The organism is Amycolatopsis sp. MtRt-6, from assembly GCF_017308975.1.
Taxonomy (GTDB): domain Bacteria; phylum Actinomycetota; class Actinomycetes; order Mycobacteriales; family Pseudonocardiaceae; genus Amycolatopsis.
Map to the genome: position 1 here is coordinate 108,722 of NZ_JADWPD010000010.1, position 56,130 is coordinate 164,851.

Below are 56,130 nucleotides of genomic sequence, written 5' to 3' on the forward strand. Positions count from 1 at the left end.
CACCACTGGAAGGAGCTGCTGCGTGAGGCCAAGGTGGGGGAGCGGCGGCTTCACGACGCCCGACACACCGCCGCGACGGTTCTCCTGCTGCTGGAGGTCCCCGAGCGGACCGTGATGTCCATCATGGGGTGGTCCAGCACGGCCATGGCCGCGAGGTACCAGCACGTGACCGACCGCATCCGCCGGGGCGTGGCTGGACGAGTTGACGGGCTGCTCTGGGCACCGCCGGAAGACGCGGCGAAGGGCGACGACGAGGCCCTGGAGGTGGCCTGACCAGGGGCGAATGAGACTAGAACTGAGACTAAGACGGAAAACGCCGGGTGTCCCGAAGCGGGGCACCCGGCGTTTTGCCTGGTTACTGCGGCGGAGGATACAGGATTCGAACCTGCGAGGGCGTGAACCCAACACGCTTTCCAAGCGTGCGCCTTAGGCCGCTCGGCCAATCCTCCGCAGGAGACGATACCGGATGGTCTCCCGCGCCCGTGCAGGTGGGTCAGGCCGTGACGTCGGCGACCACGCACGTGATGTTGTCCGGGCCGCCGGCTTCGTTGGCCAGGCGGATCAGCTCCGGGATCACCTCGGCCGGCTCCGCGCCGGCGTCCAGGACGTCGCGCAGTGTCGCTTCGGAGACCGGGCCGCTCAAGCCGTCCGAACAGAGCAGGTAGCGGTCGCCGGGCTTGGCCTTGAACGTCCAGATGTCCGGGTCGCCGGAGCCTGCCGTCTGCAGTGCCTTCATCAGCAGTGATCGGCGGGGGTGGGAGTCGGCGTCCTCCGCGGCGACGCGGCCGTCCTCGACCAGTGCCTGCACGAGGGTGTGGTCGCGGGTCAGCCGGCGCAGGCCGCCGTCGCGCAGGAGGTAGCCGCGGGAGTCGCCGATGTGGGCCGCCGCGAACTCGACGCCGTCGAAGAGCAGGGCCGTCAGCGTGGTGCCCATGCCTTCGGTCGTCGGTTCCTGTGAAGCCACTTCGTGCAGCCGCGCGTCGATCGACTTGACCACGCCGGCCAGGGTGGCCGCCAGGTCCACGTTCGTCAGGTCGAGCCGGCGCAGGTCGACCTCGAGCTCGCGCAGCACGTCGACGGCCGTCGCGCTGGCGACTTCGCCGTGCGGCTGGCCGCCGATGCCGTCGGCGACGGCGAGCAGCCGGGAACTCGCGTAGACCGCGTCCTCGTTGACCCGGCGACGCTTGCCGACGTCCGACCCCGCGGCGTACCGCAGGACGTACCGATCGTGTGTCATGCCTCCCATGAAAGCATTGGTTGACTGAGTTCACAAGCGTCTCGGCTGAATGGAGCATCCTCCGATAGAGTCCTCGCCATGGACGACGACGCCACGGTCAGCGCGGCCGACATCGCGCGGCTCGCCGGGGTCGGCCGGGCCGCGGTCAGCAACTGGCGCCGCCGCTACCCGGACTTCCCGCAGCCGGTCGGCGGCACGGCGTCGAGCCCGTTGTTCGGTCTCTCCGCCGTCGCCGGCTGGTTCCGCGCGCGCGGCAAGAAGTTCGAGCTGAGCGCCGGCGAACGCGCGTGGCAGCGCCTGCGCGCCCTCGGTGACGACCTCGACCTCGCCGAGCGCGTCAGCCGCGCGGGCGTCTTCTTCGCTTTCCAGGCGGGGATCTTCGACACCTTCGACAGCAAGCTCGACGACCCGGAGCTGCTCACCCTGCTCAGCGAGATGACGCACCAGAGCGGGCCGGTCGAGGCGTTCGAACTGTTGTGCCGCAGGTACTTCGAGGCCCATTCCCGGCGGCTGTCGGCGACGCCGGAGCCGGTCGCCGAGCTGATGGCCCGGCTTGCCGGCCCGGTCTCGACGATCCTCGACCCCGCGTGCGGCTTCGGCGCCCTTGCGCTGGTGAGCGGCGCCAAAACCGTGCTGGGCCAGGACAGCGACCCGATGACGGCGTCGATCGCGGCCCTGCGGCTGCGGCTGCGCGGCATCGAGGCGGAGGTCTACGCGGTCGACGCGCTGCGCGAAGACGCCTTCGCCGGCCGGACCGCCGAAGCGGTGTTGTGCGACCCGCCGTTCAACGAACGGGCCTGGGGGCACGACGAACTGGTCGGTGACGAACGCTGGGAGTACGGCCTGCCCCCGCGCGGCGAGCCCGAGCTCGCCTGGGTGCAGCACTGCCTCGCGCACGTCGAACCCGGTGGCACGGTGGTGATCCTGATGCCGGGCGCGGCGGCCGGCCGCCGCAGCGGCAAGCGCATCCGGGGCAACCTGCTGCGCGCGGGGGCGGTCCGCGCGGTCGTCACGCTGGCGCCGGCGGGCCCCGACCTCTGGCTGCTGCGGCGGCCGGCTCCCGGTGAGCGCGCGCCGTCCACCGTGCTGCTCGGCGAAGCGGGCGAAGACTTGTCCACAGTGGACGAAATGTGGCGGAAGTTCCGCGCCTGTCCGGAAACCGGCGTCCGGATCATCGACCTGCTCGACGACGACGTCGACCTCACGCCGGCCCGCCGCCGTGCCAGGGACGAGGATCCCGGGCAGGCCTTCGAAGCCGTGCGGGCGCGGTTCGCCGGACTCGCGCCCCGGCTGCCGCCGCTCGACGCGGCGGACGGCGAACCGGCGTTCACGACGATCGGCGAGCTGGTCAAGGCCGGCGTGGTCGAGGTCAGGCACATGGCGCGCACGGACGCCGAACCCCCGGTGGCGCGGCGAGGTGACGTCGTCGCGTCGGTGACCGGGATCGCGTACGTCCACAGTGGACCGCCGGAGCCGGTGGGGGCCGGTCTCACCGTTTACCGCCTCGACGCCGAGCGGCTGGACGCGGACTTCCTGGCCGGCTGCCTGCGCGCGGCCGATCTGCCCGCCGCGTCGGCGTCCACCCGGATCGACGGCAGGCGCGTGCGGATCCCGCGGGTGCCGATCGGCGTCCAGCGCGAGTACGGCCGGGTGTTCCGGAACCTCGCCGAGTTCGACGCCGCGCTGCGCGAGGCGGCCGAAACGGGCCGTGAGCTGGTCCGGCTAGGCTTCGCAGGACTTGTCGAAGGACGGCTCAGGCCGGGCCGATAGGGAAACGGATGCTGATCGCCGACCGCTACGAGCTCGACGAGCTGCCGCTCGGCCGCGGCGGGATGGGTGCGGTGCACGGCGGGTACGACCGCAGGCTCGGCCGTCGCGTGGCGATCAAGCTGCTCAGGCTGCCGGGCCGCGACGAAGAGCTCGAAGCCCGCTTCGCCCGCGAAGCCCGCATCCTGGCGACGCTCGACCACCCCGGCGTCCCGACGCTGTACGACTACGGCACCCACGACGACCGGTTGTTCCAGGTCATGCAGTTCGTCGACGGCGTGACGGTGGCCGACCTGCTCGCCGAGCACGGGCCGCTGCCGGTGCCGTGGGCCGCGGCGATCGCGGCGCAGACGTGCGCGGTGCTGACCGCCGCCCACGCGCTCGCGGTCTGCCACCGCGACCTCAAGCCGTCCAACCTGATGCTCGGGCCCGACGGCGGGGTGAAGGTGATGGACTTCGGCCTGGCCGTGCTCCGCGAAGCCGACGCGGCGCAGTTCACGCGGGCCGGGCAGCTGCTGGGCACGCCGTCGTACATGGCGCCCGAGCAGATCCAGCGGGGTGGCGCCGAGCCGCGCAGCGATCTCTACGCGCTGGGCTGCGTGCTGCACGAGATGCTCACCGGGCGGCGGCTCTTCGACGGGCCGACCGCGTACGCGGTGTTCGAACGGCAGGTCAAGGAGCTGCCGCCGCCGGTGCCGGGTGTCCCGAAGCCGCTGAACGCCCTGCTCGCCGAGGTACTGGCCAAGGACCCGGAAGCCCGGCCGGCCGGCGCCGCCGCACTGTACGAGCGGCTCGGCGCGTTCGTCGGCGGGCTGCCGCCGCTGCCGGGGTTCCTGGTCCCGCCGTCGGTGCCCAGCCCGGGGCGGATGTACGCGCGGATGCTGGGCCGCGTCACCGGCTGAGCGCCGGCCGCCGGTCGGCGAGCGGCAGGCCGCGGCGCTGGATGCGCCGGTAGGTCGTCGCGTTCTGCACGGCGATGCTCACCCCGAGGGTGAGTGCGATCGACGCCGAGGTCAGCGGGCCCGCGGCCCCGATCGCCGCCGCCGGCGCGGCCACCCCGATCCGCACCGCCACGGTCAGCAGCCACAGCCCGATCGTGACCGCCGAGCCCCGCTGGAACGTCGTGCCGTCGCGCTCGGTGAGGGTGGTCGTGGCGCTGCGCAGCACGCCGAGCCCGGCGAGCACCAGCAGGTCGGCGGCGAGCAGGCCCAGTTCGGCCGCGGACGCGCCGGGGAGCGCTTTCAGCGTCAGGTACCCGCCCACCGCGGTGAGCAGCAGCGGCATCGCGACCAGCGTCCTGCGGTCGAGCAGCGTGCCGCGGACCTGCTGGTAGACGAGCTTGTACAGGACGAGGGCGGCGATGGCCGCATAAAGCAGGACGCTGGTCATCCGGGCTCCCTGTGTCGAAGGTCGCCTCCAGCGTCGGCGAACGGCGGCGCGGATTCGTCGGCCCGCGGACCGGTTCCGGGTGGAAACCGGTCTCCACCCCGGGGTTGAGCGCAGCTGCCCAAATCGTGACCTTCCCCGGCGAACCTCGACCGGGTGACCACCGTCTTTACCCGTGTCCAAACGCGATGATCGAGACAGCTGGGGGTACCGGATCGTGAAGAGGCTTCTGGCGGGAGCGGCCGCGCTGGCCACCGCGTTCGTGCTGACCGCCTGCTCCGGTGGCGGTGCGGCCCCCGGCTCGACCGCGGGTGGCGGGGCCGTCGCCGCGGCGGGCACCGGCGGCGGGACGCCGACGACCGCGAGCACCACCCCGGCAGCGACGAGCCCCACGCCGACGCCCACCCCCGAGTCCACGAAGCCGGCGCCGGCCAGCACCTCGGCCAAGCCGAAGCCCAAGCCGACCCCGAAGCCGGCACCGAAGCCCACGGCGGACGTTCCGTGCGCCGCGGCGGCCGCGGCCCCCGGCACCGCCGCCTGCGTCGACATCTCCGCGCACAAGGCGTGGCTGCTGCAGGGCGGCAAGGTCATCTACGGGCCGGTGCCGATGCTGCCGGGCCGCAAGGGCTACGAGACCCCGACCGGCAAGTTCCGCGTCCTGTCGAAGGAAAAGATGCACCTGTCGAAGCAGTTCGACAACGCGGAGATGCCGAACTCGGTCTTCTTCTACCCGGGCGACGCCTTCCACACGGGCAGCCTCTCGGTGTACTCGCACGGCTGCATCCACCTCTCGCCGAGCGCGTCCCTGAAGTTCTTCAACACCCTGCGCATCGGCGACGTCGTGCAGGTTGTTCCGTAAACCGTCATGGTCCGTCACCCGGCGTAGGTCACATTCGGGTGAAGTAATCCGGACTGGTGCAACTGGTCCCCCTTCTCCGGCGATAACAGATCGCCGAGAAGGGGGACACACACATGGTCGTGCGGAAATTCGGGTTGCTGCTGGTCGCGGCCTTGATCGGGGCATTGCTGCCCTTCGTGTCCCCGGGAGTCGCGGCGGCGGCGACGCTGCCACCCGGGTTCGTGCTCCGGGACACCGACTCGGGTCTCGGGCAGTACCAGTTCACGGACTTCGGGTACCTGCCGGACAACTCCGTCCTGGTCACCGGCAAGGACGGCCGCGTCCGCTGGCTGCCGGTCACCGGGGCCGGCCGGACGATCGCGACGCTGCCGGTCCGCACGAACCAGGACCTCGGCCTCGTCGGCCTGGCCGTGGCGCCGGACTACGCGACGTCGCGCGGCATCTACCTCACCCGGTCGATCAACACCGCCGGCGGCTTCGTCATGCGGCTGTCGCGGTTCACCGTGACCGTGGACGCGGCGGGCGCGCCGGCCGGCCTGACCGGGGAGCAGCCGCTGTTCGAGGTGCCGGGCACCTTCGACGTCCACGGCATCGACGGTGTCATCGCCGCCGCGGACGGGACGCTGTGGCTGGCGATCGGTGACAACAGCGACTACCGGAAGATGGACCCGGTCGCGCTGCGCGCCCTGGACATCAACCAGCCCTACGGCAAGATCCTCCACCTGACCGCCGGCGGCGCGGGCGTGCCGGGGAACCCGTACTACGACGCGGCCAACCCGGCCTCGACCGCGAGCAAGGTGTTCGCGCGCGGATTCCGCAACCCGTTCCGCTTCGGCCTCGACCCGAGTCTCGGCCTGCCGATCGTCGGCGACGTCGGCTGGAGCAACTGGGAAGAGGTCAACGTCGTTCAGCGCGGTGCCAACCACGGCTGGCCGTGCTGGGAAGGCAGCCACCCGACGCCGGGCTACAGCAGCCTCGCGGGCTGCGCCGGCGTGCCGAACCAGCCGCCGGTCCACGAGTACGCGCACGGCACCGGAGCCATGGAAGGCAACAGCATCACCGGCGGCATCGTCTACAGCGGATCCAGTTACCCGGAGTCCTACCGCGGCTCGTACTTCTTCGGCGACTACGTGACCAGCAAGATCTGGACGCTGCGGTACGACGAGCAGGGCCGGCTCACCCAGGCGCCGGAGAACCCGCCGCTCTTCACCGGCATCGGCGGCCCGGTGAAGTTCGGGGCGGCGCCCAACGGCGACATCGTCTACGCCGACATCCTGTCCGGCGCCCTGCGCCGCCTGACCTACTCGGCGGGCAACACCGCGCCGGTGGCGAAGGCCGCCACGACGACGAACCCGGCCACCCGCACCGTGTCGTTCGACGGCTCGGCTTCCGTCGACTACGACAACGACGCGCTGAAGTACGACTGGACCTTCGGCGACGGGACCACCGCGGCCGACGCCGGCCCGAAGGTGTCGCACACCTACGCGGCGGGCACCGAGTCGTTCACCGCGCAGCTGCGGGTCCGTGACCCGCTGGGGCTCACCGGCGAGGTCACCGTCCCGGTCGCGCCCGGCAACCACACCCCGCAGCTCACCCTGACCTCGCCCGGTGCCGCGACGTTCGCGGTCGACGAGCCGGTCGCGCTGAGCGCCACCGCGACCGACGTCGAGGACGGCCCGCTGCCCATCACCTGGACCACGGCGGTGCGGCACTGCCCGAGCGAAGCGACGTGCCACGCGCACCCGGGCATCGGCGGGACCGGCGCGAGCTTCTCGCAGCCGTTCACCGAACACCCGGCCTCCCGGATGGAGTTCACCGCGACGGTGACCGACAGCGCGGGTGTCAGCACGTCCCAGACGTACACGGCGATGCCGCGGCAGCACCGGATCACCCTGCGCGGCACGCAACCCGCGGCGTTGAGCATTCCGGTGGCGGGCGGGGTCAGCACGGCCATGGTCACCGAAGGCGCCACTTTCGACGTCGAAGCCGCGCAGCTGGCCATCGACGGCGTCTCGACGTTCTCCGGCTGGCAGGACGGTCCCCGGGAAAACACGTGGATCGTCACCGTCGGCACGACCGACCTGACGCTGACGGCGAACTACGCGACCCCGATCGACCAGCGCTACGACGCCGACCCGGCGTTGCGGGCGATGCTCGGGGCGCCGACGGCGGCGGAGGTCACCGACGGCCCGGTGCACTACCGGGTCTACGCGAACGGCCGGCTGTACTGGAGCGCCGCGACCGGCACCCGGTACGTCACCGGCCCGGTGCTGGAGAAGTACGTCGCCGTCGGTGGGCACGGTTTGCTCGGGCCGCCGACGTCGGACACGGCCCCGACCGCGGACGGCGTGGGCCAGTACAGCGACTTCATCGCCAACGGCAACGTGGGTTCGATCTACTACACCCCGGCGACGGGTGCGCACACGATCTACGGCGAGATCCGGAAGAAGTGGGCGGCCACGGGCTACCAGAACGGCCTGGGCTATCCGACGACGGACGAGCTCGGCGTCTACGACGGTGTCGGCCGGTACAACCACTTCGTCAAGGACGGCAACGTCGGTTCGATCTACTTCACGCCCGCGACCGGTGCGCACACGATCTACGGCGAGATCCGGAAGAAGTGGGCGGCGACGGGCTACGAGGCCGGACTCGGTTATCCGACGACGGACGAGCTCGGCGTGTTGGACGGCGTGGGCCGGTACAACCACTTCATCAAGGGTGGCAACGTCGGGTCGATCTACTTCACTCCGGCGACGGGGGCGCACACGATCTACGGTGAGATCCGGAAGAAGTGGGCGGCGACGGGTTACGAGGCCGGACTCGGTTATCCGACGACGGACGAACTCGGGGTCAACGACGGTGTCGGCCGGTACAACCACTTCATCAAGGACGGCAACGTCGGGTCGATCTACTACACGACCGCGACCGGCGCGCACACCGTCTACGGCGAGATCCGGAAGAAGTGGGCGGCGTGGGGCTACGAGCGTGGTCTCGGCTATCCGACGACCGACGAACTCGGCGTCACGGGCGGCCGTGGCCGCTACAACCACTTCAGCCTCAACAGCTCGATCTACTTCACCCCGACGACCGGTCCCCGCGTGGTGAAGGGCGAGATCCGGAAGCGCTGGGCGGCGCTCGGGTGGGAACAGTCCTACCTGGGCTACCCGAAGTCGGACGAGTACGTGATCAGCGGTGGGTACCGCAGCGACTTCGAGGGCGGGTACATCATCTACACCTCCGCCGGGGCCCGGGACTATCGCTGGTAACCATTTTTCCCGCACGCTCAACCTCTCCCCGCCACCGCACGTCTTGGGTGGCAGAAAGCAGGGAACGAAGAACTTCTGGGGGACCACATGCGCGTGCGGCGCGTTCTGGCTGCTCTGTCCACTTTGGCCGCCGCGGCCGTGCTGACCGCGTGCTCGGCCGGCGCGACCGCGGACGTCCGGCTGGCGGCGGACACGCCGACGGCGCCGACGGCGTCCACCTCGGTGGCCACGCCCGCTCCGGCGCCGACGAAGGCGAAGCCGGTCATGGCGGCCGGGGTGCCGTGCACGATCACGGCGAAGGCCTGTGTGTCCCTGTCCGGCAAGCAGGCTTGGCTGCTCGACGAAGGCAAGATCGTGTACGGCCCGGTGAAGATGTTGCCGGGCAAGAAGAGTGAGCCGACCCCGGTGGGCAAGTGGAAGGTGGAGTACAAGGAAAAGATGCACCTGTCGAAGGAATTCGACAACGCGAAGATGCCGAACTCGGTGTTCTTCGCCCCCGGCGGCATCGCGTTCCACGAGGGCAGCCTCAGCAGGTACTCGGCCGGCTGCGTGCACCTCTCGAGCGCGGCGTCGCTGAAGTTCTTCAACACCCTCGAGAAGGGCGATGAAGTCCAGGTCGTCCGGTAGGTCCTGTCAGGACGGAAGCAGGTCCGCCGGCCGTGTCCCGGCCGCTGTCAGCGGCAGGCCGAGGGCGACGCGCTCGGTGAGCCACGGGCTCGGCCGGTAGCGGGGGTCGCCGGTGGCCGCGGTGAGGCCGTGCAGGATGCGCAGCACCACGTCGCCGCCGACGAAGTCGCCCCACGCCAGCGGACCACGGGGGTAGCCGAGGCCGAGGCGGACCGCGGTGTCGATGTCCGCCGGCGTGGCCAGGTGCTGGCCCGCGATGAAGCAGGCCGTGTTGACGATCGACGCCAGCAGGCGCTGGGCGATCGGGGCGGGCCCGTCGCGGACGACCGTCACGGGGCGGCCGGTCGCGGCCAGCGCACCCCAGGCGGCGCGGCCCGCCGCCGGGTCGAGGCCGGCGTGCACCGACATCGTCAGCCGTCGTTCGTAGCCACCCAGCGGATCGACGCCGGCGACGCGGTCCAGCGGCAGCCCGGCGCGGGTTCCGGCATCCACTGTGGACTCGCCGTAGAGCGGGACGAGCAGGATCGCGTCCGGGTAGGCGTCGGAAACCACGTGGACGCCCGCGGACGACAGCGCGCGGGCGAGGTGCTCGTCGGCGGTGAACACCGGGCTCGACGGCTTCGGCGGGGCGGCGGGCTCGTCGGCGACCTGCTGCTTGCCGTCGGCGTAGGCGTAGAAGCCCTCGCCGTTCTTGCGTCCGAACAACCCGGCGGCCACGCGCGGCCGGGTCAGCCACGACGGCCGCAGCCGCGGGTCGCCGTGGAAGCCGCTCCAGATGCTTTCCAGGACGGCGTGCGAGACGTCGAGGCCGGTGAGGTCGAGCAGCTCGAACGGGCCGAGCTTCAGGCCGAGGACGTCACGGGCGATGCGGTCGACGTCGGCGGGCTCGGCCAGCGCCTCGGCGAGGATCTGCAGCGCCTCGGTGTTCAGGCCGCGGCCGGCGTGGTTGACCAGGAAGCCGGGCGCGTCCTTGGCGAGCACCGGCTCGTGTCCCCAGCTCCTGACCAGCTCGAGCGCCTGGCCGGGCAGCCAGTCGTGGGTGCGGGCGCCGGGCACGACCTCGACCAGCCGCATCAGCGGCACCGGGTTGAAGAAGTGCAGGCCGACCAGCCGGCCGGGCTCGGCCAGCCCGGCGGCGATCTCGGTGACCGACAGCGAGCTCGTGTTCGTCGCGAAGATCGTCTCCTGTGGACAGACGCGCTCGAGGTTCGCGAACAGGGCGCGCTTGGTCTCGAGGTCTTCCCGGACGGCTTCGACCACGAGGTCGACGCCGTCCGCGGGCGCGTCGGGGGCGTCGACGGCGACCAGCCGCTGCTTCACCGCCTGCGGTTCGCCGGCGAGCTTGCCCTTGGCGGCGAGCTTGTCGATCATCCCGCCGACGTACTCGATCGCCTCGGCGACGGCCTCGCGCCGGACGTCGGCCAGCTCGACCGTCACCCCCGCGGTCGCGGCCAGCTGGACGATCCCGCGGCCCATCACCCCGGTGCCGATCACCCGGATCCTGCCGACCTTCCCGGCCCACCCCGTCACGTCGTGCCGCCTTCCGCCGTTGGACTCCCGCCCCAGCCTAGAGCCCGACGAACTCCGCCATCCGCTTCGCCGAGTGGGCGAAGAACGCGTCGGCCGGGTCGACGCTGCCGACGTACTGGCCGAACAGCTCGAAGCTGATCGCGCCGAACAGCTGGGTCCACGCCATGATCAGCCGGGCCACGGTCTCGGGGCCGGCGAGGATCCCGAGGACCTTCGTGAGCGTCTCGGCCTGGGCGCGCAGCTCGGGCGGGACTTCGTCCTCGGCCCGCACCTCGGTGTTCGTGAGCACCTTGACCAGGGCGAGCGCGACGCGGGAGGCCGGGACGACGGTGTCCTGCGGGGCCGCGTAGCCGGGGATCGGGGAGCCGTAGATGAGCGCGTACTCGTGGGGGTGGGCGCGGGCCCAGGCGCGCGTGCCCTGCCAGATCGCCAGCCAGCGGTCGCGGGGGTCGCCCTCGCCCGGGTCCGCCTGCTCGGCCGCCTCGCCGATCGCGTTGTAGGCGTCGACGATCAGGTCGGTCAGCAGCCGGTCGCGGCTCGGGAAGTACCGGTAGATCGCGGACGACACCATGCCCAGCTCGCGGGCCACCGCGCGCAGCGAAAGCCCGTGCGCGCCGACCTCGGCGAGCTGCCGGCGGGCCTCGTCCTTGATCTCCTGGGTCAGTTCGGCACGGGCGCGGTCGCGTGCGGTGCGGGTGGCGGTCATGGGGATCAGTGTGCCACGACGAGAGCGGTGCACAAAAGCGAGAGCACTGCTCTTGACAGTGTGCAGCGCTCTGGTGTTCACTGCTCTTAACCGAGAGCACTGCTCTCCCGAATCGCGGAGGACACCATGACCGACACCCGCTACATCAAGCCCGGCAAGTCCACCAGCGTTTTCAACGAGGTGGTCGCGAAGCTGACGAACCTGGGCGTGAGCGTCTGGGGCAGCCGGGTGCTGACCGTCGTGGGCCGCAAGAGCGGCGAGCCGCGTTCGGTGCCGGTCAACCTGCTGACCATCGACGGCGTCCGCTACCTCGTCGCCCCGCGCGGCGAGACGCAGTGGGTGCGCAACCTGCGTGCGGCCGGCCAGGGCACGCTGCGCGTCGGGCGCCGCGTCGAGACGTTCACCTTCCGCGAGCTGGCCCACGACGAGAAGCCGGGCATCCTGCGCGCCTACCTCAAGCGCTGGAAGTTCGAGGTCGGCGTGTTCTTCGACGGCGTCGACGCCAAGGCGCCGGACGAAAAGCTGCGCGAGATCGCCCCGGGCTACCCGATCTTCGAGATCTTCACGAAGTAGGTTTGCGCCGCCGCGTGAGGTTGGCCGCGACCAGCACCACGCCGACCAGGAACGCGGCCAGCCCGATGAGGAACCACAGCTTCTGCCCGGTCATGAAGCTGCCGGTGATGACACCGACGCCCTGCAGCACCCAGACGGCGCCGACCAGCACGAGCACGACCCCGACCGCGAGGGTGATCCACCGCCTCATCGACCCAGCTTAGGCGGGTCGCTCGTCCGGCACGAGCTTGTGGCGGTAGGCGTAGACGACGGCGTGCACGCGGTCCGGCAGCCCGAGCTTGCTCAGTACCCGGGACACGTGCGTCTTGACGGTCTCCTCGCCGACGTGCAGCTGCCGCGCGATCTCGGCGTTGCTGCAGGCGTTGGCGAGCAGCAGCAGCACCTCGCGTTCGCGGGAGGTCAGCCGGGCGAGCTCCGGGGGTTCGGCGGCCGCCGGTTCGAGGACCGCCGCGAACTTCGCGACCAGCCGCCGCGTCACCGAAGGGTCGATCAGCGCGTCCCCGCGCGCGGCGACCCGCATCGCCGCGACCAGCTCCTCCGGCGCGAGGCTCTTCAGCAGGAACCCGCTCGCCCCGGCGCGCAGCGCGCGGTAGACGTACTCGTCGGCGTCGTAGGTCGTGAGCACGAGTACGCGGGTGTCGTTGCCCGGTGCGGCCAGGATCGCCTCGGTCGCGGCGAGGCCGTCGAGCCGCGGCATCCGGACGTCGAGGACGGCGACGTCCGGGCGGAGCCGCGCTGTCTCGGCGACGGCTTCGCGGCCGTCGGACGCCTCGCCGACGCAGGTGAAGTCGGGCTGGGTGTCGAGGAGCGCGCGCATCCCGGAGCGGAACATCGCGTGGTCGTCGGCCAGCAGAACGCGGATCATGTGCTCTCCACCGGGAAGGTCGTGCGCAGCTGCCAGTGTTCGCCGGTCTCGCCGTAGGAGACCTGGCCGCCGAACAGGGTGACGCGCTGCCGGATCCCGGCCAGGCCGCGGTGCGCGTGCTCCTTTTCTTCGCGGCGACCGGCGCGCAGGCCGTTGGTCACCGTGAGCACGACCTCGGTGCGGCCGTGGTTCAGCTCGACCTCGACCGGGCCCTGGCCGTGGCGCAGGGCGTTGGTGAGTGCCTCCTGGGCGATCCGGTAGAGCGCGATGTCGAGCGAACCCGGCAGGTCACGGGGCTCGCCGCGCAGCGTCAGCCGGGTGGGCAGGCCGGCCGCGCGGACGGTCTCGACCAGCTCGTCGAGGTTGTCGAGGCCCGGCTGCTCGGCCTGGGTTTCGGCGTGCAGCAGGTCGAGCAGCCGGCGCAGGTCGGCCATCGCGGAGCGGCTCGCCGACTCGACGGCGCCGAGCGACTTCCGCGCCGGTTCGGCACCGTCGGGGAGGCCGAGCCGGGCGGCGCCGGCGTGCACGCCGATGGCGCTGACGTGGTGGGAGATGACGTCGTGGAGGTCGCGCGCGATCGTGGTGCGTTCCTCGAGGACGGCCCGCCGGACGGCTTCTTCTTCGTGCTGACGGCGCTCGTCGGCCTCGCGCTCGAGATCGGCGATGTAGGCGCGCCGGGCGGTGGTGTACCGGCCGACGAGCCACGGCAGCAGCGCGGAGACGCCGACGTTGATGGCGATGAGCCGCCAGTCGTCCGCGGTCCGGCCGCCGCCTTCGAGACAGCCGGCGATGACCCCGGCGAGCAGGGCACCGAGCGCGAGCACGGCGGGTTTCGTGCGCAGCCAGGCCCCGGCCCGGTAGCCGGCGATGAGGATGCCGGCGTTGTTGCCGGTGATGTACCCCTGGCAGGTGCAGAGGAGGAGCGGGGCACCGGCGAAGAGCAGGGCGTGCGCGAGCGCGACCCACCCGGAGTGCCGCGCGGCACCGGCGAGCGCGGCGTTGACGGCGACGCCGCCGAGCAGGATGACCCAGGCTCGCCACCCGGCCTCGCCGAGCGGACCGCGGAGGATGAAAAGGGCGGCGTCGCAGACTACGCAAACGAGCGCGACCAGCAGCGACTGCCGCCTCAGCGACCCCCGGATGTCCTGCACACCCGCCACTGTGCCCTAAGGCGGCGCGGAAGAGGGAGGGAACGCCCCGATGCGACGGAGGGGGGTGCGCGGCACCGGGGCGTTCCCAGTCAGCGGGCCAGTGGGTCAGTTCGTGGGGCGGCCCGGGTAGTCGCCGCCGCGGCGCTGGCCCGGCTGGCGCTGGCCCGGCTCGACGCCCTTGCCCAGCGACGTTGCCGTCGCCGTCTGACCCGACACCTTCGCCACCACCGTCACGTTCGTGTCGCCCTGCTTCACGTCGCCCGTCTTCTGGGTCGACGAATCGAGCGTGTACGTCTGCTTGTAGCCGTCCTTGCTAGTCAGCGTCACCGACGTCGCGCTCAGCTCCGTCACGTCGCCCGTCTGCAGGCGCTCGGTCGTGTAGCCGCCGTTGCCGTCCGGCACCACGAAGTCGCCGTGGAGTGCTTCGCGCAACGCCGTCATCCCACCGCCGAGACCGCCGAAGCCGCCCTGGCCGCGGAACTGGCCGCCGCCGGGGCCGCCGAAGCCGCCCGGGCCCTGGGCCGTGTTGTCCGCGCTGCTGGTGCCCGCCCAGATCGCCGCGCCGCCGCCCGCCGCGATCACCACGGCGATGCCGGCCGCGATCGCCGTCTTCTTGCCGGACCAGCCCTTCTTCGGCGCGGCCGGGGCCGGATCGCCCCAGTTGGCGCCCTCGGGCTGGGTGTTCGGCATCGGCTCGGTCGTCATCGTGTCCTCCGGTGGTGCCCACACTGGTCCAGCTCAGGTTCACCGCCGCGGCTGTGTTTGAGCTGTGCGGAGCGTCAGCGGGCGCTGTGCCTCGACGACGGTCTCGATCGCGCGAACCTTCACAGCAAACGCACAGCGACCACACAGCGAACACCGACGCCGGGCCGTGAAGGTGGCACTATGACCGCTATGAACGCCACGTCACCCGGCCCTGGCAAGGCCGACCTGCGGCGCGCCGACGGGAGCCCGGTGCGGGTCCTCGTCGTCGACGACGAGGCGACGCTGGCCGAGCTCGTGTCGATGGCCCTGCGGATGGAGGGCTGGGAGGTGCGCAGCGCGGGCGACGGCACGGAGGCCGTCCGGATCGCGCGCGACTTCCGCCCCGACGCCGTCGTCCTCGACGTCATGCTCCCCGACTTCAACGGTCTCGAGGTGCTGCGCCGGATGCGGGCCGAGGCGCCGAACCTGCCGGTGCTCTTCCTCACGGCGAAGGACGCGGTCGAGGACCGCATCGCCGGGCTCACCGCGGGCGGCGACGACTACGTCACCAAGCCGTTCAGCCTCGAAGAGGTCGCCCTGCGCCTGCGCGCGCTGCTGCGCCGGGCCGGCGGGGTCACCGGCGCGAGCGGGTCGACGCTGGTCGTCGGCGACCTCACCCTGGACGAGGACAGCCGCGAGGTGCACCGCGGCGGCGACCTCGTGCCGCTGACCGCCACCGAGTTCGAGCTGCTGCGCTACCTCATGCGCAACCCCAAGCGCGTGCTGTCGAAGGCGCAGATCCTGGACCGCGTGTGGAGCTACGACTTCGGCGGCCAGGCCAACATCGTCGAGCTCTACATCTCCTACCTTCGCAAGAAGATCGACGCCGACCGCGAGCCGATGATCCACACCATGCGGGGCGCCGGGTATGTCCTCAAACCCGCCGGCTGAACGCAAGCGCTGGTCGCTGCGACGACGGCTGATCGTCCAGCTCGCCGCGCTGCTCGCCCTCGTGTGCGTGGTCGTCGGCGTCGTCACCGAGTTCGCGCTGAGCGAGTTCCTCATCGGCCAGCAGGACAAGCGCCTGGCCGCGGCGAGCGAACGCGGCAAGCACCCCGGTGAGCGCCCGCCGTGGGTGTACGGCGACACGCCGCCGCCCGACCCGCTGCGGGTGCTGGGCCAGGGCGACGGCACGCTCGCGGTCACGGTGACCGGCTCGGTGGTCCGGGCCAGCGTCCTGGACTTCGCCGGCGGGGCCACCGGGCAGGGCAAGAAGCCGCCGCTCAAGCCGATCACCGCGGAGCAGCTGAAAGCGCTGCTCGGGCTCGCGGCCGACGGCCGGGCCCGCAGCATCGACCTCGGTGGCAACCTCGGCGAGTACCGCGTCGTCTCGACGACGTCGCCGCGCGGGGACAAGACGGTCATCGGCCTGCCGCTGAAGGACGTCAACGAGACGCTCTGGCAGCTCGGGTTCATCCTCGGCGGCGTCGCGCTCGCCGGGATCGTGGTGGCGGGCGCGGTCGGCGCGGCGACGATCCGGCGCACCATGCAGCCGCTCGACCGGCTGGCGGCGACCGCGACCCGCGTCTCCGAGCTGCCGCTGGACCGCGGCGAGGTCGCGCTGTCCGAACGCGTCCCGGAGGCCGACACCGACCCGAACACCGAGGTCGGCAAGGTCGGCTCGGCGCTGAACCGGATGCTGCAGCACGTCGCGAACGCGCTGACCGCGCGGCACGCGAGCGAGAACCGCGTCCGCCAGTTCGTCGCGGACGCGAGCCACGAGCTGCGCACGCCGCTGGCGGCGATCCGCGGCTATGCCGAGCTGACCCGCCGCGGCGGCGAGCACGTGCCGCCGGACGTGGCGTTCGCGATGAGCCGCGTCGAATCCGAGTCCCGCCGGATGACGACGCTGGTGGAGGACCTGCTGCTGCTCGCCCGGCTCGATTCGGGCAGGCCGGTGGTGCACGAGTGGGTGGACCTGTGCCGCCTGGTGGCCGACGCGGTCGCGGACGCGCACGTCGCGGGCCCGGACCACAAGTGGCTGATGGACGTCCCTGGCGAGCCGATCGGTGTCCTCGGCGACGCGGGCCAGCTGCACCAGGTGGTGATCAACGTGCTGGCCAACGCGCGCACGCACACGCCACCGGGCACCACGGTGACGACCACACTGTCCACTGCGGACGGAATTGTCCGGCTGCGGGTGGCCGACGACGGCCCGGGCATCGCACCGGAAGTCCTCCCGAACATCTTCGAGCGCTTCGCCCGCGGGGACAATTCCCGCTCGCGCGCGGCGGGCAGCACGGGGCTGGGCCTGGCGATCGTGGCCGCGGTGGTCGGCGCCCACAGCGGGCGGGTCGGGGTGCAGAGCCGCCCGGGGCGGACGGAGTTCGAGATCACGTTCCCGGAGGCACCGGCTCCCTAGCGCCCCAATGTGGCCTTCGGTGCGTTGAACGCAACCAAGGTGGCCTTCGGTGCGTTGAACGCAACCAAGGCCACATTGGGGTGCATGCACAGCCGGCGCACAGCTTCGCCACAAGTTCACCACATGCGCCGCCGACACGGTTGTCGTCATGACGACCACGCTGTCGGCGCCCGAACACGCCCAGCCCCAGCCGCCCGCGCCCGCCCGGGAACCGCGGTGGGTCAAGCCTTCCGTTGCCGCGCTGCTGCTGGGCACCGGCCTGCTCTACCTGTGGGATCTCGCGAAGACCGGCTGGGGCAACGACTTCTACGCGATGGCCGTGCAGGCCGGCACGTGGAGCTGGAAGGCGCTCTTCTTCGGCTCGCTCGATCCGGGCAACGTCGTCACCGTCGACAAACCGCCGTTTTCCCTGTGGGTCATGGGACTGTCCGGCCGGCTCTTCGGCTTCTCCAGCTGGAGCCTGCTCGTGCCGGACGCGCTCGCCGGCGTCGCCTCGGTCGGCCTGCTCTACCTCGCCGTGCGGCGGCTTTCCGGGCCCGGGGGCGGGCTGCTGGCCGGGGCCGGGCTCGCGCTGACGCCGGTCGCCGCGCTGATGTTCCGGTACGACAACCCCGACGCCTTCCTCGTTCTCCTCCTCGTCGCCGGTGCCTACTGCGTGGTGCGGGCGCTGGAACACGCGAGCACGAAGTGGCTGGTGCTCGCCGGGGTCGCGATCGGCTTCGGCTTCCTCGACAAGATGCTGCAGGCCTTCCTCGTGCTGCCCGCCTTCGTGCTGGCCTACGCCGTCGCGGCGCCGACGTCGCTCGGCCGTCGGATCGGCCAGCTGTGCGCCGCGGCCGGGGCGGTGGTCGTCTCCGCCGGCTGGTGGGTTGCCGCCGTCGCGCTGTGGCCGGTCGCCGACCGGCCCTACATCAGCGGCTCGACCGACAACACCGTGCTGGAACTGGCCTTCGGCTACAACGGCCTCGGCCGGATCTTCGGGGAAGGACGCGGTGGTGGCGGCCGGGCGGTCACGCCGCCCGCCGGGATGGAGCTGCCCGGCGGGGGCCGCGGCTTCGGCGGGTTCGGCGGCCAGGCCGGCCTGACCCGGCTGTTCGGCGGCGAGTTCGGCGGTGAGGCGTCGTGGCTGCTGCCCGCCGCGCTCGTCGGGCTGGTCGCCGGCCTGTGGTTCACGCGCCGGGCACCCCGCACCGACCGCACGCGGGCGGCGCTGCTGCTGTGGGGCGGCTGGCTGGTGGTCACCGCGCTGGTGCTCAGCTACATGAGCGGCATCATCCACCCGTACTACACGGTCGCGCTGGCCCCCGGCATCGTCGCGACGCTGGCGATCTCCACCCGCGAACTCTGGCGCGGCCGGGCGAACTTCGCGGCTCGCGCGGTGCTCGCCGTCATGCTCGCGGTGACCGCCGTCTGGGCCTTCGTCCTCCTCGCGCGGACGCCGGACTGGCAGCCGTGGGTCCGGTACGCGCTCCTGGTGTCCGGGGCCGCCGCCGTCGCGGGCCTGCTCTTCGGCGCCGACCGGTTCCGCCGGCTGGGCCCGGTCGTGGCCGTGCTCGGCCTGTGCGGCGCGCTGCTCGGGACGACGGCCTTCACGCTGGTCACGGCGGCGACCGCGCACTCCGGCGGGCAGCCGTCGTCCGGCCCGGCCGTCGCGAGCGGACGCGGCTTCGGCGGCCCGCGCGGCTTCGGCGCGGGGGAACCGGACACTGCCGTCATCGACCTGCTGAAGGGCACGACGACGAAGTGGGCCGCGGCGCAGAACGGCGCGATGCAGTCGGCGGGCCTGGCGCTGGGGAGCGGACGGCCGGTGCTCGCGATCGGCGGCTTCAGCGGCAGCGACCCGGCGCCGACGCTCGCGCAGTTCCGGCAGTACGTCGCCGACGGCGACATCCACTACTACGTCGCCGGCGGGCGGGGTGGCTTCGGTGGCGGCCGTGGGACCGCCGGGGAAATCCAGGCCTGGGTCGAGCAGCACTTCACGCCGGTCACCGTCGGCGGCACGACCGTTTACGACCTGACAAAATCTATCGTTTGACAGAAATCCCGCGAGCCGAGCCGAATTGTTTCAGGCGTGTAAACAGTCTGGGAAACATCGGCGCATTCGTGACCCGTGCGATAACGGCGGAGGCGGACAGGTGTTCGAATCTCCGGAGCGTGCCCGGCTCATTCCGGGCGGCCGTTCGGATCCATCGTCTCGCTCTGGGTGATGATCTCGGCACCGCCCGCTGTCGCGGTAACGACAAGGGACTTCGGGGCGTGCACTTGCACGCGCGGCGTGCACACGCGCGCCGGAATATTGGCCGGGCGGCCGACCGAAATTACGGGTAAAGCGACCTCGAACACATCGATGTCGCAGGCTGGCCCGGGCGAGGGTCACTCGTTTGGATGCAAAGCCCGGACGTTGTGGGGATCTTGTGCTAGTCGCTAGGCTCTCCGCCGGGAGAGGGACAGGGGTGGCTGCTCCAGTACGGTGAGTGCTGGTATTTCACTGGGTGTAAGTGCTTCCTGTCCGCGTTCTCTCGCGATGACCCGATCAGGTGCGGCCGGAAGTGAGCAGCGATGACCGTGCGCGGCAGCGCAGCTCCACCCGAACGACCACCCCGTCGTCACCACCTGTAGTCCCGAGCACCGCGATTCCCCCTTTGGTACGGCACCACTCCACTTCCCCCGCAACCTGGAGTTTCGTTGTGATTTCCCGTCCTCGCCCTCGTCTGCTGACGGTGCTCCTCACTTTGCTGACCCTGGCCGGCGTCACCGCGCTTTCCGGGTGCAGCGACAGTTCCGCCTCGGGAAGCGGGAGCAAGATCACCATCGGGTTCAGCGCCTGGCCGGGCTGGTTCCCCTGGCAGGTGGCGCAGGAACAGGGCCTGTTCGCCAAGAACGGTGTCAACGTCGACCTCAAGTACTTCGACAACTACACCGACAGCATCAACGCGCTCTCCAGTGGCGCCATCGACGCCAACAGCCAGACCCTCAACGACACGCTGTCGTCGGTCTCCGGCGGCGCCAAGCTGTCGATCGTGCTGGTGAACGACAACTCCACCGGCAACGACAAGATCATCGCGCGGGACGGCATCACCAGCATCGCCGACCTCAAGGGCAAGAAGGTCGCCGTCGAGCAGGGCGCGGTCGACCACTACCTGCTGCTGCTGGCGCTGCAGTCGGCGAAACTGACCGAAAAGGACATCGAGCTCGTCAACCTCCCGACCGACGCCGCCGCGGCCGCGTTCAAGAGCGGCCAGGTCGACGCGGTCGCCGCGTTCGCGCCGTTCACCTCGACGGCGCTGGAGCGCCCGGGCAGCCGCGCGATCTCGACGTCGGCCGAGTTCCCCGGCGCCATCCCGGACCACCTCGTCACGTCCCAGAAGCTGGTCAAGGACAACCCGAAGGACGTCCAGGCGCTGGTCAACACCTGGTTCGAGACGCTGACCTGGATCAAGAACAACAAGGAAGCGGCCATCAAGATCATGGCCAAGCGCGGCGGTGTGTCCGAAGCGGACTACAAGTCCTACGACGCCGGCACCACGATCTTCACCCGGCAGCAGAACATCGACGCGTTCACCCCGGGCGTCACCCCGCAGCACCTCGACTACCAGGCGAACAAGATCATCGACTTCATCGTCAGCACCGGCCTCGCCCAGCAGCGGCCGTCGCTCGACGGCCTGTTCGTCGACCAGTTCGTGAAGGCTGCGCCCCAGTGACGGGTCCCACCCAGCGCACCACCCCGGCGAGCTCGGCCGAGGCGCAGGCCGCCGCGGCGCAGGAAGCCGAACAGCGGCTCGCCGAGCAGCAGGAGGCCGTCCGGGCGGGCGGCGGACGGCCGGACTGGTCGCCGCTGCCCCGCCGGGCCGGGCTGAAGCCGTCCGCTTCGCCGCTTTTCTCCTTGCGCACACCCATTTCCGCGGCGTCGCGCTGGACGCTCGCGGTGCTGTCGTTCGCGATCCCGTTCCTGGCGTGGGTCGCGCTGAGCGTCAGCGGGTCCGTCGACTCGACGTTCCTGCCGTCCCCGGTCGCGGTCCTCAAGGCCGGGGCCGAGATGGCGAGCACCGGCGAGCTCTTCGACGACCTCGGGACGACCACCCTGCGGGTGCTCGAGGGCTTCGGCCTCGCCGTGGTCGTCTCGGTGCCGCTCGGCATCCTGATGGGCAGCTTCACCGCCGGGCAGGCGTTCTTCGAGCCGCTGATCGGGCTGCTGCGCTACCTGCCGGCGAGCGCGTTCATCCCGCTGCTGATCATCTGGCTCGGCCTCGGCGAGCCGTCGAAGATCGCCATCCTGTTCATCGGGACCGTGTTCTTCAACACGCTGATGACCGCCGACGTGGTCCGCGGCGTGCCGGACTCGCTCATCGACGTCTCCTACACGCTCGGCGCGCGCCGCGGCGAAGTGCTGCGCAAGATCGTCGTGCCGCACTCGCTGCCGGGCATGATCGACGCGATCCGGGTCAACGCCGCCGCGGCGTGGAACTTCGTGGTCGTCGCCGAGCTGATCAACTCCTCGGCCGGCCTCGGCTACCGGATCGTCCGCGCGCAGCGGTTCCTGCAGACCGACAAGATCTTCGCGGTGCTCGTCGTGATCGGGATCGCCGGGCTCCTCATCGACGTCCTGCTGCGCCTGCTGCGCACGCGGGTCGGGAAGTGGGCGGCATGACGCTGGAACTGCGGAACGTCGCGAAGGACTACACCGTCCGCGGCAAGGTCACGCGTGCCCTCGACGGCGTCGACCTCGAGGTGCTGCGTGGTGAGTTCGTCTGCGTCGTCGGCGCGAGCGGCTCGGGCAAGTCGACGCTGCTGTCGCTGGTGGCCGGGCTCAGCAGGCCGACCGAGGGCGAGATCGTGCTCGACGGCGTGCCGGTGACCGGGCCGGGCCCGGACCGCGGGCTCGTCTTCCAGGCCGGCGCGCTCTACCCGTGGCGCAGCGTGGAGAAGAACGTCGCGTTCGGACTCGAGCTGCTCTCGCTCGACCCGGCCGAGCGCGCCGAGCGCGTGAACTGGTACCTCGCCGAAACCGGCCTCGACGGCGTGCGCAAGTCGCTGCCGAAACAGCTTTCCGGCGGCCAGAAGCAACGCGTCGCGATCGCGCGCGCCCTGGCGTGCGAACCGGAAGTCCTGCTGCTGGACGAACCCTTCGGCGCGCTGGACGTCCAGACCAAAGAGGACATGCAGGTGCTGATCCGCCAGGTGTGGGCCGACACCGGCACCACGGTGCTGATGGTCACCCACGACGTCGAGGAAGCGGTGTTCCTCGGCGGCCGGGTGGTCGTGCTCGCCTCCGACCCGGGCCGGATCGCCGCCGACGTCGAGGTGGCGCTGCCCGCCGAGCGTGACCTGGCGGTGAAGCGCGAACCGCGGTTCCTCGCGCTGCGCGCCCGGATCGAGGACCTGGTCCGGGAGCAGCACCGCGGTCACGTGAGCCGGGTGGCCGCGGTCGAGTGAGAACGGAAGACGGGAAGGTCGCGGGATGAGACACGGCAGGCCGACCGCGAAACGGGCCCGCGGCGGCGGTTTCCTCGCCCGGCTGGGCATTCGGGGCAAGCTGAACCTGCTGCTCCTGCCCCCGCTGGTCGCGGTGGTGCTGGTGTCGGTGCCGTTCGTGCTGACGCAGGCGAACAGCGCCGGTGCGGCGGCGCAGTCGGCCGCCGTGGCGCGGCACGCCCAGCAGCTCGGCGGGCTGATGTGGCAGCTGCAGCGCGAGCGGCTGGTGACGGCCTCGTTCGTGGCGACGCCGTCGGCGAGCCCCGATCAGATGGTCGAGCAGCAGAAGGTGGTCGACCAGACGGTCGCCGACGTCCGCGGTTCGCTGGGCGACGACGCCCCCGACGAGCTTTCCGCGGCACTGACCCGGATCGGCTCGCTGGGTGAGCTCCGGCAGAACGCCGCCCGCCGCGGCGTCGCGCTCGACAGCGTCGCCCGTACCTACAACGCCGTGATCGACGCGGTGATCGACTCCCTGCGGCTGGTCCCGCAGCTCACGAGTGACGCCGAGGGCGCGCGCGAACTGACGGCGCTGGACGCGCTGCTGCGGGCGAACGAGGAGAACTCGCTGCGCGCGATGGCCCTCATCGTGACCGCGATCTCGCCGGACGCCGGCCGGCCCATCCTGGACGACGCGACCCAGCAGGCGCCGATCTTCATCGACCGGTTCGTCAAGCAGGGCGACGACGGCGACGACGCCCAGCGGTCCGCCCAGGTCGTCCGGATCGAGCAGAGCGACGCCGGGCGGCGCGTCGACGAACTCGCCGCCGAGGTCGACAAGCCCCGTGACGCGGCGGCCACCACGCAGTACGTCGCGGACGTGTTCGCCGCGGCGGACAGCCACGCGGGCCAGCGGAAGCTCGTGCAGGAGAAGGCGATCAACGAGATCGCCGACTCCGCGACCACGCGTGCCGACAGCGCGACGCAGCTGGCCTGGACGGTCGGCATCGGCGCCGGCGCGCTGTTCCTGCTGGTCGCCTTCCTCGCCGTCGCGGTGTCCCGTTCGATCGCCGGCCCGCTGCGCCAGCTGACCACCGCGGCGACGTCGGTCGCCGACCTCGCCGGCACCGAGCTCGTCCGCGTGACCGACACCGAGGAAGCCGAGGAGCAGATCCCGCGGCTGGCCACCATCGACGTCGTCTCCGAAGACGAGCTGGGCAAGCTGGCCGCCGCGTTCAACCGGGTCCAGACCACGGCGGCCGAGCTGGTCGAACGCCAGGCGCTCACCCGGCGCAACACCAGCCTGATGTTCGCGAACGTCGCGAAGCGTACGCAGAACCTCGTCGGCCGCCAGCTGGCCCTGATCGACGAGGTCGAGCGCAACGAGCAGGACACCCGGCTGCTGGCCAGCCTGTACCGGCTCGACCACCTCTCCACCCGCCTGCGCCGGAACGCCGACAACCTGCTCGTGGTGTCCGGCACCCGCGACGAAACCCGGATCGCCGGCCCGATCGAGCTGTCGACGGCGCTGCGTTCGGCGCTCGCGGAGATCGAGGACTACCAGCGCGTCAAGCTCGGTGTCGTCGCCGAAATCCTGTTGTCGTCGGCCCTCGGTGCCGACCTGGTGCTCGTGTTCGCCGAGCTGCTCGAGAACGCGACGTCGTTCTCGCCGCCGGGCTCGATGGTCGAGGTGGACACGATGCTCCTCGCCGACGGCTCCTGCCTGGTCAGCATCGTCGACCACGGCATCGGCATGACCGCGGAGAAGCTGGCCGAGGAGAACCTGCGGCTCGTCGAACGCGAACGCCTGGAGCTCGCGCCGACCAGTGTGCTCGGCCTGTTCGTGGTCGGCCGCCTGGCGCGGCGCCACGAGCTGGGCGTCGAGCTGCTCGCGACGCCGACCACCGGCGGCGTCACCGCGCGGCTGACCATCCCGGCGGCGCTGTTCACCCACCGCAGCGGGCTGCGGCCCAAGCCCGAGGCGGCGCCCGTGATCCCGGCGCAGGCCGTGCCGCCGGTCGCGCCGCCCGCGCGGCACGCCGCACCCGCTCCTTCGTCCACTGTGGACTCCTTCCGGCCGCCGGACCCCGAACGCGACCGGCCCGCCGAACTGCCGGCGCCGGCGATCCCGGCGCTGCTCGGCAACGGCAACGGCAACGGCTTCCGCTGGTTCCGCGAACTGGAACCGGTGTGGCCGGACGCCGAACCCGACGCCAAGCCCGAGCCGGAGGTAGTGGCCGCGACGGCGTCGGCGCCGGAAGTGCCGGCTCCGGAGTCGCGTGGCGGCCTGCGCCGCCGGGTCCGCGGCGCCCAGCTGCCCAACCCGGGCGCGTCCACGCCGGCGGCCGACACCAAGCCGCGGCACGACCCGGAAGCGACCAAGGCCGCGATGGACGGCTTCGCCAGCGCCTTCGCGAAGGCCGCCGAAGTCACCGCGCTGACGGCGGACCCACCGCCCGCGCCGCCCACCGTCGTGACCGCACCCGTGTCACCTCCTCCGGTCCGCGTCCCCGTGGACGCCAGGCCGGTGGCCACGGCCCCGTTCACGGCCGCCGCGCAGTCGCGCGACGGCCTGATGCGCCGTGTCCCCGGTGCCCAGCTCGCCCCTGGCCTGCGCAAGCAGACCGCGGGGCGGCCGCTCGCCCGCGCCGTCGTCAACCGCACCAAGCGGGACCCGGCGGCCGAACGAGCGGCGTTCGACGCGTTCTCCGCCGGCCTGGCCAAGGCGGAGGACGTGACGGCAGACAGCCCGCCCCAAGGCGTGGTCGCCGGTCGTGTGATGGAACGAGGAGAAGAGAGCAGGAAATGAGCATCCCCGCACCTGGCGTCAGTGTCGAAGCCCAGAACTTCAACTGGCTGGTGAGCCGCTTCGCGCAGCACACCGCGGGCGCGATAGCGGCCATCGCGGTCTCGGCCGACGGCCTGCTGATCGCGATGTCGACGGAGCTCGAGCGCTCCAACGCCGACCGCCTCGCCGCGATCTCCTCCGCCATGCTCGGTCTCGCCCACGGCGTCTCCGAGAGCCACCCGCTCGGCGCGCCGGACAAGGTGATCATCGAGCTCGAGCACGGCTACCTGCTCGTCTGCACGATCAGCATCGGCTGCTCGCTGGGTGTGCTGGCCAACAAGCAGGCCAGCCTGGGCACGATCGCGTACGAGATGGCGATGTTCGCCAACCGCGCCACCGAGGTCTTGACGCCCGGGCTCATCGAGGAGCTTAAGAACACCGTCGGCAGCTAGTGGGGGATGCGATGACCGAGGAACCTTCGCTGCTGCGGCCGTACCTGATGACCTCGGGACGGGCCCAGCCGGTCGACCAGAGCCTCGAGATCGAGGCGCAGGTCATGACGTCCCGCCTCGGCGCGGCGTCGCACCCGAAGCTCACGTTCGAACGTCAGGAAATCGTTTCCCTCTGCCGGAACACGATGTCGGTCGCCGAGGTGGCCGCCATGCTCGGCCTGCACATCGGGGTGGCCAGGGTCCTGGTGGCCGACCTCGCCGAGCTGGGCTACGTCGTCGTCCGGCGGCCGGGCAACCACAACTCGCACGACCTCGGCATGATCGAAAGGGTCATTCGTGGACTCGAAGCCATTCACTGAACCGGGCGCCCGGCCGCCGGCCCCGGTCAAGATCGTCATCGCGGGCGGCTTCGGCGTCGGCAAGACGACGGCGGTGTCGTCGATCTCCGAGATCAAGCCCCTCACCACGGAGGCGGCGATCACCTCGGTGGCGGCGGCCGTGGACAGCACGGGCCACGTCCCGGCCAAGACCACGACAACGGTGGCACTGGACTTCGGCTGCATCACGATCGACGAAGAGGTCAAGCTGTACCTGTTCGGCACGCCCGGCCAGGACCGCTTCGGCTTCATGTGGCAGGACCTGGTCCACGGCGCACTGGGCGCGCTGGTCATCGTGGACACCCGCCGCATGGACGACTGCTACCCGGCGGTCGACTACTTCGAGAACGCGGGCCTCCCGTTCGTGGTCGCGGTCAACATGTTCGACGGCTCCCTCGGCCACAACCTGGAGGACGTGAGGTGGGCGCTGGCGGTGAGCGACGACGTCCCGCTGATCACGTTCGACGCCCGGCAGAAACTGTCGGTGCGGGACGCGCTGCTGGCGGTCCTGCACAACACGTTCAAACGAGCCCGAGCCCAGGCGGGCGCGGGGGCTTGATCGGGGCCCGCTACACTAGGCGGCGGACCCCGCGCGGCGTCCACCCTGTGAACCTCCCCAGGGCCGGAAGGCAGCAAGGATAAGCAGGCTCTGGCGGGTGCGCGGGGTCCCCTTCTTTTGCCCTAGAACAGGCCCAGGATGTCGTCTGGGGGGTTTGGGGGTGGTGGGGCGTCCGCGTCCGTTATCGGGGGTGCCTTGCCCGCCAGTTTTCGCAGCTCCGGGCCGTGTACGCAGCGGGCCGGGAATGCTGCCGAGGCCGTTCTCTGTGCTATCTCCGCCGTGGGGAGCTCGGCCGCCGAGGCCGCCAGGACCAGGTTGCCGAAGCGGCGGCCGCGCAGTACCCCCGGATCCGCCAGCAGCATCACCTCGGGGAAGACCTCGAGCAGCGTCGCCAGGAAACGGCGGGCGAACGGCAGGCCCGAGCCGTCCGTGATGTTCGCCAGGTAGACGCCCGGGGCGCGCAGGATGCCCGCGATCGCCGTCGTCGCCTCCAGGGTCGCCAGGCCGCCGGCCAGCGTGGCCCGCTCGAACGCGTCGACCACCACCAGGTCCGCCGAATCCTCCCGGCGCGTCGCGAGGCCCTCGCGGCCGTCCGTCACCCGGACGCGCACGCCCGGCACCCGCAGCCCCAGCTGGGCGCGGACCAGCTCGACCAGCTCGCCGTCGGCGTCGAACACCAGCTGCCGGGACCCCGGCCGCGACGCCGCGACGTACCGCGGCAGCGTGCACGCCGCCCCGCCGATGTGGAGCGCGTCCAGCGGACCCGGCGGCAGCCGGTCGACCACGTCGCCGAACCGGCGGACGTAGTCGAACTCCAGGTAGGCGGGGTCGTCGAGGTCGACGTACGACTGCGCGACGCCGTCCACCGACAGCAGCCAGGCGTTGCCGCGGTCGGCGTCGCGGAGCAGCTCCGCCGTGCCGAACCGCACGGGGTAGCGGCCGGGCATCGGCTCGGGCTTCCGCGTACGGCTCACAGGCAACGAGGTTATCGGAAACATTCCGACCGCCCTGGCGATATGCCACCGGACGATCATCGATCGAGGGGGTTTCACCTTGCGTGCAAACGCAGTAATCGTTGCCGCGGCATTCGCCGCCGGGGCGTTCGCGACGCCGGCGGCCGCGGATGTGCTGCCCGGCCGGGCGCAGGCCGTTTCCTTCCTGGAGACCGGCGGTTCCGGCGTGGCGCGGGCCGCCGAAGCGGCGCTGCTCGGCTCGCCCGCCGACCTGCAGGCCTTCCTGACCACCGGACGGCAGCAGGCGCAGAACGACGACGAGCGGGTCCTCGTCAGCCAGGCTCTCACCACCGGCGGCCCGGTCACCAAGCGCACCGCCCAGCAGGCGCTCGACGGCACCCCGGACGACGTCCGCGCGTACCTGGCGAACGGCCTGCCGCGCGCCCGGAACGCGGACGACCGGATCGCCGTCAGCCAGGCGATGGCCACCGGCGGCCCGACCGTCAACGCCCGGGCCCAGCAGGCGCTCGACGGCACCCCCGCCGACGTGCGGGCCTTCCTGGAGACCGGCCTGCAGCAGGCCAAGGACGTCGACGACCGCCTCACGGTCAACCAGGCCATGGCCGACGGCGGGCCGGAGGTCAAGGCCGCCGCGCAGGCGGCGCTCGACGGCACGCCGGAGGACGTCCGGTACTTCCTGGCGCTGTGGCGGCAGGTCGCCGCGGACTACGACACCGAAACCACCGCGGTCCGGCAGCGGCTCGACGAGGCCAAGCGGGCCAAGGCCGCCAACCGGACCCTGGAAGTGAAGATCGCCGCGGGAACGGCCCGCCGGATCGCCGCGGACGCGCGGACGGCCAACACCGACCGGCTCGCCGCCCAGCAGGCCGAGAACCAGCGGAACGGCCAGGCCGCCGCCGGTGCCGAGGCGGCCGCGCAGCAGCAGGCCCGTGAGGCGGCGGCGCGCGCCGCACAGGCCAAGACCGACAACGACAAGCTGCTCGCCGACGCGGCCGACCCGGCGCTGACCGTGCCGAACGGCCGCAAGGCGTCCGTCTACCTGCTGCGCCACGGCGGCGCCGCGGTCAAGAACGCCGCCCGCGCTGCGCTGAGCGGCTCGGACGACGACGTCGTCACGTTCGTGCGCAGCGGTCTCGCCGTCGCGCAGGAGGCCGACGACCGCGCCGCCGTCTCGGCGATCGCGGCGGACCCGAAGGCCCGCCCGGGCCTGCGCCAGGCGGCTCGTGACGTGCTGGCCGGCCCGTACGCCGGGGTCGCCGCGCTGCTGCGCACCGGCGACTACCCGGGCCGGGACACCGACGACCGCGTCGAGGTCGCCCAGATCATGGCGGCAGGCGATCCGGTGACGAAGCGGGCAGCCCAGAAGGCGCTCGACGGCACCGTCGCCGACGTCCGCGCGTTCCTGGCCACCGGCCAGTACGCCGCGCGCCAGACCGGACTGCGGATCAAGGTGGTCCAGACACTGCAGGAGGGCTCGGAGGTGAACGCCATCGCGCAGGGCGTCCTCGACGGCCCGGACTCGGGCCTGCAGCGCTACCTGGACGTCGAGCTGCCGAAGGCGCGGGCGCGCGACGCGTTCACCGCGGCGCACGTCACCAAGGTGAACGCTCTGGTCGCCGAAGCGACGGCCCTGGTCTCCTGACCGCACGGCGAAGGTTGTCGGTGGTCCCCGGTAGTCTCGCGGCGTGGCTCTCGCGCTGTACCGCAAGTACCGTCCGGCGACCTTCGCCGAGGTCGTCGGTCAGGAGCATGTGACCGATCCCCTCCGCACGGCGCTGTCCGCCGGGCGGATCAACCACGCCTACCTCTTCTCCGGCCCCCGCGGCTGCGGCAAGACGTCCAGCGCGCGCATCATGGCGCGCTCGCTGAACTGCGCCAAGGGCCCGACGCCGGACCCGTGCGGCGAGTGCAACTCGTGCCGGGCGCTCGCGCCCGAAGGCCCGGGCAGCGTCGACGTCACGGAGCTGGACGCGGCGAGCCACGGTGGTGTCGACGACGCCCGCGAGCTGCGTGACAAGGCGTTCTACGCGCCGGCCGAGTCGCGCTACCGCGTGTTCATCATCGACGAGGCGCACATGGTCACCACGCAGGGCTTCAACGCTCTGCTGAAGATCGTGGAAGAGCCGCCAGAGCACGTCATCTTCATCTTCGCCACCACCGAGCCGGACAAGGTGCTCACCACCATCCGCTCGCGCACGCACCACTACCCGTTCCGGCTGATCCCGCCGAGCTCGATGCGCAGCCTGCTGGAGCGCAACATCGCGGCCGAGGGCGTCGAGGTCGAGCCGGCGGTGTACCCGCTGGTCATCCGCGCGGGCGGCGGCTCGGCGCGTGACACGCAGTCGGTGCTCGACCAGCTGCTGGCCGGTGCCGGGCCGGAGGGCGTTTCGTACGCGCGGGCGGTCGCGCTGCTGGGCGTCACCGATGTCGCGCTGATCGACGACATGGTCGACGCGCTTTCGACCGAGGACGCGGCAACGGTGTTCGGCACGGTCGAGAAGCTGACGGAAGCGGGCCACGACCCGCGCCGGTTCGCGACCGACCTGCTCGACCGGCTGCGCGACCTGGTGCTGCTGCGCGCGGTGCCGGAGTCCGCGGGCGGGCTGGTGTCCGCGCCGGAGGAGGAGCTTTCGCGGATGGTCGCGCAGGCCGAGCGGATCGGCCTCGCCACCCTCTCGCGCTACGCCGACATCGTCCACAATGGACTTCTGGAGATGCGGGGGGCGACGTCGCCGCGGCTCGTGCTCGAGCTGCTGTGTGCGCGGATGCTGCTGCCGTCGGTGACGGATGCGGAGAAGGCGCTGCTGGCGCGGATCGAGCGCTTGGAGCGCCGGGCGACCGTGGCCGGCGGGGGAGGCGCGCCCGCCGAGGGTGGTGTGGAGCCGCCGGTGCGGGCGGCGCCGGAACGCGAGTTTTCGCGGCCTTCGCAGCGCACGGCGCCGGCGGGCCCGGCGCCGGTGCCCGAGCCGGTCAAGCCGCCCGGGCGGCCCGCAGCCGCGGACCCGGCACCTGCCGCGGCCCGCCCGGGTGATGGCGGGGCCACCGCTCCGGCTCGGCCGGGCGATGGCGGGTCCGCTGCTTCCGCTGCTCCGGCGGCTGCGGCCCAGTCCGGCGATGGTGGCTGGGGAGCCGCGCGCACGCCGGGCGGTGGCACGGCAGCGGCTGCTTCCACGGCCACGGCCACGGCGTCCCCGGCTCCGGCGGGCGGCACTTCGGCCTCCGCCCCGGCCCAGTCCGGCGACGGCGGCTGGGGTGCGGTGCGCACGCCGGGCGGTGGCACGCCCGCCCCGGCGGCTGCTTCCCCGGCTTCCGACGCAGGCGGCGCGTCCGAGCCCTCGGCGTCGGGCGGCATGGACGCCGCCGGGATCCGGAACGTCTGGCCGCAGCTGATGACCGCGTTGCGCAAGTTCACCGGCGGCCGCAGCCTCGAGGCGATGCTGACGCAGGCGACGGTGGCGACCGTCGAGGGCAACGCCGTCACGCTGACCCACAAGTCCGAGCCGCTGGCCCGCCGCCTCTCCGACCAGGACAACGCCCGCAAGATCGCCGGCGCCCTGACCGACGTCCTGGGCGGCGACTGGCAGGTCCGCTGCGTCCACGGCAACGCCCCGGCGGCGCCGGTGGCCCGTCCGCAGCCGTCGGCACCGGCGCCGGAGCGGTCGTTCACCCGCCAGTCCGCGGCAGCCGCGGCCCCCGCCGCCGAACCGGCGGCGGCCCGCCCCGCGACGCCGCCGGCACCGTCGCGGCCCAAGGTCACGACGACCGAGCCGGACATCCCGCTGCCCCCCGAACCCACCGACGAGGACGACGAGGACCTCTACAACGAGGACGCCAGCCCGGCCCCGCCGCCACCCCCACCGCCGCCGGACCAGGACCCGGACGAGGTGGCCCGCAAGCTCCTCTCCGAGCACCTCGGCGCCCGCCCCCTCGACTGAACCCCGTACCCACACGGTCGGCTGACGGGCCGACCCTCCCGGTACGTGGGCCGAGCCCTCCGCGGGGTCAGGAGGCCAGGTAGGCCTCGATCGCCGCGGCGATGGCCGAGGCGTACTGCCCGCGTCCCGCCGCGCTCGTCATGCGGGCCGCTTCCGTGGCGTTGCGCATGTTGCCGCACTCCACCAGGGCCGCCGGGCGCGTCGAGAGGTTGAGGCCGGCCAGATCCGCGCGGGGGGACAGCCCGTTCGCGCCGATGTAGTTCGCCGTGCCGAAGCCGCTCGTGCGCATCGTGTCGCGCAGTGTCTGGGCCAGCCGCGTCGACGGCGCTCCCTGCGCGGCGTTCAGCGGCGGTGCCGAGTACGCGACGTGGAAGCCGCTCGCCCCGGCCGCTTCCGAACCGTCGGCGTGGATGGACACGACCGCGTCGGCGTTCGCCTCGTTGCCGATCGCCGCCCGGCGGTCGACGCAGGGGCCGACGCCCGTGTCGTCCTGTCGCGTGTAGACCACGCGGATTCCCTTGTCCGCCAACGCCTTCCCGACCCGCTGGGCGACGTCGAACGTGAACGCGTGCTCGGGGTAGCCGTCGTTGGTCGCGGTGCCGGTCGTGTTGCACGGCTTGGTCTTCCCGCGCCCGGCCGGCACCTGGCGGTTGATCTCCGCCGGGTGGGCGCCGTTCCCGCCGTTGTGCCCCGGATCCAGCACGACGACCTTCCCGGCCGCCGAAGGCAGCGGCGACGTCGTCGGAGGCGGCGTCGTCGTCGGCGGCGGCGCAACCGACGGCGACGGCGAAGACGTGACCGCCGGCGTGACCACCGGGGCAGGCGCGGGCGCCGCCGGAGCGGCGTCGGAGCAGCCGGTGAGCAGCAGGGCGCCGGCCAGCAGGAGGGGGACAGTCACGCGTCGCACGGCGACCACGGTGCCACAGCCCGGCACTTCGCGTGGCGCGACTACCCTGGTGGGGACACAGGCGTGCAGAGAGGACCGAGTGCGATCATGGCCCAACCCGGCGGCGGCTTCGACCTTTCCCAGCTGATGCAGCAGGCACAGCAGATGCAGCAGAAGCTCGTCGAAGCCCAGGAAGAGCTGGCCAACACCGAGGTCACCGGCACGGCCGGCGGCGGACTGGTCACCGCGACCGTCTCCGGTGACAGCCAGCTGAAGAGCCTGCAGATCGACCCGAAGGTGGTCGACCCGGACGACGTCGAGACGCTGTCCGACCTGATCGTCGCGGCCGTGCGCGACGCCTCGGCGAGCGCGCAGAAGCTCACCGAGCAGAAGCTCGGCCCGCTGGCCGGCGGCCTCGGCGGCGGTGGCGGCATGCCGGACCTCGGCAGCCTCGGCTTCGGCGGCTGACGAACTTGTACGAAGGTGTCGTCCAGGACCTGATCGACGAGCTCGGGCGCCTGCCCGGGGTCGGGCCGAAGAGCGCCCAGCGGATCGCGTTCCACCTGCTGGCCACCGACCCGGCCGACATCGCGCGGCTGCAGGACGTCCTCGGCAAGGTCAAGGAGGGCGTGCAGTTCTGCGAGATCTGCGGCAACGTCTCCGAGCAGCCGACGTGCCGCATCTGCCGCGACGAGCGCCGCGACCTCACGGTCATCTGCGTGGTCGAGGAGCCGAAGGACGTCTTGGCGGTCGAGCGCACGCGCGAGTTCAAGGGCCGCTACCACGTCCTGGGCGGCGCGCTCGACCCGCTGTCGGGCATCGGCCCGGAGCAGCTGCGGATGCGCGAGCTCCTCAAGCGCATCGGCGAGGCGGACATCAAGGAGATCATCATCGCCACCGACCCCAACACGGAGGGTGAGGCAACGGCGACGTACCTGGTCCGCATGCTGCGCGACTTCCCGGGCCTGAGCGTGACGCGGCTGGCGTCGGGCCTGCCGATGGGTGGTGACCTGGAGTTCGCGGACGAGCTGACCCTGGGCCGCGCGCTGTCGGGCCGCCGGGTGCTCTAAGGGACGTCGAAGCGGCGCAGGTCGTACCGGTCCATCAGCTTGATCACCTTGTTCGCGTACTCCGGGTCGGTGGCGTACTTCCGCGCCACCACCCGGATGAACGCGTCCGGGTCGTCGCGCACCGGCAGCGCCGCCGCGTAATTCGACGACGTCGTCAGCAGCCGGCCGTAGTCGCGGAACGAGTCGTCGATCGACGCGTACACCCGGAAATACGCGTCCACCGCGTGGCACGGCGCCGGAATGCACTCCGTCGAGGGATAGCGGGCGCAGCGCAGGGCAATCGGTCCCGGGCTCGTCGGCCGCACGCACTTGAAGCCGAAGTGGTTCAGCTCGTTCACCGACAGCTTGCTGCGGCCCCAGTTCGACTCCAGGATCGACTGCGCCACCGTCACCGAGGCCGGGATGTCGTACGCCGCGTGGATCGCGCGGGCGATCGGGCCCGCCGCGCCGACGTACGCCTCCTGGAAGCCCGCGGTCAGCGCGGCGTCGCGAACAGCGCCCTGGTCGATGGGCGGGACCGCCACCAGCGCGGCCGCCAGTCCGATGTGGATCATGGCGACACTTTGCCCGGCTCACCGCCGGAAAAACCGGCGGTCACCCGGACGGATGACTCAGCAGTAGCCGAGCTGCGCCAGCGTGTCGACGACGATCTCGGACGGGTGGTACTTGTCCATCCAGGACTCGCCGCGGCGGTTCTGGTACGTGTCGAGGAAGTTCTGCAGCTTGTCGCCGCGCATCTCGGTCAGCACGACCGTCTCGCCGAGGTGCTGCGGCGTCTCCGTGCGCTCGCGGTGCACCGCGCACGGCAGGCCGAGGTAGTAGCACTCCGCCGAAAGACCACCCGAATCGGTGACGACGTACTCGGCGCGGGCCACCAGCGGCAGGAACTTCAGGTAGCGCATCTTCGGCTGGACGATGAACTGGTCGTCGAAGATGTTCCCGATGCCCAGCGAGCGGATCTTCTCGCGCTCCGGCGCGCCGGCCATGTACAGGATCGGCATCTTGCGGCTCTGCTCGCGCAGGATCTCCAGCGCCTCGCGGTACTTGTCCGGGCGGGAGACCAGCTCGAAGCGGTGCAGCGTGGCCAGGCCGAACTTCTCCGGCAGGTTCGGCACGTCCAGCGGCCCGTTGATGGCGAGGCGCATGGCGTCGATCGCCGTGTTGGCCTCGGTGTCGACGACCACACCGCGGGCGTGGCGCAGGTTGTTGACCTCGCGGATGCTCGGCGCGAAGTGGATGTCGACGATCTTCGCCGCGATCTTGCGGTTCAGCTCCTCCGGCAGCGGCGAGAGGATGCTGCCCGACCGCGCGCCCGCCTCGACGTGCCCCACCCGGGACTTGAGGATCCGCTTGCCGATCAGCGAGCCGTACGGCGTGGTGAACGTGTCGCCGTGCACCAGCACCAGCGGGGGACGGCCGTCCTCGGTCAGCGCGGCGCGCAGCTCGTGGCGGCGGCTCCACGCCGTCCGCAGCACCTGCGCGGCCCAGCCGGGCACCTGCGCCGGCGACTCGAGGTTGTGCGCCTTGTCCTCCGGCACCAGCCAGACGTCCGGCGCCGGCATGTTCAGGTCCGCGAGGACGTCCGCGACCTCGTCGACGTGCTGGGCGGTGAACCAGATCTTCGGCCGCATCCCGCGCTCGCGGATCCCGTGGTAGACCGGCGCGATCTTGATCAGTTCCGCGGTGGTGCCGAGAATGAAGGAAATCACCGTGAAGGCCCATTTCTGGTCGGGTGCGGTGGCGTAAGGATACTGGCCGACCCCGCGCGCGGGCCGCCGGGTAGCCTCGGCACGGTGAGTGCGAACCCGCTCCTCCCCTCGCTCAGCGTCGTGATCCCGGTCTACAACGAGCAGGACTGGATCGAACGCAGTGTCGGCGCGCTGCTCGCTTCGGCGTCGGCCGCGAGCTGGCCGATCGAGGTCGTCGTGGTCGACGACGGCAGCACCGACGCCACGCCCTCGCGCCTCGACGACCTGCGTGAACGCCACGGCATCACCGTCCTGAGCCAGGCCAATTCCGGCCGGTTCGAGGCGCGGCGGGCCGGCATCGCCAAGTCGTCCGGCGAGTGGGTCGCGCTGCTCGACAGCCGCGTCATCGTCGACGAGCACACCCTCACGTTCCTACGTGACCAGCTCGCCGAGCACCCCGAGCGCGCGGTCTGGAACGGCCACATCAACGTCGCCTCCGAGCACAACCCGTACGCCGGCTTCATGGCCGGCCTGGTCAAGGTGCCCTGGCGCAAGTACTGCGCGAACCCGCGGCTGATGTCGTACGGCATCGACGAGTTCGACGTCTACCCGAAGGGCACCACGTTCTTCTGCGCCCGCCGCGGCCTCCTCGAGGGCTCGGTGACGGCGTTCGCGTCGCTGTTCGACGACATCCGCTTCGCCAGCGACGACACCCGCATGCTGCGCTGGATCGCCGAGCGCGAGCGGATCTGGCTGGCCCCGGAGCTGTCGGCCACTTACAACGGGCGTGACTCGTTCAAGAAGTTCACGCAGCAGGCCTACTTCCGCGGCACGACCTACGTGGACTCCTACATCGCTTCGCCCGGCCCGGCCCGCAACGCGCTGTTCGGCGCGCTCGCCGCCGGGGTAGTCGGCCTGGTCTTCGCCGCGAAGAAGCCGAAGACGACGCTGGCCGCGGGTGTCCTCGGCGCGGTCGCGGCGGGCGAGGTCGTCAAGAAGTGCGGCGCGACCGGCCCCGAGGCCCGCGCGGTGACGAAGCTGCTGCCGGTGTTCGCCGGCGGCTTCGGCGCCGGTGTCCTGCGTGGACTGGCGATGGCCGTGCGGGCGCGGCTCCGCCGCCGATGAGCACCGAAGTGGACACGCCGGCCGCCGCGCGCGGCGGACGCACGACCGCGGGCAGCCTCGGCGGCTCGCTGATCGTGTCCATCGGCCTCGGCTACCTGCTCACGGTCGCCTGCCAGCGGCTGCTGCCGCCGCAGGAGTACACCGTCTTCGTCACGTTCTGGGGCCTGGTGATGGGCCTCGGCAGCACGCTGTCGCCGCTCGAGCAGGAACTTTCGCGCCAGTCGGCGGTCGCCGCGCTCGCCGGCGGCAAGGCGGGCCGCCCGGCGCTGCGGGCGGTCGCGGTCGGCGTGCTCGTCGCGGCCGCGTTTTCGCTCGCGCTGCTGATCCCGCCGGTCAACGAGAAGCTGTTCCACGGCGAGTGGTCGCTGGCGCTGATCGTGCTGTGCGGCGGCGTCGCGTTCGCCTGCCAGTTCGGCACGCGCGGGCTGCTCATCGGGCAGCACAAGGTGAAGGCCTTCTCACTGCTCGTGATCGCCGAACCGGCCATCCGGGCGCTGATCCTGGGTGTCCTGTTCGTCTCGGTGGCCTACAACGTCGTTTCGCTGGCGATCGCGGTCGCCGCGGGCTCGTTCGCCTGGCTGCTGTTCGCGCGCCCGGCCGGGCAGCTGCTCGACGTCCACGTCGAGGGCGACGGCTGGGGCGTGACATCCCGCCGGATGAGCATGCTGCTGGTCGGCGCGGCCCTGACGGCGGCGGTGATCACGGGCTACCCGGCCCTGGTCGGCCTGCTGGCCCCGGGCGGCGACGGCGACCGCGTCGGAGCGCTGTTCGCGGCGCTGGTCATCGCGCGGCTGCCGCTGACGCTGATCGGGCCGGTGCAGTCGCTGGCGGTGCCGTTCGTGGTCCGGCTGTCGGTGACTGAGGAGGGCCGCCACCGGCTGCGCCGCGTCCTCGCTCTCGGCGCGGCCGCTTCGCTGGTTTTGGCGGCTTTGGGTGCGCTGGTGGGGCTGTGGCTGGGCCCGTGGGCGGTCCGGTTCGTGAGCGGCCCGGGCTACGACATCGACGGCTGGTCGGTGGCGGGGCTGGTGTGGTCGTCGGTGCTGCTGGTGCCGATGCAGCTGCTCACGGCGGTGCTGGTGGCCCGCACCCAGGCGAAGCTCGTGCTGGCGACCTGGGCGGCGGTGACGGGCACGGCATCGCTGCTGCTGCTGTTCCTGCCGGGCGACACGGTGTTCCGCGCGGTGGTCGCGCTGGCGGTGGCGCCCACGCTGGGGCTGGCGGTGGTACTGGGGTTCGTGTTGCGGCGGGCGCCGGAGCCGGTCGAGTCCGCTCCGGACGCTGCCTGAGGTTCTCGCCGGACCCGGCCGAGGTCGCGGACCCGCCCTCCCCGGGCAGGGTTCCGGCAAAGTCGTTTGTGCTGGTCGTGCTGACGGGCTCGGCCGGGCGTGGCTGCTCGGCCCCAGGCCAGGACCCGCCCTCCCTGGGGGACCATCCCCACTTCAGCCTATCTGCCCGCCCCGACCAAAACCCCCGCCGTGAAGCCGCCCCGAGCCGCCTTGTCCACACCCCGGCCCCGTTGTGGAAAGACGGCGGAACGTCAGCCCCGCGGCGGGGTCTGCGGCAGGTCCAGCCGGTACACGCTCACCGTGCCCGAGCTGAACTCCTTCGTCAGCCCCGGCAACCCCGCCAGCCTGCTCAGCCCCGGCGCCAGGCTGTACGTCAGCTTGCCCGTCCAGTGGTGGCCGTCCGTGCCGACCGTCGGAGCCGACGTGTCCACGTACACCCAGCGGACGTTCTTCGCCCGCAGGATGCTCTGGACCTCCGGGTCCTCCGGGTAGTAGTTGAACATCGCCAGCAGCGTGATGTTGTCCTGGATAGGACTGTGGCCGTCCGGGACGATGTTGAGGATCGGCAGGTCGTAGTCCACGTACAACAGCGTCGAGCCGTCGTTCGCGTTGTTGAGGATCGTCTCGCCCGGGGCCGCGTGCTCGTGCAGCCACTTCGCCGCCGCTTCGTCCGAGGCGTCGTAGCGGACGAACTGCGGGGCCGCGTAGCGCTGGCTCAGTGACAGCGCGCCGGTGTTCATGTAGCCGCGGAACGACGTCACCGTCAGCGCGCCCAGCAGCACCACGATCAGCCCGTACGCCACCGCCGGCCGGAACCGTGACGGGATCGGGTTGCGCTTCCGAACCGCCACCACGAACAGCCCGAGCGCCACGAACAGGACGCCCGCCAAAACCGGGATCAGCAGGTAGACGTGGGTGTCGAGGCGGTTCGCGACGCGGTAGTAGTAGCGGCCGATCATCGCCCCGAAGCCCGAGTTGGGCGAGTAGTGGAAGCTCACCATGACCGTCGCCCAGAACAGCCAGGCCGTCAGCAGCGGCCACGCGCGCCGCGACAGCACCGCGGCGACGACGCCGGCCAGGCCCAGCAGGCCGAGCACCAGCTGGCCCATCGTGCCGCTCGGGTCGAAGTAGCCGCCGTACGGCAGGCGCGCGACCAGCTCGAACGACGCGCCGAGCTGGCTGCCGCGGATGTTCGCCGGCGCGTCGACCACCGAGCCGTTGCCGAGTCGCAGCAGGGCCAGGACGTCCGGGAAGACCAGGACGACAGCCACCACGCCCGCCAGCACCAGCGGCAGCAGCGCGCGGACGAACGCGAGCCGGCCCGCCTTGGTGAACAGCAGGCCGATCATGGCCGCGACCGTCGTCAGCGCGACCGAGGTCAGCGCGCTCGGGTGCAGGTTGAACGCACCGGCGGCGGCGACGCCGACCAGCACCGCGCGGCCCCAGTTGCGCTTGCCGATCACCAGCATCACGGCGACGAGCCCGGGCATGAGCGTCATCGCGGCCGCGTTCGGCAGGACGCCGCCGTCGTGGGCGAAGGCGATGCCGGGCCGGTACAGCTGCACGGAGACCAGCGCCGCGACGCCGGCGGCGAGCTCGACCCAGCCGCGGCCGAGCCGGCCGTGGCGGAGCACCGCCGCGGTGAGGGCGGCCACCGACAGCGGCAGCACGACCACCGTGAACGCGACCGTCGCCAGGTTCAGCGACAGCATCGTGTCGCCGAAGATGTCGGTGATCAGCGCGCAGATGCCGGTGAAGCCGGGCGGGTAGAACTGGACGTTCGTGTCGTGGATGACGTCGATCGGCAGCACCTGCCACGGGGCGGCCTTGCCGGTGAAGTGCGTGAAGGCGGTCAGCACGGCGTGCGTGACGGTGTCGTGCTCCTGGGTCGGCGTCTGCCACGACCCGAGCCCCTTGTGCCACATGCGGACGCCGAGGCCGACCCCGGCGACGGCGATGAGCGCGCCCAGCACCTGGGCCACCAGCCCGGCGCGGCCGGTCAGCGTGCGCAGCCGCGGGTCGTCGTCTGCCACGACCGGCTCCGCGGCCGGGCGACGCCGGCGGACCAGCCACCGCACCCCGCCGAGCACCAGCAGGACGACGACCAGCGCGATGACCGCGGTCAGCAGGCCGAAGCGAATGCCGGTGACCCCCGTGAAGAGGGACAGCAGCAGAACGAACCCGGTGGTCAATGGGGCCGAAAGCCCCGCGAGCCAGAGCCGTTCGCGTACGCCGGTGACCAGGAGGATCGAGAATCCCGGGAGCAGAACCACGAGGACGCCCACAGCCAGCCGGACAGCTTCGGACAACATGCATTCTCCGATCAACAAAGCCGCCAACGCCCGGAGTCTATGGGTGACCGCGGTCCGCCCAGGACGCGGGTGACCAGCCAGCTGACGTGCGCGGTAGCGTGGCCGCGGCCTCGCGAACGGCGTTCACCGCGGTACGCGGCCGTTCCGGGTCGGGTTACGGCGGAAATAGGGTGGGAGAATGGGTTTTCTGCTCGTTCTGGCCGCATTCTGGCTTCCGGGTGCGGTTTTCGGAGCGGCGATCGGGCTGCGCGGCTGGACGCTCGGCGCGGCGGCGCCGGTGCTCACGTTCGGGATCGTGGCCCTCGGCATCCCGCTGCTCGGCGGCACGGGCATCCGGTGGACGGCGCTCTCGGTGACACTGTGGACGCTCGTGGTGTCGGCCATCGGCTTCGCGGTCACCTGGGCCGTGGCGCGGTTCACCCGGCGCCCGGAGTCCGAACGCGAGCGTCCCCGGTGGTCGTGGCGCGCGCACGCCTTCACGGCGCTCGGCGTCGCCGCCGGTATGGGCGTCGGCGCGCTCACGGTCCTGCGCGGCATCCCGACGCCCGGCACGGTCAACCAGGATTGGGACGCCGCGTTCCACGCGAACCTCGTCCGCTGGATCGCCGAGACCGGCGACGCGCGCCCGTCGACCATCGGCACCATCGCGAACCTGCCGGACGAGACCCACTACTTCTACCCGGACACCTACCACGCGCTGCTCGCCCTGCTCTTCGGCAAGGGCGGGCTGACCGTGATGCCGCTGCTGAACTTCGCGTCCATCGCCGTCACCTTCGCGGTGCCGCTCGGCGTGGCCGCGATGTGCCGCGCGTGGCGCCTGCCGCCGGTGACGGCCGCCGCGGCCGCGGCCGCGTCCGCCTGCTTCACCTCGTTCCCCTACGACCTCTTCTGGCACGGCCCGGTCTGGCCGTACGCCGCCGGTGTCGCCCTGGTCCCGGCCATGCTCGCGGTGGTCCGCCTGCTGCTCGAGCCCGGCGGGGCCACCGGCCCGCTGGCCGTGGGGGTCGGTGTCGCGGGGCTCGCGGCGCTGCACACGAGCGTCGTGTTCGTGCTCGTCGTCTACTGCGTCCTGATCCTGGCCGCCGTGCTCTTCAAGTTCGAGCCGATCGACTGGCGGCGGGCCTGGCCGTCGCTGGTGGCGGCCGCGGTGCTCGCCGCCGGGCTCGGCCTGCCCCAGGTGCTGCCCTCGCTCTACAACGCCGGCGGCGTCACGGCCGCGGTCTGGCCGAACGCGGCGACCATGACCGGCGCGGTCGGGCAGGCGGTCACGTTCTCGCCGATGGCGAGCTTCCCGCAGTGGTGGCTCGGCCTGCCCGCCATCGTCGGCGTGTTCCTGCTGGCCCGGCACCGGCGGGTGGTCTGGCTGATCGCCGCGTACGTCGTCCTCGGCGGCCTGTACGCGGCGACGGTGTCCATGGAGAACGGCCTGGTCCACCTGCTCAGCGGGCCGTTCTACAACGACAACTACCGGCTCGCGGCCCTGCTGCCGATGATCGGCGCGGTGGGCTTCGGCGAGTTCGTCCACACGGCGACCGCGTGGTTCGCGGCGAAGGTCCGGCCCCGGCTGCCGAAGCTGCACCCGGCCGCGCCCGTCCTGGCCGGCGTGGTGCTGCTGGCGGCGGTGATCGGCGGGTTCAGCCGCGGGTACGTGTACCTAAACTCCGTCCACGTGAACATCGCCTACCGCGGCTTCCCCGCGGTGAGCGCGGACGAGGAGACGGCGTTCGCCTGGCTGGCGCGGCACACCGTGCCCGGGGAGCGCGTGCTGAACGACCGCCTCGACGGCTCGGTCTGGATGTACGCGCTGCAGGGCGTGAAGCCGACCCAGTGGAACTACTACGGCGCCCCGCGCACCAGCGACGTCGGCTACGTCAGCGCGTTCGCGAACCGGCTGGAAACCGACCCGCGGGCCCGGGCGATCCTGCGCGAGCTGAAGGTCCGGTACGCCTTCGTCGGCCAGGGGAACGCCGTCCCCGACCAGCGCAACGACCCCGGCCTGCTGAACCTGGACACCGCACCCGGGTTCAAGCTGGTCTACCGCAACGCCGGTGCGTCCGTCTACGAGATCGCGGGCCAGCAGGACGTCGTCGCGGCGGGCGCCGCACCCGGGTCCGCGGCCGGTAACGGGCAGTGAAGGGCTGCTGTGTTGACTGTTACCAATCCGACCGGCAGCCACGGCGGAACACGTGCGGCGGGCGGGTTGGCTGCGGACCGCGTCCGCCTACTTTCGGCCGGATTGGTAATGTGATCGCGTGTCAACGACCTCGGTGACCAGCCGCCGCGTGCTCATCGTGATGCCCGCCCTCAACGAGTCGGCGAGCGTCGCGTCGGTCATCGAGCAGGTGAAGCGGGCCCTTCCGGACGGCGACCTGCTCGTCGTCGACGACGGCTCGGTCGACGACACCGCCAAGCTGGCCCGTGCCGCGGGCGCCGAGGTGGCCCGGCTCGCCGTGAACCTCGGGGTCGGTGGCGCGATGCGCACCGGCTTCCGCTACGCCGCCGCCCGCGGGTACGACGTCGTCGTGCAGGTGGACGCGGACGGCCAGCACGACCCGGACGAGCTCGACGCGCTGCTGCGCGGCCTGGACGACGCCGACATCGTGATCGGCTCCCGGTTCGCCGGCAAGGGCGCCTACAAGGCCAGCGGGCCGCGCAAGTACGCCATGGTCGCGCTGTCGATCGTGTTCTCGCGGCTGGCGAAGACCCGGCTGACCGACGTCACGTCGGGCTTCAAGGCGATGGGGCCGCGCGCGATCCGGCTGTTCGCCGGCTACTACCCGGCCGAGTACCTCGGCGACACGGTGGAATCGCTGGTCATGGCCATCCGGGCCAAGCTGGTCATCAAGGAGATCCCGGTCATCATGCGCGAGCGCGCGGGCGGCACGCCCAGCCACTCGCCCGTCAAGTCGGCGGTCTACCTGGGCCGGGCCGGGCTCGCGCTGCTGCTCGCTCTGGTCCGCCGCCGTCCCGCGGTCGACTCCTCGGACTCGGCGTAAGGAGCTTGGGAAGATGCAGGGTTGGCGCATCCTCAGCATCGTCATCGCGTGCTTGGTGCTGTTCGTCGTCCTCGAGATGATGCGGCGCCGCAAGCTGCGGGAAAAGTACGCGGGCGTGTGGCTGATCGTCGCCATCGGCGTCGTGGTGCTGGCGGCGATCCCGGCGGCGGCGCAGTTCCTGGCCCGGCTGACCGGGGTGGAAACCCCGTCGAACTTCGTATTCCTCCTCGCCGGCGTCGTGCTGGCGCTGGTGTCGCTGCACCTGTCCACCGAGACCGGGCACCTCGAGGAGGAGGTGCGCACGTCGGTCGAGGAGATCGCGCTGCTGCGCTGCGAGCTCGAGGACACCCGGCGCGAGCTGGCGGTCCGGATTGCCGAGCTGGAGGCGAAGACGGCGGCGCCCGACGACGTCAAAGGGCTCCCGGAGGTCGAGCGCGTCAGCAAGTGACGCCCTGATCGAGGCCCTGCTCGCCGCGCCCGCCCGGCTGGGCCGGGTGCGCGTGCTGGCCATCGACGGCCCGTCCGGCGCGGGGAAGTCCACGCTGGCCGCCCGGGTCGTCGCCGACCTGACCGCCCGCGGGTGCCGCACGGCCCTGGTGAGCACCGACGCCTTCGCGACGTGGGACGACCCGGTGGCGTGGTGGCCCCAGCTCGTCGACGGCGTCCTGCGGCCACTGGCCGGCGGCCTGCCGGGTACCTACCGCCGCATGGACTGGACCACTGGGGTGCCCCGGCCGGGTGAGCTCGTCCGGGTGGCGGTCCCGGACGTCCTCGTGCTGGAAGGCGTTTCCAGCGGCCGCACTTCGGTAAGACCCCTGCTTTCGCACCTCTGCTGGCTCGAGGGCGGCTCGGAGGCCGGCCGGCTGGCCCGGACGGTCGAGCGGGACGGCGCGGCCGCACGGGCCGAACTGGCGCGGTGGCAACGGTTCGAGCGCGGCTGGTTCACCGTCGACGGCACCGCCGAAGCCGCCGGCACCAGACTTTCGTAGGGGACCGGTCGATCACGTACCGTGATCGGATCGCTCCGGATCGATCCAGCGAAACGGAGCCGGATGCACGAGTGAGCCACTGTAGGTACCGCCATCTGAGTCATGGATCAGGTACCGAGTGCAGCTACGGGCTGCAAATGGTCACATTCTGTCGCGATTTACGGACACATTGCGGTCAAATCGACGTCCACGTAGCGCGATCGTAACCTCACGTGCTTAAGTGCGGGCCGAGTTCCCGCTAGTGTCGGCGAGCACACCGATCGTCCGTCGAGTTCCTGACCGACCGGACGGTGACTTTGATCCCGAACATCTCCCAAGGGGTGCCAGATGCAGCAATTGCGGCTGACCCGAACACGCCGGGTGGCCCTGATCGGGCTAAGCGGCGCGCTCGCGGTTTCGCTGTCCGCCTGTGCGGAATCCAAGCGTGAAGAGGGCGCAGGAGGTGGTTCCGGGGGCACCATGATCTTCGGCGCGGCCGGCAACCCGAAGTTGTTCGACCCGATCTTCAACGACGAGGGCGAGACCTTCCGGATCACGCGGCAGATCTTCGACACGCTGATCCAGAACAAGCCGGGCACCGCCGACCTCGAGCCTTCGCTGGCCGAGAAGTGGGAGCCGAGCAACGACGGCAAGACCTGGACCTTCTCCCTCAAGCAGGGTGTGAAGTTCTCCGACGGCACCGCCTTCGACGCGACCGCGGTCTGCTTCAACTTCGATCGCTGGTACAACATGAAGGGCGCCGCCGCCCAGAGCCAGATGATCTACTACGCCGACGTCTTCGGCGGGTTCGCCAAGAACGAGAGCACCGACTACAGCGACCCGGTCTACAAGAGCTGCGAAGCCAAGGACCCGGCGACCGCGGTCGTGAACCTGAACAAGGCGAAGGGCGCGTTCCCGGCGGCCTTCACCCTGCCGTCGTTCTCGATGCAGAGCCCGACCGCGCTCAAGCAGTACAAGGCGGACGAGGTCACCCAGTCCGGCGACTCGTTCACCTACAGCGAGTACGCGAACAAGCACCCGGTCGGCACCGGCCCGTTCAAGTTCGACAGCTGGGACCAGGGCAAGGGTGAGATCACCCTGTCCAAGAACGAGACCAGCCCGTCCCAGACGGCCAAGCTCGACAAGCTGATCTTCAAGGTCATCCCGGACGAGAACGCCCGCAAGCAGGCGCTCAAGGCCGGTGACATCCAGGGCTACGACTACCCGGCGCCCGCGGACTACGGCCTGCTGCGCAACGAGGGCGAGCAGGTGCTGGTGCGCCCGCCGTTCAACGTGCTGTACATGGGCATCAACCAGTCCGGTCCGGCCGGTGAAAAGCTGAAGGACGTCAAAGTCCGCCAGGCGCTGGCCTACGGCATCAACCGCGAGCAGTTCGTCAAGAGCAAGCTGCCCGAGGGCGCCGAGGTGGCCACCGAGTTCGTGCCCAAGACGATCTCCGGCTACACCGACGAGGTCACCAAGTACCCGTACAACCCGGAGAAGGCCAAGCAGCTGCTCTCCGAAGCCGGGGCGACGAACCTGACGCTGAAGTTCTACTACCCGACCGAGGTCACCCGGCCGTACATGCCGAACCCGGCGGACGTCTTCACGTCGATCTCCGAGGACCTGAAGGCCATCGGCATCAAGATCGAGCCGGTCGCCAAGCCGTGGAACGGCGGCTACAAGGACGACGTCCAGAAGTTCGGCAAGCAGGACCTCCACCTGCTCGGCTGGACCGGTGACTACAACGACGCCGGGAACTTCGTCGGCACCTTCTTCGGCCGCAAGAAGCCGGAGTTCGGGTTCGACAACCCGCAGCTGTTCCAGGCGCTCGCCGCCGCGGACGCTTCGCCCGCCGGCGACGCGCACGCCAAGGCGTACCAGGAAGTCAACAAGCAGATCATGGACTACCTGCCGGCCATCCCGATCTCCTACGGCCCGCCCGCCATCGTGGTCGGCCCGAAGGTCAAGGGCCTGGTCGCCAGCCCGCTGACCGATGAGCGGTTCAACACCGTCACTGTCAACTGACGGTTCCGCGCCGCGAGGCATGGGGTGGGTGCTACCGCGCCCACCCCATGTTCCGTACTCAGCGGGCTGCCACCTAAGGACTGCAAGTGCTCCGTTTTCTCGTGCGTCGGCTGCTACAAGCGATCCCGACGCTGCTCATCCTGTCCATCCTGGTCTTCGCCTGGCTCCGGTCGCTGCCCGGAGGGCCCGCGGCCGCCCTCCTCGGCGACAAGGCAACGCCGGAGAAGATCGCCAACCTCAACCACGTGCTGGGGCTCGACCAGCCGGTCATCATCCAGTACTTCAAGTTCCTCGGCCGCGCGATCACCGGTGACTTCGGCGCTTCGCTGGTTTCCACCCAGCCGGTGATGTCGGAGATCGGCACGTTCCTGCCCGCCACCATCGAACTGGGCATCTCCGCGATGATCATCGCGGTGCTCATCGGCATCCCGGCGGGCTACCTCTCGGCCCGCTACCGCGGTGGCGTCGCTGACAACGTGATCATCGTGCTGACGCTGATCGGCGTCGCGGTGCCGGTCTTCTTCCTCGGCTACATGATGCAGGACCTGCTCGCCGGGCCGCTGGGCCTGCCGTCGCAGGGCAGGCAGACCGCGGGGCTGGACGCCACCGCCGTCACCAACTTCGCCGTCCTCGACGGCATCATGACGAGCGAATGGGACGCCGTCTGGGACGCGATCAGGCACCTGATCCTCCCGGCGTTCGCGCTCGCCACCATCCCGCTCGCGGTGATCACCCGGATCACCCGCGCGTCGGTGCTCGAAGTGCTCAACGAGGACTTCATCCGCACGGCGAACTCGAAGGGCCTCACGCAGCCCGTCGTCCGCCGGCGGCACGTGCTGCGCAACGGCCTGCTCCCGGTGGTCACCACCATCGGCCTGCAGACCGGCGCGCTGCTCGGCGGCGCGGTGCTGACCGAGCGGGTGTTCAACTTCCGTGGCCTCGGATTCCTGCTGGCCGAAGGCATCGAACGGCGTGACTACCCCCGGCTCCAGGCGCTGCTGCTCTTCGGGGCGCTGGTGTACGTGCTGGTGAACATGCTGGTCGACGTCTCGTACGGGCTCATCGACCCGAGGGTGCGTGTGCGATGAACACTCTGCTGAACAAGAAGAAAGAGCCGATCGACAAGCTCGCCGCGGCGAGCGGTAACAGCCTCGGCCGTGAAGCCCTGCGGCGGATGCTGCGCAGCCCGGTCGCCATCACCGGTGGCGTGATCACCGGCCTGTTCGTGCTGCTGGCGGTGTTCGCGCCGCTGATCGCGCCCAAGGACCCGTTCGAGCGCTACCTGCAGGACCAGGTCGCCCTCGGCCAGGGGATCATCCCCGGCTCCCAGCCGGGCTACCCGCTCGGCGTGGACGACTTCGGCCGCGACGAGCTGTCGCGGCTGCTCGTCGGCGCGCAGAACACCCTGCTCGTCGGCGTGCTGGCCACGGTGATCGGCGTGCTCCTCGGGGTGATCATCGGCGGGCTCGCCGGCGCGTTCGGCGGCTGGGTCGACACCGTCCTCATGCGACTGGTCGACGTCATGCTGTCGGTCCCGTCGCTGCTGCTGGCGATTTCGGTCGCGGCGCTGTTCGCCAAGCCCAGCCAGTGGACGGTGATCCTCGCCGTCTCGCTGATCGGGGTGCCGATCTTCGCGCGGCTGCTGCGCGGCTCGATGCTGGTGCAGCGCGGCAGCGACCACGTCCTCGCGGCGACGTCGCTGGGCGTGAAGCGCGGGACGATCGTGTTCCGGCACATGCTGCCGAACTCGCTCGGCCCGGTCATCGTGCAGGCGACGCTGACCCTGGCGACCGCCATCCTGGAGGCCGCGGCGCTGTCGTTCCTCGGTCTGGGCGACCCGGACCCGAACCGGGCGGAGTGGGGCATCATGCTGAGCAAGGGTGCCCGGCAGTTCCTCGACGTCCGGCCCGAGCTCGCGTACTACCCGGCGATCGCGATCATCATCGTCGCGCTCGGGTTCACGCTGCTCGGCGAGTCCCTCCGCGAAGCCCTCGACCCGAAGAACAGGCGGTGAGAACCCATGGCACTCCTTGAAGTCCGCGACCTTTCGGTCGTGTTCCAGCGGCGCGGCGAGCAGCCGTTCACCGCGGTGGACGGGGTCAGCTTCGACGTCGAGCCGGGCCAGACGGTCGGCCTGGTCGGCGAGTCCGGCTGCGGCAAGTCCGTGACGTCGCTCGCGATCATGCGGCTGCTGGCCAAGCGCGGCAACAAGGTCAGCGGCTCGGTGCGCTTCGAAGGCGCCGACCTGCTCAAGCTGTCCGACAAGGACATGCGCGACCGCCGCGGCCGCGACCTCGGCATGGTGTTCCAGGACCCGCTGTCCTCGCTGAACCCGGTCATCCCGATCGGGCTGCAGATCACCGAGGTGCTGGAGCGCCACCGCGGGATGTCGCGCAAGGCGGCGTCCGTGGAGGCCGTCGACCTGCTCGACAAGGTCGGCATCCCGGACCCGTCGCGGCGGCTTTCCGAGTACCCGCACCAGCTTTCCGGCGGGATGCGGCAGCGCGCGCTGATCGCGATCGCGCTGGCGTGCCGCCCGCGGCTGCTCATCGCCGACGAGCCGACGACCGCGCTCGACGTCACCATCCAGGCGCAGATCCTGGCGCTGCTGCGGGAACTGGTGCAGGACACCGGCACCGCGCTGATCATGATCACGCACGACCTCGGCGTCGTCGCGGGCCTCTGCGACGAGGTCAACGTGCTCTACGGCGGCAAGATCGTCGAGCGGGCGCAGCGGCACCAGCTGTTCGCCGAGCCGCGGCACCCGTACACGCACGGCCTGCTCGCCTCGATCCCGCGCCTGGACGCGGGCCGCGGCGAGAAGCTGATCCCCATCCGGGGTTCGGTGGCCGACAACATCCCGTGGGAGCACGCGTGCGCGTTCGCGCCGCGCTGCCCCAACGCGCTGCCGGTCTGCCGCGAGGTCCAGCCGCAGCTGGCGCCCGACCAGGGCGGGCTGCTGCGCTGTCACAACCCCGTGCGGCCCGCGGTCGCCGCGGGAGGAGGAGCCCGATGACCCGTCCCGATGGCGACGTGCTGCTCGAGGTCACCGACCTCAAGGTGCACTTCCCGATCAAGCGCGGCATCGTGATCGACCGGACGGTCGGGCACGTGTTCGCGGTCGACGGCGTCGACCTGGCCATCCGCCGCGGCGAAACCTACGGCCTGGTGGGCGAATCCGGCTGCGGCAAGTCGACTTTGGGCCGGGCGATCCTGCGGCTCAACGAGCCGACCGCCGGTTCCGTGAAGTTCGACGGCACCGACGTCGCGCAGCTCAAGGGTGAGGAACTGCGGAAGGCCCGGCGCCGGATGCAGATGGTCTTCCAGGACCCGATGTCCAGTTTGGACCCGCGCCAGTCGGTCGAGTCCATCCTGCTCGAAGGCATGCACGCCCACGGCCTCGACAAGGACAAGGAAGCCACCCAGCGCCGGCTGCGGCAGCTGCTGGCGGCGGTCGGCCTCCCCGAGACGTCGCTGCGGAAGTACCCGCACGAGTTCTCGGGCGGGCAGCGCCAGCGCATCGGCATCGCGCGGGCGCTGGCCGTGGAGCCGGACCTGATCGTCGCCGACGAGCCGGTGTCCGCATTGGACGTTTCGGTGCAGGCCCAGGTGGTCAACCTGCTGGAGGACCTGCAGGACCAGCTCGGCCTGACCTACGTCGTGATCGCGCACGACCTCGCGGTGGTGCGGCACATCTCCGACCGCATCGGCGTGATGTACCTGGGCGCGCTGGTCGAGGAGACCGACGCGGACTCGCTGTACCGCGAGCCGCTGCACCCGTACACGAAGGCGCTGCTGTCGGCCATCCCGGTGCCGGACCCGCAGGTCGAGGACACCCGCGAGCAGATCCTGCTCGCCGGTGACCTGCCGTCGCCGGCGAACCCGCCGTCGGGCTGCCGCTTCCACACGCGCTGCCCGTGGCGGCAGGCGAGCCTGTGCGACACCGACCGCCCGCAGCTGCGTGAAATCGGCGGCGGTCACCGGGTGGCGTGCCACTACGCGGAGGACATCCGCGACGGGCGCATCCAGCCGCACGAGGTGGAGCCGGAGCTGGTGGAGCTCACCGGGGCGCTCAACCCCGACCTGGGCCCGCCGGACGTCGGCACCGCGGCCGAGATCCTGTGAACCGAACGGCCGGCCGGGCGTTGTCCCGGCCGGCCGTTCTCAGGTCTCCAGCTTGGCGGCCCGCGACTGCAGGTAGGCCTGTTCGGGCAGGCTCAACGTCCGCCGCGCGGCGGCCAGGTACGCCTCGCGGGCGCCGGCCGGGTCACCGGCGTTTTCGAGCAGGTGCGCGCGGATGGCGTCGACCCGGTGGTGCCCCGCGAGGTCCTTTGCCGCTTCGGCCAGCTCGGTCAGCCCTTTTTCGGGGCCGTGGACCTGCGCGAACGCGACCACCCGGTTCAGCGTCACCATCGGGCCGGGTGCCACGACCCGCAGCAGGTCGTAGAGGGTGAGGATCTCCGCCCAGTCGGTCGCTTCGGCCGTCGGGGCTTCGTCGTGGACCGCCGCGATCGCGGCCTGCAGCTGGTACGGGCCCACCGGCGTGGTCGCCAGTGCCTTGGTGATCAGCGAGACGCCTTCGTCGACGAAGGCCCGGTTCCACCGGGACCGGTCCTGTTCGGCCAGCGGGACCAGCGCCCCGGCGTCGTCGACGCGGGCCGGCCGGCGGGCGTCGGTCAGCAGCATGAGCGCCAGCAGCCCGGTGACCTCGCCGTCGTCCGGGAGTTCCGCACGCAGCTGCCGGACCAGCCGGATGGCTTCGGTGGTCAGCTCGACGCGGTTCAGCGCGTCTCCCGAGCTGGCGGTGTGGCCCTCGGTGAAGATCAGGTAGAGCACCTGCAGCACGGCGGCCAGCCGTTCGGGGCGCTGGTCGTTCGTGAGCCGTTCGCCTTTCAGTTTCTGTTTCGCGCGGCTGATCCGCTGGCCGATGGTCGCTTCGGGGACGAGGAAGGCCCGCGCGATTTCGGCGGTGGTCAGGCCGCCGACCGCTCGCAGCGTCAACGCCACCTGCGACGGCGGCGTGAGCGAAGGGTGGCAGCAGAGCAGGAGCAAGGTGAGGGTGTCGTCGACCCCGCTGACGGGCTCGGGTGCCGGCGGTTCGGCCAGCACGAAGGTTTCCTCACGCCGTTGCCGCGCGGCCTCACTGCGCCACTGTTCGATGCGGCGCCGGGACGCGGTGGTGATCAGCCACCCCTTCGGGTGATCGGGAAGGCCTTCGGAAGGCCATTGCCGTGACGCGGCGAGCAGCGCCTCCTGGACGGCGTCCTCGCAGGTGTCGAAGTCGCCGTAGCGCCGGACGAGGGCGGCGAGGACCTGCGGCGCGAGCTCGCGGAGCAGGCGTTCGACGTCGGTCACAGCTCCGGCCCGTGGAGCCCCATCACCGGCCGCACTTCGACTTTGCCGAAGGACGCCTCCGGGATCCGGCGCGCGATCTCGAGGGCGCGTGCTTCGCTCTCGCAGTCGAGCAGGTAGAAGCCGGCGAGGAACTCCTTGGCCTCGGCGAACGGGCCGTCGGTGGTGATACCGCCGGTGATCCGCTTGGTCAGTTCGGGGAAGGCGAGCCGTTCGGAGACGATCCGTTCGCCGGAGGCATCGAGATCGTCGTTGAGCTGCTGGTAGTAGGCCAGCCCGGCGGCCCGCTGTTCGTCGCTCATGCCTTCCCACGCCGTGCGCGACTCGGGGTTGCCGTAGATCAGGACCACGTATTTCAAGGCGCCTCCTGTCGAAATCCGCTGGGCGGCACCTACGTCTCTGGTGCAGGTACCGACCTTGAGGAGAATGGCATGAGTGAGCAGCGGATCCGCGAGCTGATGGCGGCACGCGAGGTGGCGATGACGGCCCGTGACGCATCGACGTTGGGCTCCCACTACGCCCCGGAGGTGGTCGCGTTCACGTTGGCGCCCCCGTTGGTCCACCGCGGAGCGGAGGTCACCGACGTCGAGGCCCGCCGGGCGTGGTTCGAGACGTTCGAGGGGCCGATCGAGTACGAGATCCGCGACCTGGAGGTGACGATCGGCGGAGACGTGGCGTACAGCTTCGCGCTGAACCGCCTGGCAACGAAGCCGAAGGGCGCGCCGGCGGGGTTCGAGCTGTGGTTCCGCTCGACGGTGTGCTTCCGCCGGGTGGCGGGGGAGTGGCGGATCACCCACGTGCATGACTCGACGCCGTTCCACATGGACGGAACCCTGCGGGCGGCGGTGGACCTGAAGCCCTGACCGGTCGCCACCCGCCCGGGGGCGCCCCCCGGGTCCAGCGTATCGGCGCGGACCGACAAACCCCGCCGATCGGCGGTCGTGCGGCCGGGGTTGTCCACATGGGGGTGACTCCTGTGGACAACTCCGGCAGCCGGGCAGGCCCGCCACCGCACCACCCTGGCAACCCGGCGGCCCCGCCAACCCCGCCAGCCCCGGCCACCGGGCAATCCGGCAGCTCCACGTAACTTGGCGCCCCGCCGCCCAGCCACCCCAGTGAACCGGCCAACCCGGCGAACCCAGCGAGCCTGGCGAACCCGGCCACCCGGCCAACCCGGCGAACCCGGCCACCCGGCCAACCCGGCGAACCCAGCGAGCCTGGCCAACTCGGCGAGCCTGGCGAACCCGGCCACCCGGCCACCCGGCCAACCCGGCGAACCGGCCCCCGGCGAGCCCGGCCAACCCAGCGAACCTCCCCCATCTCCGGCACGATCAACCCATGCAGGTCACCGTGCTGGGCGCAACGGGCCGGACCGGGCTTCACGTGGTCCGGCTGCTCGCCGCGCGCGGGTACTCCGTCCGGGCCGGCCTGCGCAGCCGGCATCGGGCCGAACTCCTCCGCGGCCTCCCCGTCGAGCCCGTCCTCGCCGACGTCACCGCCGATCCCGGTGATCTCGTCGAAGCCTTCAAGAACTCCGACGTCGTCATCAGCGCCGTCGGGGCTCCCGATCCGGAACCCGAATCGGTGAATCTCGTCGACCGGGACGGGGCCATCGCGGCCGTCCGGGCCGCCGAACGGGCCGGGGTGCCCCGGTACCTGCAGCTCTCCGCGCAGTTCGCCGATGCCCCCGATCAAGGCGACCGGCTCGTGCGGTCGATCCTGTTCGCCAAGCAGATCTCCGACAGCGTCCTGCGGAAGTCCGCGCTGAACTGGACCATCGTCCGGCCCAGCACGCTCACCGACGGGCCGGGCACCGGCCGCGTCAAGGCGGCGCGGCACCTCGAACCGGGGCGGATCAGCCGGGCCGATGTGGCCGCCGTGCTCGTCGGGGCGCTGGCCGAGCCGCTCACCGAAAACCGGGGCTTCGACGTCGTTTCGGGCGATTTTCCGGTTGCCGCCGCACTCGCCACGCTCGACTGACCCCCTCCTCAAGTCGTACCTCGCGCAATACCTGAGTAGGCCGTCCCGTGCGTACCGCCCCCGGTACCCTGCGAAAAGCAATCAGATTCCCCAGGGGGTACGAGCTGTGCACATCGACCAGTGGCTGGAGGCGATCCCGCCGCTCGCGGTCTACCTGATCGTCGGCGCGGTGATCATGATCGAAAGCCTCGGCATTCCCCTGCCCGGGGAAATCGTGCTGGTCAGCGCGGCCTTGCTGGCCTCGCAGCACAGCAACCTGAGCCCGCTCTGGATCGGCGTCCTGGCCAGTGCCGGCGCCATCATCGGCGACAGCGTCGGCTACCTCATCGGGAAAACCGGCGGGCAACGGCTGTTCGCCTGGGCCGGCCGTAAATTCCCGAAGCATTTCGGGCCGACGCACCTCGCCAACGCCGAACGCATCTTCGACAAACGCGGTGTCTGGGCCGTCTTCCTCGGCCGGTTCATCGCGTTCCTGCGAATCCTCGCCGGGCCGCTCGCCGGGTCGCTGCGCATGCACTACCCGAAGTTCCTGCTGGCGAACGCCGCCGGCGGCATCGTGTGGGCCGGCGGCACGACCGCGGCCGTCTTCTACCTCGGCGTCGCCGCCGAGGAGTGGCTCGGCCGGTTCTCCAAGTTCGGCCTGCTCGCCGCGATCGTCATCGGCGTCGTCGTCTTCTTCGTCATGAAGAAGCGGCTGGGCCGCAACCACGCGGATGACGAGGAAACCGCGGCCTGACGTCTGCTCTCAGCGAATCCGCCCGCCGCGCGGTGCCGCCGGTGCTTGGGTGGCGGTATGGAGATCCTGGTGCTGGGCGGAACGGCGTGGGTGGCTCGGGAGCTGTCGCGGCAGGCGATCGGACGCGGCCACCGGGTGATCTGCCTCGCGCGGGGCGAGAGCGGGGAAGTCGCGGAGGGGGCGACGCTCGTGGCCGCCGACCGGCGCGATCCGGCGGCGTACGAGTCCCTGCGAGACCGGTCGTGGGACGCCGTCGTCGAGGTGTCGTGGCAGCCGGGTTTCGTCCGCGGCGCGCTCGACGTGCTGGGCGGCAAGGCCGGGCACTGGGTGTACGTCTCCTCCGTCAACGCCTACGCCGCACACGCCACGCCGGGGGCGGACGAGTCCGCGGCCCTGCTCGCCCCGACCGACCGGAGTGACGCCGGCCGCGAGCTGTACGGCGAGGCGAAGGTCGCCTGCGAACTGGCGTCGACGGCCGCGGTGGGCGATCGCCTGCTCATCGCCCGTGCCGGGCTCATCGGCGGCCCGGGCGACCACAGCGGGCGCTCCGGCTACTGGGCTGCCCGCGCCGCCCGCGATCCGCGCGGGCCGATGCTCGTCCCCGGCACGCCGGACGTCCCGACCTCGGTGGTCGACGTGCGGGACCTCACGTCCTGGCTGCTCGACTCCGCGGAGACCGGGACCACCGGCACGTACGACGCCGTCGGCCCGGTCGTGCCGTTCGGCGAGTGGGTCGAGCTGTCCCGCGCCGCCGGCGGGCACACCGGTCCGGTGGTCACCGCCGAACCGGCGTGGCTGCTCGCGAACGGCGTGACCCAGTACATGGGGCCCGAATCGCTGGCGATGTGGCTGGTCGAGCCGGGCTGGGAGGGGTGGTCGGCCCGGGACGGGTCCGCGGCGCGGGCCGCGGGGCTGCGGCACCGGCCCCCGGCGGAGCTGCTGGCCGACACCCTGCGCTGGGAACGAGAGCAGGGCCTGGACCGGGAGCGGCGCGCCGGTCTCAGCGCGCGGCGTGAGCGCGAGTTGCTCGAAGCTCTGGGCTGACATCGCCTTGCCCGGGACCGGGCTTGCGCGCGGGCCGCAGCGAGCCGAGCAGCACCCCGGCGATCACGACGGCCGCGGCGCCGACCTCCAGCCAGGTCGGCCGCTCGCCCAGCAGCAGGAACGACGCCGTCAGCCCGACCACCGGCACCAGCAGCGAGAACGGCGAAACGACGCCGGCCGGGTTGCGGCGCAGCAACGTCGTCCACAGGCCCGAGCCGACCACGGTGCCGATCAGCACGACGTAGGCCAGCCCGCCGAGCGCGGTCAGGCCGGTCGGCGTCCCGAGCGTCGTCAGCGACCGCCACTGCGCGGCCGGGCCCTCCATGACCAGCGACAGGGCGAACATCGGCAGCGGCGGCACGACCGACATCCACAGCGTGAAGTGCAGTGGGTTGCCCGGTTCGGCCTTGCGCGTGCTGAGGTTGCCGAACGCCCAGCTCAGCGCGGCCAGCAGGGTCAGGACCATCGGCAGCAGCGCGGCGTTCCCGGACTGCTGCCACGCGATCGCGACCATCCCGGCCACCGCCAGCGCGATGCCGGCCAGCTGGTGCGGGGTGACGCGTTCGCGCAGGAAGACGGCGCCGAGGAGCACCGTGAACGGCGCCGACGCCTGCAGCACGAGCGACGCGAGCCCGGTCGGCATCCCGGTGTCCATCGCGACGAACAGGAACGCGAACTGCCCGGTGCCGAAGCCCAGGCCGTACCCGAGCAGGTGCCGCACCTTCACCTTCGGCCACGGCACGAAGAGGATCGTCGGGACGGCGATCACGGCGAACCGCAGCGCGCCCGCGAACACCGGCGGGAACTGGCCGAGCGTGGCGTGGATGGCCAGGAAGTTGAGGCCCCAGAGGACGGCGACGAGCACGGCGAGCAGGCGATCACGGGCGGGCATGCCTTCACTCTCGCAAGCCGGACAGTGAAGGACCAGCGAGATTATCTGCAGGGACTGTGTAGCTGCGCTTCAAGTACAGTGACGGCGTGGATCTCGGCCGGTTGCGCACCCTGCGGGAGTTCGCCGACCGCGGCAGTGTGACGGCCGCCGCGCGGGCCCTGCACTGCACGCCGTCGGCGGTTTCGCAGCAGTTGCGG

Annotated in this window: 53 protein-coding genes, 1 tRNA gene and 1 other RNA gene (2 of these 55 only partly in view); 38 read left to right on the forward strand and 17 right to left on the reverse strand. The window is 71.5% G+C overall.

Translation table 11 applies throughout. The features are described from left to right. Positions 1-273: the 3' end of a site-specific integrase gene (locus tag I4Q55_RS18920; protein WP_206789382.1), read on the forward strand. 1,086 nt of this gene lie to the left of the window's left edge; 273 of the gene's 1,359 nt are visible here — the last part of the coding sequence; its start codon lies beyond the left edge, outside the window; the stop codon is at positions 271-273. Positions 274-364: 91 nt separating this feature from the next. Here the strand turns inward: I4Q55_RS18920 and I4Q55_RS18925 are convergent. Together I4Q55_RS18925 and I4Q55_RS18930 are read right to left on the reverse strand one after the other, a co-directional pair. After that, a tRNA-Ser gene (locus I4Q55_RS18925) sits at positions 365-449 on the reverse strand. A 44-nt stretch (positions 450-493) separates the two neighbouring features. Next, positions 494-1,237, reverse strand: coding sequence for a PP2C family serine/threonine-protein phosphatase (locus I4Q55_RS18930; RefSeq protein WP_206789384.1), 744 nt, complete (start codon positions 1,235-1,237; stop codon positions 494-496). Positions 1,238-1,315: 78 nt separating this feature from the next. On the opposite strand from I4Q55_RS18930, the gene I4Q55_RS18935 reads away from it, so the two are divergent. Further along, a complete protein-coding gene (locus I4Q55_RS18935) occupies positions 1,316-3,007 on the forward strand; it encodes a class I SAM-dependent DNA methyltransferase (RefSeq protein ID WP_206789386.1) in 1,692 nt (563 codons plus the stop codon). Between the two features lie 8 nt (positions 3,008-3,015). After that, positions 3,016-3,906, forward strand: a complete 891-nt coding sequence (locus tag I4Q55_RS18940; protein ID WP_206789388.1) for a serine/threonine-protein kinase — start codon at positions 3,016-3,018, stop codon at positions 3,904-3,906. Here the strand turns inward: I4Q55_RS18940 and I4Q55_RS18945 are convergent. After that, the gene (locus tag I4Q55_RS18945) at positions 3,896-4,393 is read right to left on the reverse strand and encodes a hypothetical protein (RefSeq protein WP_206789390.1); all 498 of its coding nucleotides are present in this window, start codon (positions 4,391-4,393) and stop codon (positions 3,896-3,898) included. The two genes, I4Q55_RS18940 and I4Q55_RS18945, sit on opposite strands and share 11 nt — an antisense overlap. 214 nt (positions 4,394-4,607) lie before the next feature. Between I4Q55_RS18945 and I4Q55_RS18950 the strand changes: the two genes are divergently transcribed. From I4Q55_RS18950 to I4Q55_RS18960, 3 genes are all read left to right on the forward strand, one after another. Then, positions 4,608-5,249 (forward strand): L,D-transpeptidase, encoded by a 642-nt coding sequence (locus tag I4Q55_RS18950; protein ID WP_206789392.1) that lies wholly within the window; start codon positions 4,608-4,610, stop codon positions 5,247-5,249. A 113-nt stretch (positions 5,250-5,362) separates the two neighbouring features. Then, positions 5,363-8,515 (forward strand): PQQ-dependent sugar dehydrogenase, encoded by a 3,153-nt coding sequence (locus tag I4Q55_RS18955; protein ID WP_206789394.1) that lies wholly within the window; start codon positions 5,363-5,365, stop codon positions 8,513-8,515. Positions 8,516-8,602: 87 nt separating this feature from the next. After that, on the forward strand, positions 8,603-9,142 hold the full coding sequence (locus I4Q55_RS18960) for a L,D-transpeptidase (protein ID WP_206789396.1): 540 nt from the start codon (positions 8,603-8,605) through the stop codon (positions 9,140-9,142). A gap of 6 nt (positions 9,143-9,148) precedes the next feature. On the opposite strand, the gene I4Q55_RS18965 is transcribed toward I4Q55_RS18960, so the two are convergent. Together I4Q55_RS18965 and I4Q55_RS18970 are read right to left on the reverse strand one after the other, a co-directional pair. Next, the gene (locus I4Q55_RS18965; protein WP_206789398.1) at positions 9,149-10,672 is read right to left on the reverse strand and encodes a 3-hydroxyacyl-CoA dehydrogenase; all 1,524 of its coding nucleotides are present in this window, start codon (positions 10,670-10,672) and stop codon (positions 9,149-9,151) included. Between the two features lie 37 nt (positions 10,673-10,709). Continuing rightward, positions 10,710-11,378, reverse strand: a complete 669-nt coding sequence (locus I4Q55_RS18970; protein WP_206789400.1) for a TetR/AcrR family transcriptional regulator — start codon at positions 11,376-11,378, stop codon at positions 10,710-10,712. A 126-nt stretch (positions 11,379-11,504) separates the two neighbouring features. On the opposite strand from I4Q55_RS18970, the gene I4Q55_RS18975 reads away from it, so the two are divergent. Beyond that, the gene (locus I4Q55_RS18975; protein WP_206789401.1) at positions 11,505-11,951 is read left to right on the forward strand and encodes a nitroreductase family deazaflavin-dependent oxidoreductase; all 447 of its coding nucleotides are present in this window, start codon (positions 11,505-11,507) and stop codon (positions 11,949-11,951) included. Here I4Q55_RS18975 and I4Q55_RS18980 read toward each other — a convergent pair. The 4 genes from I4Q55_RS18980 to I4Q55_RS18995 all read right to left on the reverse strand — a co-directional run bounded on the left by I4Q55_RS18980 (position 11,941) and on the right by I4Q55_RS18995 (position 14,672). Continuing rightward, positions 11,941-12,141, reverse strand: a complete 201-nt coding sequence (locus tag I4Q55_RS18980) for a hypothetical protein (protein WP_206789402.1) — start codon at positions 12,139-12,141, stop codon at positions 11,941-11,943. The two genes, I4Q55_RS18975 and I4Q55_RS18980, sit on opposite strands and share 11 nt — an antisense overlap. Positions 12,142-12,150: 9 nt before the next feature. Further along, positions 12,151-12,816, reverse strand: coding sequence for a response regulator transcription factor (locus I4Q55_RS18985; protein WP_206789403.1), 666 nt, complete (start codon positions 12,814-12,816; stop codon positions 12,151-12,153). Beyond that, entirely contained in the window at positions 12,813-13,967 is a 1,155-nt protein-coding gene (locus I4Q55_RS18990; RefSeq protein WP_206789404.1) for a sensor histidine kinase, read from the reverse strand. Before I4Q55_RS18990 ends, I4Q55_RS18985 begins: the two co-directional genes overlap by 4 nt. A 105-nt stretch (positions 13,968-14,072) precedes the next feature. Continuing rightward, positions 14,073-14,672 (reverse strand): hypothetical protein, encoded by a 600-nt coding sequence (locus tag I4Q55_RS18995; RefSeq protein WP_206789405.1) that lies wholly within the window; start codon positions 14,670-14,672, stop codon positions 14,073-14,075. 180 nt (positions 14,673-14,852) lie between these two features. Between I4Q55_RS18995 and I4Q55_RS19000 the strand changes: the two genes are divergently transcribed. The 11 genes from I4Q55_RS19000 (at position 14,853) to ffs (ending at position 26,777) form a co-directional block, all read left to right on the forward strand. Beyond that, positions 14,853-15,602: a response regulator transcription factor gene (locus I4Q55_RS19000; RefSeq protein WP_091319112.1), complete on the forward strand. Its 750-nt coding sequence runs from the start codon at positions 14,853-14,855 to the stop codon at positions 15,600-15,602. Beyond that, entirely contained in the window at positions 15,580-17,073 is a 1,494-nt protein-coding gene (locus I4Q55_RS19005; RefSeq protein WP_206789406.1) for a cell wall metabolism sensor histidine kinase WalK, read from the forward strand. Before I4Q55_RS19000 ends, I4Q55_RS19005 begins: the two co-directional genes overlap by 23 nt. Positions 17,074-17,221: 148 nt before the next feature. Beyond that, positions 17,222-19,108, forward strand: a complete 1,887-nt coding sequence (locus I4Q55_RS19010; RefSeq protein WP_206789408.1) for a glycosyltransferase family 39 protein — start codon at positions 17,222-17,224, stop codon at positions 19,106-19,108. 652 nt (positions 19,109-19,760) lie between these two features. After that, complete coding sequence (locus I4Q55_RS19015) at positions 19,761-20,774, forward strand: ABC transporter substrate-binding protein (protein ID WP_206789409.1); 1,014 nt, start codon at positions 19,761-19,763, stop codon at positions 20,772-20,774. Next, positions 20,771-21,721: an ABC transporter permease gene (locus I4Q55_RS50590; RefSeq protein WP_206789411.1), complete on the forward strand. Its 951-nt coding sequence runs from the start codon at positions 20,771-20,773 to the stop codon at positions 21,719-21,721. Before I4Q55_RS19015 ends, I4Q55_RS50590 begins: the two co-directional genes overlap by 4 nt. Then, the gene (locus tag I4Q55_RS19025) at positions 21,718-22,506 is read left to right on the forward strand and encodes an ABC transporter ATP-binding protein (RefSeq protein ID WP_206789413.1); all 789 of its coding nucleotides are present in this window, start codon (positions 21,718-21,720) and stop codon (positions 22,504-22,506) included. Before I4Q55_RS50590 ends, I4Q55_RS19025 begins: the two co-directional genes overlap by 4 nt. A gap of 25 nt (positions 22,507-22,531) precedes the next feature. Further along, a complete protein-coding gene (locus I4Q55_RS19030) occupies positions 22,532-25,294 on the forward strand; it encodes a nitrate- and nitrite sensing domain-containing protein (protein ID WP_206789415.1) in 2,763 nt (920 codons plus the stop codon). Continuing rightward, the gene (locus I4Q55_RS19035; protein WP_206789417.1) at positions 25,291-25,725 is read left to right on the forward strand and encodes a roadblock/LC7 domain-containing protein; all 435 of its coding nucleotides are present in this window, start codon (positions 25,291-25,293) and stop codon (positions 25,723-25,725) included. Before I4Q55_RS19030 ends, I4Q55_RS19035 begins: the two co-directional genes overlap by 4 nt. Positions 25,726-25,736: 11 nt before the next feature. Further along, on the forward strand, positions 25,737-26,084 hold the full coding sequence (locus tag I4Q55_RS19040) for a DUF742 domain-containing protein (protein ID WP_091319104.1): 348 nt from the start codon (positions 25,737-25,739) through the stop codon (positions 26,082-26,084). Then, complete coding sequence (locus I4Q55_RS19045) at positions 26,062-26,661, forward strand: ATP/GTP-binding protein (RefSeq protein WP_206789419.1); 600 nt, start codon at positions 26,062-26,064, stop codon at positions 26,659-26,661. Before I4Q55_RS19040 ends, I4Q55_RS19045 begins: the two co-directional genes overlap by 23 nt. A 21-nt stretch (positions 26,662-26,682) precedes the next feature. Continuing rightward, positions 26,683-26,777: signal recognition particle sRNA small type (gene ffs, locus I4Q55_RS19050), an RNA gene on the forward strand. Positions 26,778-26,783: 6 nt separating this feature from the next. On the opposite strand, the gene I4Q55_RS19055 is transcribed toward ffs, so the two are convergent. Further along, complete coding sequence (locus tag I4Q55_RS19055) at positions 26,784-27,608, reverse strand: spermidine synthase (RefSeq protein WP_206789592.1); 825 nt, start codon at positions 27,606-27,608, stop codon at positions 26,784-26,786. Positions 27,609-27,714: 106 nt separating this feature from the next. Here I4Q55_RS19055 and I4Q55_RS19060 point away from each other — a divergent pair, with 106 nt between their 5' ends. Continuing rightward, complete coding sequence (locus I4Q55_RS19060; RefSeq protein ID WP_206789421.1) at positions 27,715-29,277, forward strand: ALF repeat-containing protein; 1,563 nt, start codon at positions 27,715-27,717, stop codon at positions 29,275-29,277. Positions 29,278-29,320: 43 nt separating this feature from the next. After that, positions 29,321-31,570, forward strand: a complete 2,250-nt coding sequence (locus I4Q55_RS19065) for a DNA polymerase III subunit gamma and tau (protein WP_206789424.1) — start codon at positions 29,321-29,323, stop codon at positions 31,568-31,570. Between the two features lie 67 nt (positions 31,571-31,637). Here the strand turns inward: I4Q55_RS19065 and I4Q55_RS19070 are convergent, their stop codons facing one another. Further along, on the reverse strand, positions 31,638-32,468 hold the full coding sequence (locus I4Q55_RS19070; protein ID WP_307793250.1) for an N-acetylmuramoyl-L-alanine amidase: 831 nt from the start codon (positions 32,466-32,468) through the stop codon (positions 31,638-31,640). A 96-nt stretch (positions 32,469-32,564) separates the two neighbouring features. On the opposite strand from I4Q55_RS19070, the gene I4Q55_RS19075 reads away from it, so the two are divergent. Further along, the gene (locus I4Q55_RS19075) at positions 32,565-32,924 is read left to right on the forward strand and encodes a YbaB/EbfC family nucleoid-associated protein (RefSeq protein WP_013230627.1); all 360 of its coding nucleotides are present in this window, start codon (positions 32,565-32,567) and stop codon (positions 32,922-32,924) included. Between the two features lie 5 nt (positions 32,925-32,929). Next, positions 32,930-33,526: a recombination mediator RecR gene (gene recR / locus I4Q55_RS19080; protein ID WP_206789428.1), complete on the forward strand. Its 597-nt coding sequence runs from the start codon at positions 32,930-32,932 to the stop codon at positions 33,524-33,526. Here the strand turns inward: recR and I4Q55_RS19085 are convergent. Both I4Q55_RS19085 and I4Q55_RS19090 read right to left on the reverse strand, forming a co-directional pair. Continuing rightward, on the reverse strand, positions 33,523-34,080 hold the full coding sequence (locus tag I4Q55_RS19085; protein ID WP_206789430.1) for a glucosaminidase domain-containing protein: 558 nt from the start codon (positions 34,078-34,080) through the stop codon (positions 33,523-33,525). The genes recR and I4Q55_RS19085 overlap by 4 nt on opposite strands. A gap of 57 nt (positions 34,081-34,137) precedes the next feature. After that, positions 34,138-35,235 (reverse strand): UDP-N-acetylglucosamine 2-epimerase, encoded by a 1,098-nt coding sequence (locus I4Q55_RS19090; protein WP_206789431.1) that lies wholly within the window; start codon positions 35,233-35,235, stop codon positions 34,138-34,140. A gap of 84 nt (positions 35,236-35,319) precedes the next feature. Between I4Q55_RS19090 and I4Q55_RS19095 the strand changes: the two genes are divergently transcribed. Together I4Q55_RS19095 and I4Q55_RS19100 are read left to right on the forward strand one after the other, a co-directional pair. Further along, positions 35,320-36,339 carry a glycosyltransferase family 2 protein gene (locus I4Q55_RS19095; RefSeq protein ID WP_206789432.1) on the forward strand — a complete coding sequence of 340 codons (1,020 nt, stop codon included), beginning with the start codon at positions 35,320-35,322 and terminating at the stop codon, positions 36,337-36,339. Beyond that, entirely contained in the window at positions 36,336-37,625 is a 1,290-nt protein-coding gene (locus I4Q55_RS19100; protein WP_206789433.1) for a lipopolysaccharide biosynthesis protein, read from the forward strand. The genes I4Q55_RS19095 and I4Q55_RS19100 overlap by 4 nt, the downstream gene beginning before the upstream one ends. Positions 37,626-37,876: 251 nt before the next feature. Here I4Q55_RS19100 and I4Q55_RS19105 read toward each other — a convergent pair whose 3' ends face one another. Beyond that, the gene (locus I4Q55_RS19105; RefSeq protein WP_206789434.1) at positions 37,877-39,937 is read right to left on the reverse strand and encodes a DUF6541 family protein; all 2,061 of its coding nucleotides are present in this window, start codon (positions 39,935-39,937) and stop codon (positions 37,877-37,879) included. A 178-nt stretch (positions 39,938-40,115) separates the two neighbouring features. Between I4Q55_RS19105 and I4Q55_RS19110 the strand changes: the two genes are divergently transcribed. The 9 genes from I4Q55_RS19110 (at position 40,116) to I4Q55_RS19150 (ending at position 50,054) form a co-directional block, all read left to right on the forward strand. Next, entirely contained in the window at positions 40,116-42,071 is a 1,956-nt protein-coding gene (locus I4Q55_RS19110; protein WP_206789435.1) for a DUF6541 family protein, read from the forward strand. 160 nt (positions 42,072-42,231) lie between these two features. Then, positions 42,232-42,933, forward strand: coding sequence for a glycosyltransferase family 2 protein (locus I4Q55_RS19115; protein WP_206789593.1), 702 nt, complete (start codon positions 42,232-42,234; stop codon positions 42,931-42,933). Between the two features lie 13 nt (positions 42,934-42,946). Next, positions 42,947-43,381, forward strand: a complete 435-nt coding sequence (locus tag I4Q55_RS19120; RefSeq protein ID WP_206789436.1) for a DUF2304 domain-containing protein — start codon at positions 42,947-42,949, stop codon at positions 43,379-43,381. 37 nt (positions 43,382-43,418) lie between these two features. Then, positions 43,419-43,922: a uridine kinase gene (locus tag I4Q55_RS19125; protein WP_242546314.1), complete on the forward strand. Its 504-nt coding sequence runs from the start codon at positions 43,419-43,421 to the stop codon at positions 43,920-43,922. A gap of 459 nt (positions 43,923-44,381) precedes the next feature. Continuing rightward, entirely contained in the window at positions 44,382-45,929 is a 1,548-nt protein-coding gene (locus I4Q55_RS19130) for an ABC transporter substrate-binding protein (RefSeq protein ID WP_206789437.1), read from the forward strand. Positions 45,930-46,015: 86 nt separating this feature from the next. Then, a complete protein-coding gene (locus I4Q55_RS19135) occupies positions 46,016-47,017 on the forward strand; it encodes an ABC transporter permease (RefSeq protein ID WP_206789439.1) in 1,002 nt (333 codons plus the stop codon). Next, on the forward strand, positions 47,014-47,943 hold the full coding sequence (locus I4Q55_RS19140; RefSeq protein WP_206789440.1) for an ABC transporter permease: 930 nt from the start codon (positions 47,014-47,016) through the stop codon (positions 47,941-47,943). The genes I4Q55_RS19135 and I4Q55_RS19140 overlap by 4 nt, the downstream gene beginning before the upstream one ends. A 6-nt stretch (positions 47,944-47,949) precedes the next feature. Further along, positions 47,950-48,945, forward strand: coding sequence for an ABC transporter ATP-binding protein (locus I4Q55_RS19145; RefSeq protein WP_206789441.1), 996 nt, complete (start codon positions 47,950-47,952; stop codon positions 48,943-48,945). Continuing rightward, positions 48,942-50,054, forward strand: a complete 1,113-nt coding sequence (locus I4Q55_RS19150) for an ABC transporter ATP-binding protein (protein ID WP_206789442.1) — start codon at positions 48,942-48,944, stop codon at positions 50,052-50,054. Before I4Q55_RS19145 ends, I4Q55_RS19150 begins: the two co-directional genes overlap by 4 nt. A gap of 39 nt (positions 50,055-50,093) precedes the next feature. Here I4Q55_RS19150 and I4Q55_RS19155 read toward each other — a convergent pair whose 3' ends face one another. Both I4Q55_RS19155 and I4Q55_RS19160 read right to left on the reverse strand, forming a co-directional pair. Continuing rightward, a complete protein-coding gene (locus tag I4Q55_RS19155; protein ID WP_206789443.1) occupies positions 50,094-51,284 on the reverse strand; it encodes an RNA polymerase sigma factor in 1,191 nt (396 codons plus the stop codon). Beyond that, positions 51,281-51,640: a YciI family protein gene (locus I4Q55_RS19160; RefSeq protein ID WP_206789444.1), complete on the reverse strand. Its 360-nt coding sequence runs from the start codon at positions 51,638-51,640 to the stop codon at positions 51,281-51,283. The genes I4Q55_RS19155 and I4Q55_RS19160 overlap by 4 nt, the downstream gene beginning before the upstream one ends. Positions 51,641-51,712: 72 nt before the next feature. On the opposite strand from I4Q55_RS19160, the gene I4Q55_RS19165 reads away from it, so the two are divergent. The 4 genes from I4Q55_RS19165 to I4Q55_RS19180 all read left to right on the forward strand — a co-directional run bounded on the left by I4Q55_RS19165 (position 51,713) and on the right by I4Q55_RS19180 (position 55,041). Further along, positions 51,713-52,144, forward strand: a complete 432-nt coding sequence (locus I4Q55_RS19165; protein WP_206789445.1) for a nuclear transport factor 2 family protein — start codon at positions 51,713-51,715, stop codon at positions 52,142-52,144. A gap of 475 nt (positions 52,145-52,619) precedes the next feature. Beyond that, positions 52,620-53,261, forward strand: coding sequence for an SDR family oxidoreductase (locus I4Q55_RS19170; RefSeq protein ID WP_206789447.1), 642 nt, complete (start codon positions 52,620-52,622; stop codon positions 53,259-53,261). A 106-nt stretch (positions 53,262-53,367) separates the two neighbouring features. Next, the gene (locus I4Q55_RS19175) at positions 53,368-53,997 is read left to right on the forward strand and encodes a DedA family protein (RefSeq protein ID WP_206789449.1); all 630 of its coding nucleotides are present in this window, start codon (positions 53,368-53,370) and stop codon (positions 53,995-53,997) included. A 57-nt stretch (positions 53,998-54,054) separates the two neighbouring features. Then, on the forward strand, positions 54,055-55,041 hold the full coding sequence (locus tag I4Q55_RS19180) for an epimerase (RefSeq protein ID WP_206789450.1): 987 nt from the start codon (positions 54,055-54,057) through the stop codon (positions 55,039-55,041). Here the strand turns inward: I4Q55_RS19180 and I4Q55_RS19185 are convergent. After that, the gene (locus I4Q55_RS19185; RefSeq protein ID WP_242546274.1) at positions 54,998-55,933 is read right to left on the reverse strand and encodes an EamA family transporter; all 936 of its coding nucleotides are present in this window, start codon (positions 55,931-55,933) and stop codon (positions 54,998-55,000) included. The genes I4Q55_RS19180 and I4Q55_RS19185 overlap by 44 nt on opposite strands. 86 nt (positions 55,934-56,019) lie before the next feature. On the opposite strand from I4Q55_RS19185, the gene I4Q55_RS19190 reads away from it, so the two are divergent. Continuing rightward, on the forward strand, positions 56,020-56,130 hold the 5' portion of the coding sequence (locus tag I4Q55_RS19190; protein WP_206789452.1) for a LysR family transcriptional regulator. It continues 795 nt past the right edge of the window; the window shows 111 of its 906 coding nt (coding positions 1-111); its start codon is at positions 56,020-56,022; its stop codon lies beyond the right edge, outside the window.

Coding starts and splice junctions, on each gene's coding strand:
- I4Q55_RS18970 (WP_206789400.1), bottom strand. CDS start 11,378: ATGACCGCCACCCGCACCGCACGCGACCGCGCCCGTGCCGAACTGACC.
- I4Q55_RS19025 (WP_206789413.1), top strand. CDS start 21,718: ATGACGCTGGAACTGCGGAACGTCGCGAAGGACTACACCGTCCGCGGC.
- I4Q55_RS19150 (WP_206789442.1), top strand. CDS start 48,942: ATGACCCGTCCCGATGGCGACGTGCTGCTCGAGGTCACCGACCTCAAG.
- I4Q55_RS19140 (WP_206789440.1), top strand. CDS start 47,014: ATGAACACTCTGCTGAACAAGAAGAAAGAGCCGATCGACAAGCTCGCC.
- I4Q55_RS19035 (WP_206789417.1), top strand. CDS start 25,291: ATGAGCATCCCCGCACCTGGCGTCAGTGTCGAAGCCCAGAACTTCAAC.
- I4Q55_RS18955 (WP_206789394.1), top strand. CDS start 5,363: ATGGTCGTGCGGAAATTCGGGTTGCTGCTGGTCGCGGCCTTGATCGGG.
- I4Q55_RS19180 (WP_206789450.1), top strand. CDS start 54,055: ATGGAGATCCTGGTGCTGGGCGGAACGGCGTGGGTGGCTCGGGAGCTG.
- I4Q55_RS19110 (WP_206789435.1), top strand. CDS start 40,116: ATGGGTTTTCTGCTCGTTCTGGCCGCATTCTGGCTTCCGGGTGCGGTT.
- I4Q55_RS19130 (WP_206789437.1), top strand. CDS start 44,382: ATGATCTTCGGCGCGGCCGGCAACCCGAAGTTGTTCGACCCGATCTTC.
- I4Q55_RS19100 (WP_206789433.1), top strand. CDS start 36,336: ATGAGCACCGAAGTGGACACGCCGGCCGCCGCGCGCGGCGGACGCACG.
- I4Q55_RS18935 (WP_206789386.1), top strand. CDS start 1,316: ATGGACGACGACGCCACGGTCAGCGCGGCCGACATCGCGCGGCTCGCC.
- I4Q55_RS18930 (WP_206789384.1), bottom strand. CDS start 1,237: ATGACACACGATCGGTACGTCCTGCGGTACGCCGCGGGGTCGGACGTC.
- I4Q55_RS18980 (WP_206789402.1), bottom strand. CDS start 12,141: ATGAGGCGGTGGATCACCCTCGCGGTCGGGGTCGTGCTCGTGCTGGTC.
- I4Q55_RS19000 (WP_091319112.1), top strand. CDS start 14,853: ATGACCGCTATGAACGCCACGTCACCCGGCCCTGGCAAGGCCGACCTG.
- I4Q55_RS19170 (WP_206789447.1), top strand. CDS start 52,620: ATGCAGGTCACCGTGCTGGGCGCAACGGGCCGGACCGGGCTTCACGTG.
- I4Q55_RS18975 (WP_206789401.1), top strand. CDS start 11,505: ATGACCGACACCCGCTACATCAAGCCCGGCAAGTCCACCAGCGTTTTC.
- I4Q55_RS19185 (WP_242546274.1), bottom strand. CDS start 55,933: ATGCCCGCCCGTGATCGCCTGCTCGCCGTGCTCGTCGCCGTCCTCTGG.
- I4Q55_RS19145 (WP_206789441.1), top strand. CDS start 47,950: ATGGCACTCCTTGAAGTCCGCGACCTTTCGGTCGTGTTCCAGCGGCGC.
- I4Q55_RS19115 (WP_206789593.1), top strand. CDS start 42,232: ATGCCCGCCCTCAACGAGTCGGCGAGCGTCGCGTCGGTCATCGAGCAG.
- I4Q55_RS18985 (WP_206789403.1), bottom strand. CDS start 12,816: ATGATCCGCGTTCTGCTGGCCGACGACCACGCGATGTTCCGCTCCGGG.
- I4Q55_RS19040 (WP_091319104.1), top strand. CDS start 25,737: ATGACCGAGGAACCTTCGCTGCTGCGGCCGTACCTGATGACCTCGGGA.
- I4Q55_RS19085 (WP_206789430.1), bottom strand. CDS start 34,080: ATGATCCACATCGGACTGGCGGCCGCGCTGGTGGCGGTCCCGCCCATC.
- I4Q55_RS18940 (WP_206789388.1), top strand. CDS start 3,016: ATGCTGATCGCCGACCGCTACGAGCTCGACGAGCTGCCGCTCGGCCGC.
- I4Q55_RS19005 (WP_206789406.1), top strand. CDS start 15,580: ATGTCCTCAAACCCGCCGGCTGAACGCAAGCGCTGGTCGCTGCGACGA.
- I4Q55_RS19030 (WP_206789415.1), top strand. CDS start 22,532: ATGAGACACGGCAGGCCGACCGCGAAACGGGCCCGCGGCGGCGGTTTC.
- I4Q55_RS19165 (WP_206789445.1), top strand. CDS start 51,713: ATGAGTGAGCAGCGGATCCGCGAGCTGATGGCGGCACGCGAGGTGGCG.
- I4Q55_RS18995 (WP_206789405.1), bottom strand. CDS start 14,672: ATGACGACCGAGCCGATGCCGAACACCCAGCCCGAGGGCGCCAACTGG.
- I4Q55_RS19010 (WP_206789408.1), top strand. CDS start 17,222: ATGACGACCACGCTGTCGGCGCCCGAACACGCCCAGCCCCAGCCGCCC.
- I4Q55_RS19055 (WP_206789592.1), bottom strand. CDS start 27,608: ATGCCCGGCCGCTACCCCGTGCGGTTCGGCACGGCGGAGCTGCTCCGC.
- I4Q55_RS19075 (WP_013230627.1), top strand. CDS start 32,565: ATGGCCCAACCCGGCGGCGGCTTCGACCTTTCCCAGCTGATGCAGCAG.
- I4Q55_RS19105 (WP_206789434.1), bottom strand. CDS start 39,937: ATGTTGTCCGAAGCTGTCCGGCTGGCTGTGGGCGTCCTCGTGGTTCTG.
- I4Q55_RS18945 (WP_206789390.1), bottom strand. CDS start 4,393: ATGACCAGCGTCCTGCTTTATGCGGCCATCGCCGCCCTCGTCCTGTAC.
- I4Q55_RS18960 (WP_206789396.1), top strand. CDS start 8,603: ATGCGCGTGCGGCGCGTTCTGGCTGCTCTGTCCACTTTGGCCGCCGCG.
- I4Q55_RS19120 (WP_206789436.1), top strand. CDS start 42,947: ATGCAGGGTTGGCGCATCCTCAGCATCGTCATCGCGTGCTTGGTGCTG.